This window comes from Synechococcus sp. CS-1332 (assembly GCF_025127995.1).
In the GTDB taxonomy this organism is placed as follows: domain Bacteria; phylum Cyanobacteriota; class Cyanobacteriia; order PCC-6307; family Cyanobiaceae; genus Cyanobium.
In genome coordinates, this window is record NZ_JAHLYP010000056.1 from 52,364 (window position 1) to 108,153 (window position 55,790).

At 65.3% G+C, this 55,790-nt stretch carries 53 protein-coding genes and 1 tRNA gene (2 of these 54 running past the window's edge); 31 read left to right on the plus strand and 23 right to left on the minus strand.

Annotated features, from left to right (window positions below; all coding sequences use genetic code 11):
* Positions 1–578: the 3' portion of a penicillin-binding protein 2 gene (mrdA, locus tag KQ305_RS14980; protein ID WP_259726198.1), read on the plus strand. Its footprint begins 1,204 nt before the window's first position; the window shows 578 of its 1,782 coding nt (coding positions 1,205–1,782); its start codon lies off the left edge, out of view; the stop codon is at positions 576–578.
* On the opposite strand, the gene KQ305_RS14985 is transcribed toward mrdA, so the two are convergent.
* The 4 genes from KQ305_RS14985 to KQ305_RS15000 form a co-directional block, all read right to left on the minus strand.
* Entirely contained in the window at positions 565–1,683 is a 1,119-nt protein-coding gene (locus tag KQ305_RS14985; protein WP_259726199.1) for a glycosyltransferase family 1 protein, read from the minus strand. The two genes, mrdA and KQ305_RS14985, sit on opposite strands and share 14 nt — an antisense overlap.
* 10 nt (positions 1,684–1,693) lie before the next feature.
* Entirely contained in the window at positions 1,694–2,890 is a 1,197-nt protein-coding gene (locus tag KQ305_RS14990; protein WP_259726200.1) for an NAD-dependent epimerase/dehydratase family protein, read from the minus strand.
* A 68-nt stretch (positions 2,891–2,958) separates the two neighbouring features.
* Positions 2,959–3,123 carry a photosystem II assembly protein Psb34 gene (gene psb34, locus KQ305_RS14995; protein WP_094587070.1) on the minus strand — a complete coding sequence of 55 codons (165 nt, stop codon included), beginning with the start codon at positions 3,121–3,123 and terminating at the stop codon, positions 2,959–2,961.
* A 58-nt stretch (positions 3,124–3,181) separates the two neighbouring features.
* Entirely contained in the window at positions 3,182–4,003 is an 822-nt protein-coding gene (locus KQ305_RS15000) for a thiazole synthase (protein ID WP_259726201.1), read from the minus strand.
* 66 nt (positions 4,004–4,069) lie between these two features.
* Between KQ305_RS15000 and KQ305_RS15005 the strand changes: the two genes are divergently transcribed.
* Positions 4,070–4,639 carry a hypothetical protein gene (locus tag KQ305_RS15005; RefSeq protein ID WP_259726202.1) on the plus strand — a complete coding sequence of 190 codons (570 nt, stop codon included), beginning with the start codon at positions 4,070–4,072 and terminating at the stop codon, positions 4,637–4,639.
* A 16-nt stretch (positions 4,640–4,655) separates the two neighbouring features.
* Here KQ305_RS15005 and KQ305_RS15010 read toward each other — a convergent pair whose 3' ends face one another.
* From KQ305_RS15010 to rpmI, 3 genes are all read right to left on the minus strand, one after another.
* Entirely contained in the window at positions 4,656–5,219 is a 564-nt protein-coding gene (locus tag KQ305_RS15010; protein ID WP_259726203.1) for a tetratricopeptide repeat protein, read from the minus strand.
* Between the two features lie 37 nt (positions 5,220–5,256).
* Entirely contained in the window at positions 5,257–5,604 is a 348-nt protein-coding gene (rplT, locus tag KQ305_RS15015; RefSeq protein ID WP_254959258.1) for a 50S ribosomal protein L20, read from the minus strand.
* 62 nt (positions 5,605–5,666) lie between these two features.
* Complete coding sequence (gene rpmI / locus KQ305_RS15020; RefSeq protein ID WP_015109851.1) at positions 5,667–5,867, minus strand: 50S ribosomal protein L35; 201 nt, start codon at positions 5,865–5,867, stop codon at positions 5,667–5,669.
* Positions 5,868–5,937: 70 nt separating this feature from the next.
* Between rpmI and KQ305_RS15025 the strand changes: the two genes are divergently transcribed.
* The 3 genes from KQ305_RS15025 (at position 5,938) to KQ305_RS15035 (ending at position 10,105) form a co-directional block, all read left to right on the plus strand.
* Positions 5,938–7,527 carry a SpoIID/LytB domain-containing protein gene (locus KQ305_RS15025; protein WP_259726204.1) on the plus strand — a complete coding sequence of 530 codons (1,590 nt, stop codon included), beginning with the start codon at positions 5,938–5,940 and terminating at the stop codon, positions 7,525–7,527.
* 25 nt (positions 7,528–7,552) lie between these two features.
* A complete protein-coding gene (locus KQ305_RS15030) occupies positions 7,553–8,959 on the plus strand; it encodes a glycosyltransferase family 2 protein (RefSeq protein ID WP_259726257.1) in 1,407 nt (468 codons plus the stop codon).
* Between the two features lie 201 nt (positions 8,960–9,160).
* Positions 9,161–10,105, plus strand: a complete 945-nt coding sequence (locus KQ305_RS15035) for a glycosyltransferase family 2 protein (protein ID WP_259726205.1) — start codon at positions 9,161–9,163, stop codon at positions 10,103–10,105.
* A gap of 21 nt (positions 10,106–10,126) precedes the next feature.
* On the opposite strand, the gene KQ305_RS15040 is transcribed toward KQ305_RS15035, so the two are convergent.
* The 5 genes from KQ305_RS15040 to tig all read right to left on the minus strand — a co-directional run bounded on the left by KQ305_RS15040 (position 10,127) and on the right by tig (position 16,645).
* A complete protein-coding gene (locus KQ305_RS15040; RefSeq protein WP_259726206.1) occupies positions 10,127–11,935 on the minus strand; it encodes a DNA polymerase III subunit gamma/tau in 1,809 nt (602 codons plus the stop codon).
* Between the two features lie 113 nt (positions 11,936–12,048).
* Positions 12,049–12,780 (minus strand): lecithin retinol acyltransferase family protein, encoded by a 732-nt coding sequence (locus KQ305_RS15045; RefSeq protein ID WP_259726207.1) that lies wholly within the window; start codon positions 12,778–12,780, stop codon positions 12,049–12,051.
* A 109-nt stretch (positions 12,781–12,889) separates the two neighbouring features.
* Positions 12,890–14,263, minus strand: coding sequence for an ATP-dependent protease ATP-binding subunit ClpX (clpX, locus tag KQ305_RS15050; protein ID WP_259726208.1), 1,374 nt, complete (start codon positions 14,261–14,263; stop codon positions 12,890–12,892).
* A gap of 131 nt (positions 14,264–14,394) precedes the next feature.
* Positions 14,395–15,060 (minus strand): ATP-dependent Clp endopeptidase proteolytic subunit ClpP, encoded by a 666-nt coding sequence (gene clpP, locus KQ305_RS15055; protein ID WP_311134366.1) that lies wholly within the window; start codon positions 15,058–15,060, stop codon positions 14,395–14,397.
* A gap of 118 nt (positions 15,061–15,178) precedes the next feature.
* Positions 15,179–16,645, minus strand: a complete 1,467-nt coding sequence (gene tig / locus KQ305_RS15060) for a trigger factor (RefSeq protein WP_259726209.1) — start codon at positions 16,643–16,645, stop codon at positions 15,179–15,181.
* Between the two features lie 259 nt (positions 16,646–16,904).
* On the opposite strand from tig, the gene KQ305_RS15065 reads away from it, so the two are divergent.
* The 3 genes from KQ305_RS15065 to KQ305_RS15075 all read left to right on the plus strand — a co-directional run bounded on the left by KQ305_RS15065 (position 16,905) and on the right by KQ305_RS15075 (position 20,944).
* On the plus strand, positions 16,905–17,933 hold the full coding sequence (locus tag KQ305_RS15065) for an aspartate-semialdehyde dehydrogenase (protein WP_259726210.1): 1,029 nt from the start codon (positions 16,905–16,907) through the stop codon (positions 17,931–17,933).
* Positions 17,930–18,859, plus strand: coding sequence for a 4-hydroxy-tetrahydrodipicolinate synthase (dapA, locus tag KQ305_RS15070; protein WP_399231806.1), 930 nt, complete (start codon positions 17,930–17,932; stop codon positions 18,857–18,859). The genes KQ305_RS15065 and dapA overlap by 4 nt, the downstream gene beginning before the upstream one ends.
* 75 nt (positions 18,860–18,934) lie before the next feature.
* Positions 18,935–20,944: a ribonuclease J gene (locus KQ305_RS15075; RefSeq protein ID WP_259726211.1), complete on the plus strand. Its 2,010-nt coding sequence runs from the start codon at positions 18,935–18,937 to the stop codon at positions 20,942–20,944.
* A 36-nt stretch (positions 20,945–20,980) separates the two neighbouring features.
* Here KQ305_RS15075 and KQ305_RS15080 read toward each other — a convergent pair whose 3' ends face one another.
* Both KQ305_RS15080 and tilS read right to left on the minus strand, forming a co-directional pair.
* Positions 20,981–21,682: a hypothetical protein gene (locus KQ305_RS15080; protein ID WP_259726212.1), complete on the minus strand. Its 702-nt coding sequence runs from the start codon at positions 21,680–21,682 to the stop codon at positions 20,981–20,983.
* A complete protein-coding gene (tilS, locus tag KQ305_RS15085; RefSeq protein ID WP_259726214.1) occupies positions 21,675–22,706 on the minus strand; it encodes a tRNA lysidine(34) synthetase TilS in 1,032 nt (343 codons plus the stop codon). Before tilS ends, KQ305_RS15080 begins: the two co-directional genes overlap by 8 nt.
* Positions 22,707–22,729: 23 nt before the next feature.
* Between tilS and KQ305_RS15090 the strand changes: the two genes are divergently transcribed.
* Genes KQ305_RS15090 through uvrB form a run of 3 tightly spaced genes read left to right on the plus strand, consistent with a single transcriptional unit; the run spans position 22,730 to position 26,011 of the window.
* Positions 22,730–23,500, plus strand: coding sequence for a DUF561 domain-containing protein (locus KQ305_RS15090; RefSeq protein ID WP_259726215.1), 771 nt, complete (start codon positions 22,730–22,732; stop codon positions 23,498–23,500).
* Between the two features lie 27 nt (positions 23,501–23,527).
* Entirely contained in the window at positions 23,528–23,950 is a 423-nt protein-coding gene (locus tag KQ305_RS15095) for a phage holin family protein (RefSeq protein WP_259726216.1), read from the plus strand.
* Positions 23,951–24,001: 51 nt separating this feature from the next.
* Entirely contained in the window at positions 24,002–26,011 is a 2,010-nt protein-coding gene (gene uvrB / locus KQ305_RS15100) for an excinuclease ABC subunit UvrB (RefSeq protein ID WP_259726217.1), read from the plus strand.
* Here the strand turns inward: uvrB and mscL are convergent.
* The 5 genes from mscL to KQ305_RS15125 are packed head-to-tail and all read right to left on the minus strand — an operon-like array spanning position 26,008 to position 31,780.
* Positions 26,008–26,400, minus strand: a complete 393-nt coding sequence (mscL, locus tag KQ305_RS15105; protein WP_259726218.1) for a large conductance mechanosensitive channel protein MscL — start codon at positions 26,398–26,400, stop codon at positions 26,008–26,010. The genes uvrB and mscL overlap by 4 nt on opposite strands.
* A complete protein-coding gene (locus tag KQ305_RS15110; RefSeq protein WP_259726219.1) occupies positions 26,370–28,235 on the minus strand; it encodes an MBL fold metallo-hydrolase in 1,866 nt (621 codons plus the stop codon). Before KQ305_RS15110 ends, mscL begins: the two co-directional genes overlap by 31 nt.
* Before the next feature lie 26 nt (positions 28,236–28,261).
* Positions 28,262–30,097 (minus strand): aspartate kinase, encoded by a 1,836-nt coding sequence (locus tag KQ305_RS15115; protein ID WP_259726220.1) that lies wholly within the window; start codon positions 30,095–30,097, stop codon positions 28,262–28,264.
* Positions 30,098–30,125: 28 nt separating this feature from the next.
* Complete coding sequence (gene holA, locus KQ305_RS15120) at positions 30,126–31,124, minus strand: DNA polymerase III subunit delta (protein ID WP_259726221.1); 999 nt, start codon at positions 31,122–31,124, stop codon at positions 30,126–30,128.
* Entirely contained in the window at positions 31,124–31,780 is a 657-nt protein-coding gene (locus tag KQ305_RS15125; protein WP_259726222.1) for a type II toxin-antitoxin system prevent-host-death family antitoxin, read from the minus strand. Before KQ305_RS15125 ends, holA begins: the two co-directional genes overlap by 1 nt.
* A gap of 124 nt (positions 31,781–31,904) precedes the next feature.
* Between KQ305_RS15125 and KQ305_RS15130 the strand changes: the two genes are divergently transcribed.
* Positions 31,905–32,582 (plus strand): precorrin-8X methylmutase, encoded by a 678-nt coding sequence (locus KQ305_RS15130; RefSeq protein WP_259726223.1) that lies wholly within the window; start codon positions 31,905–31,907, stop codon positions 32,580–32,582.
* On the opposite strand, the gene mutS is transcribed toward KQ305_RS15130, so the two are convergent.
* A complete protein-coding gene (mutS, locus tag KQ305_RS15135) occupies positions 32,558–35,314 on the minus strand; it encodes a DNA mismatch repair protein MutS (protein WP_259726260.1) in 2,757 nt (918 codons plus the stop codon). The genes KQ305_RS15130 and mutS overlap by 25 nt on opposite strands.
* A gap of 131 nt (positions 35,315–35,445) precedes the next feature.
* On the opposite strand from mutS, the gene ribH reads away from it, so the two are divergent.
* The 17 genes from ribH to KQ305_RS15220 all read left to right on the plus strand — a co-directional run bounded on the left by ribH (position 35,446) and on the right by KQ305_RS15220 (position 50,192).
* Positions 35,446–35,934 carry a 6,7-dimethyl-8-ribityllumazine synthase gene (gene ribH / locus KQ305_RS15140; protein ID WP_259726224.1) on the plus strand — a complete coding sequence of 163 codons (489 nt, stop codon included), beginning with the start codon at positions 35,446–35,448 and terminating at the stop codon, positions 35,932–35,934.
* Positions 35,931–36,839, plus strand: a complete 909-nt coding sequence (gene rfbA / locus KQ305_RS15145) for a glucose-1-phosphate thymidylyltransferase RfbA (protein ID WP_259726225.1) — start codon at positions 35,931–35,933, stop codon at positions 36,837–36,839. Before ribH ends, rfbA begins: the two co-directional genes overlap by 4 nt.
* A complete protein-coding gene (gene rfbC, locus KQ305_RS15150; RefSeq protein WP_259726226.1) occupies positions 36,836–37,435 on the plus strand; it encodes a dTDP-4-dehydrorhamnose 3,5-epimerase in 600 nt (199 codons plus the stop codon). Before rfbA ends, rfbC begins: the two co-directional genes overlap by 4 nt.
* An 85-nt stretch (positions 37,436–37,520) precedes the next feature.
* Positions 37,521–37,709, plus strand: coding sequence for a photosystem II reaction center protein PsbZ (psbZ, locus tag KQ305_RS15155; RefSeq protein ID WP_094584244.1), 189 nt, complete (start codon positions 37,521–37,523; stop codon positions 37,707–37,709).
* A 53-nt stretch (positions 37,710–37,762) separates the two neighbouring features.
* Complete coding sequence (locus KQ305_RS15160; protein ID WP_259726227.1) at positions 37,763–38,581, plus strand: ABC transporter permease; 819 nt, start codon at positions 37,763–37,765, stop codon at positions 38,579–38,581.
* Positions 38,578–39,864: an ABC transporter ATP-binding protein gene (locus KQ305_RS15165; RefSeq protein WP_259726228.1), complete on the plus strand. Its 1,287-nt coding sequence runs from the start codon at positions 38,578–38,580 to the stop codon at positions 39,862–39,864. Before KQ305_RS15160 ends, KQ305_RS15165 begins: the two co-directional genes overlap by 4 nt.
* Positions 39,865–40,725, plus strand: coding sequence for a TylF/MycF family methyltransferase (locus KQ305_RS15170; protein ID WP_259726230.1), 861 nt, complete (start codon positions 39,865–39,867; stop codon positions 40,723–40,725).
* Positions 40,722–41,534 carry a bifunctional 2-polyprenyl-6-hydroxyphenol methylase/3-demethylubiquinol 3-O-methyltransferase UbiG gene (locus KQ305_RS15175; protein WP_259726231.1) on the plus strand — a complete coding sequence of 271 codons (813 nt, stop codon included), beginning with the start codon at positions 40,722–40,724 and terminating at the stop codon, positions 41,532–41,534. Before KQ305_RS15170 ends, KQ305_RS15175 begins: the two co-directional genes overlap by 4 nt.
* 3 nt (positions 41,535–41,537) lie before the next feature.
* Positions 41,538–42,452, plus strand: coding sequence for a glycosyltransferase family 2 protein (locus KQ305_RS15180; RefSeq protein ID WP_259726232.1), 915 nt, complete (start codon positions 41,538–41,540; stop codon positions 42,450–42,452).
* Between the two features lie 318 nt (positions 42,453–42,770).
* Entirely contained in the window at positions 42,771–43,532 is a 762-nt protein-coding gene (locus KQ305_RS15185; RefSeq protein ID WP_259726233.1) for an FkbM family methyltransferase, read from the plus strand.
* 83 nt (positions 43,533–43,615) lie between these two features.
* The gene (locus KQ305_RS15190; RefSeq protein WP_259726234.1) at positions 43,616–44,422 is read left to right on the plus strand and encodes an FkbM family methyltransferase; all 807 of its coding nucleotides are present in this window, start codon (positions 43,616–43,618) and stop codon (positions 44,420–44,422) included.
* A gap of 11 nt (positions 44,423–44,433) precedes the next feature.
* Entirely contained in the window at positions 44,434–45,438 is a 1,005-nt protein-coding gene (locus KQ305_RS15195) for a glycosyltransferase (RefSeq protein ID WP_259726261.1), read from the plus strand.
* Entirely contained in the window at positions 45,435–46,379 is a 945-nt protein-coding gene (locus KQ305_RS15200; RefSeq protein ID WP_259726235.1) for an NAD-dependent epimerase/dehydratase family protein, read from the plus strand. The genes KQ305_RS15195 and KQ305_RS15200 overlap by 4 nt, the downstream gene beginning before the upstream one ends.
* Before the next feature lie 30 nt (positions 46,380–46,409).
* Positions 46,410–47,156 carry a CmcI family methyltransferase gene (locus tag KQ305_RS15205; protein WP_259726236.1) on the plus strand — a complete coding sequence of 249 codons (747 nt, stop codon included), beginning with the start codon at positions 46,410–46,412 and terminating at the stop codon, positions 47,154–47,156.
* 23 nt (positions 47,157–47,179) lie between these two features.
* Positions 47,180–48,475, plus strand: a complete 1,296-nt coding sequence (locus KQ305_RS15210) for a glycosyltransferase family 4 protein (RefSeq protein ID WP_259726237.1) — start codon at positions 47,180–47,182, stop codon at positions 48,473–48,475.
* Positions 48,475–49,377: a hypothetical protein gene (locus KQ305_RS15215; RefSeq protein ID WP_259726239.1), complete on the plus strand. Its 903-nt coding sequence runs from the start codon at positions 48,475–48,477 to the stop codon at positions 49,375–49,377. Before KQ305_RS15210 ends, KQ305_RS15215 begins: the two co-directional genes overlap by 1 nt.
* Positions 49,374–50,192, plus strand: a complete 819-nt coding sequence (locus KQ305_RS15220; protein ID WP_259726240.1) for a hypothetical protein — start codon at positions 49,374–49,376, stop codon at positions 50,190–50,192. Before KQ305_RS15215 ends, KQ305_RS15220 begins: the two co-directional genes overlap by 4 nt.
* Here KQ305_RS15220 and galE read toward each other — a convergent pair.
* Both galE and KQ305_RS15230 read right to left on the minus strand, forming a co-directional pair.
* The gene (gene galE / locus KQ305_RS15225) at positions 50,174–51,271 is read right to left on the minus strand and encodes a UDP-glucose 4-epimerase GalE (protein WP_259726241.1); all 1,098 of its coding nucleotides are present in this window, start codon (positions 51,269–51,271) and stop codon (positions 50,174–50,176) included. The genes KQ305_RS15220 and galE overlap by 19 nt on opposite strands.
* Positions 51,272–51,304: 33 nt before the next feature.
* Complete coding sequence (locus KQ305_RS15230) at positions 51,305–52,702, minus strand: exopolysaccharide biosynthesis polyprenyl glycosylphosphotransferase (protein WP_259726242.1); 1,398 nt, start codon at positions 52,700–52,702, stop codon at positions 51,305–51,307.
* A gap of 187 nt (positions 52,703–52,889) precedes the next feature.
* Between KQ305_RS15230 and KQ305_RS15235 the strand changes: the two genes are divergently transcribed.
* Positions 52,890–52,961, plus strand: a tRNA-Gly gene (locus KQ305_RS15235).
* Here KQ305_RS15235 and KQ305_RS15240 read toward each other — a convergent pair.
* Complete coding sequence (locus KQ305_RS15240; RefSeq protein WP_399231823.1) at positions 52,953–53,417, minus strand: GNAT family N-acetyltransferase; 465 nt, start codon at positions 53,415–53,417, stop codon at positions 52,953–52,955. The two genes, KQ305_RS15235 and KQ305_RS15240, sit on opposite strands and share 9 nt — an antisense overlap.
* A 176-nt stretch (positions 53,418–53,593) precedes the next feature.
* Here KQ305_RS15240 and secA point away from each other — a divergent pair, with 176 nt between their 5' ends.
* Positions 53,594–55,790 carry the 5' portion of a preprotein translocase subunit SecA gene (secA, locus tag KQ305_RS15245; protein WP_259726243.1) on the plus strand. 638 nt of this gene lie beyond the right edge of the window, so 2,197 of the gene's 2,835 nt are visible here — the first part of the coding sequence; the start codon lies at positions 53,594–53,596; the stop codon falls past the right edge of the window.

Here is a 55,790-nt window from a genome sequence, read left to right on the forward strand (position 1 = left end):
CCCGCCGCATGGGCTACGGCAGCCGCACCGGCAGCGAATTGGCCGCTGAGGAATCCCCTGGACTGCTGGGGGATCCGGCCTGGAAGAAGGAGGTGCTGGGCGAACCCTGGACCCCGGTCGACACGATCACCTCCTCGATCGGCCAGGGCGCGGTGACCGTGACACCGCTGCAGATGGCCCGTCTCTACGCGGCCGTGGCCAACGGCGGCTGGCTGGTGACCCCCCACCTGGTGGAGCGCGATTACCCCCGGAAATGGCTGGGGCTGAAGCCGGCCACCCTGAGGGTGCTGCATGCCGGCCTGCGCCAGGCGGTCACCTCCGGCACGGCCACCATCCTCAACGACCCCAGCCTGCCGCCCGTGGCCGGCAAGACCGGCACCGCTGAGGACCCCCCCCGTCCCGACCACGCCTGGTTCGGCGGCTACGCCCCGGCCACCGGCAAGCCCACCCTGGTGATCGTCGCCTTTGGCGAGAACTCCGGGGGGTACGGCGGCACGGTGGCGGCGCCGATGGTGAAGGCCCTGATGAGCGTCTGGTTCCGGGGCGTGAAACCGCCAGCGGCGCTCAAGCCGGGATGAGCACCTGGCGGTAATAGCCCTGCAGCTGGGCGGTGGCGCTGGGCCAGCCCCAGCGTTCGGCCTCCTCGCGGGCGGCCAGACGCAGCTGGCGGCGGGCGGCCGGATCCCCCAGCAGCCGTTCGACGGCGGTGGGCAGGCTGGCGGGCTGGTCGGGGTCGTAGAGGCAGCCGTTGACGCCGTCACTGACGATGTCGGGGATGCCACCCCGGTTGGCCCCCACCACCGGGCAGCCGGCGGCCATGGCCTCGAGCAGCACCAGGCCAAGGGTTTCGGTGCTGGACGGGAACAGGAACGCATCGCCGCTGGCATAGGCCGAGGCCAGCTCCTCGCCGGCCAGGTAGCCCACGAAGGTGGTGGCGGTGCCTTCGAAATGGCGCTCCAGCTGCTGGCGGTGGGGACCGTCCCCCACCAGGGCCAGGCGGGTCTGGGGCATGGCTTCGAGCACCGGCCGGATCCGGTCGATCTGCTTCTCCGCTGAGAGCCGGCCGATGTAGAGCAGGAGATGGCCTGTGTCGTCGTGCCCGCCATGCAGCCGCTGACGCATGGCGGCGGAGGCCAGTTCAGGGCGGAACAGGTCGGTATCGACGCCGCGCTGCCACAGGGCCGTGTGCTGGATGCCCCTGGAGGCCAGCTCCTCCACCATGGCTGTGGAGGTGCAGAGATTGAGCTGGGCCTGGTTGTGGGCGGCCTTGAGCAGTTCCCACAGCAGGGGCTCCAGCATTCCCATGCCGTAGTGCTCCAGGTACTTGGGCAGGTGGGTGTGGTAGCTGGCCACCAGCGGCAGACCGCGGCTGCGGGCCAGCCAGATCCCCCCCAGGCCGAGCACGGCGGGGTTCACCACGTGGACCAGATCGGGTCCGAAGCGATCGAGGGCCTCGGAGACCGCCGGCCGCGGCAGGGCCAGCTTCAGTTCCGGGTAGAGGGGCAGCGGCATCGCCGGCACCCCCACAACCCGGGCACCCATGTACGACTCTGGGGCCCCTTCAGGGCAGAAGATCAGCACCTCATCGCCGGCCGCCACCAGTTGCTGCACCGTCTTGGTGAGTCGCGTGACGATGCCATCCACCTTCGGCAGGAAGGTTTCGGTGAAAAAGGCGATCTTCACAGGCTGGTGATCAGGCGAAGGCCTTGATCGCTTCGGCCTGGCGCTGGGTCCAGGCCGAGAGGCAGGGGATCTTGGAGCGGTCGCAGCGGTCGGCCCAGCGGCGGGCCACGTCCACCACCTCGGCCAGGAGACCGTCATCGAGGGTGGTGGGCTTGAGGCCCAGCTCGATGAAGCAGCGGTTGTCGACGATCAGATCGTTTTCGATCGCCTCCTTACGCGGGTTGGGCAGGTAGTTGATCTCGGCGTCGGTCAGGGCGGCCACCTTGCGGGCCAGTTCACCCACCTGGTGGCTCTCGGTCATCTGGTTGAAGATCTTCACCTTCTCGCCGGGCTCGGGGGGGTGTTCCAGGGCCAGTTGGACGCAGCGCACCGAATCGCGGATGTGGATGAAGGCCCGGGTCTGGCCGCCGGTGCCGTGCACGGTGAGGGGATAGCCGATCGCCGCCTGCATCAGGAAGCGGTTCAGCACCGTGCCGTAGTCGCCGTCGTAGTCGAAGCGGTTGGTGAGTCGCGGATCCCGCTGGGTGAGGTCGGTGTTGGTCCCCCAGACGATGCCCTGGTGCAGGTCGGTGACCCGGATGGCGTCGTTCTTGTTGTAGTAGAAGAACAACAGTTGATCCAGCGTCTTGGTCATGTGATAGACGCTGCCTGGATCCGTGGGGTGCAGGATCTTCTCGGTGAAGCAGGTGCCGTCGGGCTGGGGCACTTCCACCGTGAGGTAGCCCTCCGGGATCGTGGCGCCGCGGTGCGACCCGTAGCCGTAGACGCCCATGGTGCCGAGGTGCACGATGTGGACGTCAAGGCCGCTGTCGACGATGGCCGCCAGCAGGTTGTGGGTGCCGTTGACGTTGTTGTCGACGGTGTAGCGCTTGGTGGCGCTGCTCTTCATCGAGTAGGGGGCGGCCCGTTGCTCGGCGAAGTGGACGATGGCCGAGGGGCGCTCGCTGCGCAGCAGCTCGAGCAGCCGGTCGTACTCCCGGGCGATGTCGAGGTGCACGAAGCGCATCGTGCGGCCGCCCACCTGGTCCCAGGCCCGCAGGCGGTCCTGGATGGTGGCGATCGGCGTGAGCGACTCGACGCCCAGGTCGATATCGATCTTGCGCCGACTGAGGTTGTCGACGACGACGACGTCATGTCCGGCTTCGGCCAGGTTCACGGCACAGGGCCAACCACAGAAGCCGTCGCCGCCGAGAACGAGAACCTTCACCCCAGACTCCTGAACGAGCAGTTGCTCAGACGGGCAAGCTACTACAGGCCTCAGATGGCCCCCGGGCCTCAGCTGATGCCGGCCGCCACCGCCACCATCACGGCCACCAGCACGAGGCCGCCGATCAGCAGCATCCGGTTGGCGCCGCTGGTCTCCCCCTCCTCCTGCAGCACCATGCGGGGCTCCTTGGCGAAGGCGTTCAGCTTGCCGCCGTCTTCTTCGGTGACCTGCATGGCTGGGGGATCGGTGTGCGCCAAACCCTATGGAGGGCTGCCTGGATCGGTTTGATCGTCAATGGTTCGTCACACGTCCTTCCATCGGTGAGCTGGGTCTGGCGTCGGCCCGCTGCGGCAGTCGGCCCGCCAGCAGGGCGGTGCGGCCGGCTTCGGTGGCCAGGGCCATGGCCCTCGCCATGGCCGCCGGATCCCCCGCCAGGGCGATGGCGCTGTTGATCAACAGGGCGTCAGCGCCCATCTCCATCGCCTGGGCGGCTTCGCTGGGCACCCCGAGGCCCGCATCCACCACCACCGGGATGCCGGCGCTTTCGATGATCAGGGCGATGTTGGCGGCGTTGCGGAGGCCCTGGCCCGAGCCGATCGGCGACCCCAGCGGCATCACCGTGACGCAGCCGGCCTCCTCCAGCCGCTTGGCCAGCAGGGGATCGGCGTTGATGTAGGGCAGCACGGCGAAGCCTTCCTTCACCAGCTGTTCGGCCGCTTCAAGGGTGCCGAAGGGGTCGGGGAGCAGGTGGCGGGAATCGGGGATCACCTCCAGCTTCACGAAGTTGTTGTCCTCCTGGCCCGCCAGCCGCGCCAGCTCCCGGCCCAGCCGGGCCACCCGCACCGCCTCCTCGGCGGTGGCGCAGCCGGCCGTGTTGGGCAGCATCCAGATCCGGCTCCAGTCGATCGCCTCCATCAGGCCGCCGTGGCCGGGTGCTCCGCTCTGGACCCGCCGGACAGCCACCGTGACGATCTCGCAGCCGCTGGCCTCAAGGCTGGCCTGCATGGCCTCCAGGCTTGGGTACTTGCCGGTGCCGGTCATCAGACGGCTGCGGAAGTGTCGGCCGGCGATCACCAGATCGTCGTGGGAGCTCGGGGTGGTGATGGCGGTCAAGGTCGGAGGCCTGCGGCGGACGGGCGCATCCCGATTAGTCTGCCCTTTGCCAACCAGACCCACGTCATGCCGGTGCCTCTGGCCGCCCTGCCCCTGATGCTCGCCGCCAGCCCGGTGCTTGCCGCCAGCCCCCTGCCGGCTGGCGGCTTTGTGCCCTTCACCGCCCCGGAGATCCAGGCGACCGTCCTGGACGGTGGCGCCAGCGGCGAGGTCGAGACCTTCGATCCGATCGCACGGGCCCGCCTGATCGCCGAGCAGCTGCCCCGTCGCTGGAGCGGCCGGTACCAGTCGTTCAGCGGCGGTCCGACCGTGCCCGTCCAGCTGCGGATCGATGGGGCCACGCCGATGGGTCAGATGGTGGATCTGCGCGGTGCGATGGCGATTGGAGGCGTCGAATCGCCGGTGCAGGGCAACCTCAATGCCAAGTCGGACCAACTTGATCTGCTGCTGCTGGGAGATCCCCTCGGCGGCGCCCTGGAGCCCGGTGGCGCCTTTCAGAGCGTGCAGGGCCTGTCCCTGAGCGGCTGGCGCGCGCCGCGCCTGACCACCCCGGGGGGGCGCCTGCAGTTGATCCCGGAAACGACCGCCACATCCAAACCTGCGCCCGGTCAGCCTGCGGTGCGTGGCCTTTGGTGAACCTGACCCCAGGGCCTCAGAAGGACTTGCCGTTGCCGCTGGTCTCCTGACCACTGCGGCGCTCAAGGATCGAGAGGCGTTTACGGGCTGTCTTGTTGGTGGCCTCCAACTGCAGCACCCGCTCATAGAGGGTCCTGGCTTCGTCAGGCTTCGACTGTTTCTCCAGGGCGAAAGCCAGATTATTGATCGCCACCGGATAGTCGGCCTTGGCCCGTAGGGCGGCCCGGTAGTGGCGCACGGCCGCTGAGTAATTGCTCTGGGCCGCCAGGGTGAAGCCGAGGGCGTTCTCCATCAGGGCCCTCGCCTCAGCGGGAGCGTTCTCGGCGTGAGCCAGCTTCAGGGCCTGCTTGAGATTGGCCTGGGCTTCGACGTAAAGGCGCTTGCGGAGCTGAACAGACGCCAGCTCGTACAGGGTGGAGACATCCCTGGTGGCGCCAGTGGCCTTGTCGTTGCCCCCCAGCCGGGCCATGGCGAGTTCGTCACTCCGGACCCGAAGGATCTGGCGAGCGACCACGAAGGCCGCCACGCCCAGAAGGGCGATCAGGCCAAGCAGGTAGGCCTGGGGCAGCAGGTCGTTCATCGGGGCCGGCCGGACGGTCGGGGCTGGGGGGACGGCGTCAGTGGCCTGCCGCGGTGGCCACGGCGGTGAAGCTGGAGGGATCAGCGACGGCCAGCTGGGCCAGCATCTTGCGATTGAGGCGCACATCGGCGCGCTTGAGACCACCGATCAGCTTGCTGTAGCTGAGGCCGTTCATGCGGGCGGCGGCGTTGATCCTGGCGATCCAGAGGCGGCGGAAATCACGCTTGCGGCGGCGACGGTCGCGGTAGGCGTTGCAGAGGGCCTTCATGACCCGCTGATTGGCGGTACGGAACAGGCTGCCGTTGCTCCCCTGGAAGCCGCGGGCGAGGCGAAGAATTTTGTTGCGGCGTTTGCGGGCGACGTTGCCCCTCTTGACGCGGGCCATGGGAGGTGATCTCTGGGTGGAAAAAAAGGAAAGCGGAAGCTCCGGAGGGAGCTCGGCCGGACTCAGCCGGCGTAGGGCAGCATCCGGGCCACGTTGTCGTGGTCGCGATCGTCAACCACCGCCATGGTCCCCAGATAGCGCTTGCGCTTGGGGCTCTTGTGGTCGAGCAGGTGGTTGAGGAAGGCACGCCGGCGCATGAACTTGCCGGTGCCGGTGGCCTTGAACCGCTTCGCGGCCGCTTTGCGGGTCTTGAGCTTCGGCATCTCGGTAGGCGCAGGCACAAACAAGCACACTACGACGCGGGTGTACCCCCCTCCAACCCCTGCCGTGTCGATGTCGCTGCGTCCCCCTGTTCTGGCCAGGCTGCTGCTGGTGATGGCTCTCCTGTTCCCGACTGGCTGCAGGGCCGATCAGTCGCCACTCCCCCCGCCACCGCCTCCCGCCTCGGACGCTTCTGCCCCTGGGCCAGCCACCTTGATGCACTGGCCGGTGGCCCGGCCGGCCCCGTTGACGGCGGCCAACCCGGTCCTGTGGGTGGCCCTGGCGGCACGGCTGGGTCCGGCTCCGGGGGAGGTCCCGACGGCCCAGCCCCTGCGACTGCGCAGCAGCAGCGGTCTGCTGACCCTGATGGATGCGAACGGGCTGCGCTTCCAGGCCCCCGAGCTGGTGCTGCACTGGCGCCGCGAGGTTCTGGCCCAGCCCACGACGCTGCGGCGCCGCGTGCTGGGGCCGTTTGCCAGCTTCGAGAGCGCTGAGCAGGCGGCTGGGCTCTGGCGCGCCGTGGGGGTGGAGGCCGCGATCGCCAGGCCCCGGGACTGGGAGGTGTGGGCCCCGGCCGGGGCGCCCGATCCTGCCCCCCTTCCCGACGGCGTGCGGCTGACGGGCTTGCAGCGGGTGGTTGCCGAGCGGGTCGGGCTGGAGTTGCGCCGGGCCCAGGGGGTGGTGGCCCTGGCCTCCCCGATCCGGATCGGGGCCCCCGGGGGCCTGCTCTGGAAGCAGGGGGCCTACGCCGGCCCCTTCCAGCTGCTGGCCGATGCCCACGGGGGCTGGAGCCTGGTGGAGCAGGTGCCCCTGGAGCGCTATCTGGAGGGAGTGGTGCCCCACGAGATCGGTGCCGGGGTTCCGGCCGCGGCCCTCGAGGCCCAGGCCGTGCTGGCGCGCACCTGGGCAGTGCGCAACCAGCACCGCTTCGTGGTGGATGGCTACCACCTCTGCGCCGACACCCAGTGCCAGGTGTACAGCGACCCGCGCCACGCCGGCGCCGCCGTGCGCCAGGCCATTGCCGCCACCCGGCTGGCCGTGCTGATGGGCGCCGATGGACCCATCCACGCCGTCTACCACGCCAGCAACGGTGGTGTCAGCGCCGCTTATCCGGAGGCCTGGAACGGCGCGCCGGTCCCCTACCTGACCCCCTTCCCCGACGGGCCCGCCCCCTTCCAGGCCCGGTTCCCCGTGCCCCTGGCCGCCACGGCCCTGCCGACGTTGCTGCGGGACGGGCAAGCGGCCTGGGGGGCTGACCATCCCGTCTTCCGCTGGCAGCGGCAGCTCACGGCCGCCCAGATCGCCGCCGCCCTGGGGCCGGAGCGGGGGGTGGGGCAGCCCACCGCCTTGAAGGTGCTGGCCCGTGGCCCCAGCGGCCGGGTGCTGGCCCTCGAGGTGCAGGGAAGCGAAGGCCGCACCGTGTTGCGGCTGGATGCCATCCGCCGCACCCTGCGCAGCCTGCCCAGCACCCTGTTCACGCTGCAGCCGGCGGGAGCGGGGGTGTGGCGGCTGGTCGGCGGGGGGTTTGGCCACGGGGCCGGTCTCTCCCAGGCTGGAGCCATCGATCTGGCCGGCCGAGGCTGGAGCACGCGCCGGATCCTGGCGCACTACTACCCCGGCACCACGCTGCAACCGCTCGGTGCCGGTGGCGATTCCCCTTAGAGTCACGGCCTGGATGAGGAGCACCATGGCTGCCGGCGGCAGTGACAGCGATCGCCGCCGTGCCAAGGCGGCCCTGTTCCTCGCCTGCTGTGGCTTGGTCGGCATCGCCCCCCACTGGCTGCCCCCCGGCCGCAGTCTTGTGCCGGCGATCACCCTGGCCACCCTGCTGGGCGGGTACAGCCTGCGAACCGTTCTGCTTCAGGCCTTCCGCCGCAGCCGCAGTGAGGAGCCCTCGGAGGATCTTTCGGCTGCTGCCCTTCTGTCGTCGGCGCCTGCGTCAGCGGTTGACGTGGTGGTGGCCGCCCGCGACGAGCAGGCGGTGATTGCCCGCCTGGTGGAGCGCATCGCTGCCCTGAGCTGGCCCGAGGGCCAGCTGACCCTCTGGGTGGTGGATGACGGCAGTGACGATCGCACCCCCGAGCTGCTGGCCGAGCTCCAGGGGCGCCATCCCTTCCTGCGGGTGTTGCGCCGCCCCCGGGATGCGGGGGGCGGCAAGTCAGGCGCCCTGAATCTGGTGCTGCAGCAGCTGGGTGGCCGCTGGATGCTGGTGCTCGATGCGGATGCCGATCTGGAGTCCGATGTGCTCGAGCGCCTCGTGCCGTGGGCCGAGGCGGGTGGCTGGGCGGCGGTGCAGCTGCGCAAGGCGGTGGCCAATGCCCAGACCAACCTGCTCACCACCGCCCAGGCGATGGAGATGGCCTTCGACGCCATGATTCAGGAGGGTCGTCTTGCCAACGGCGGGGTGGCTGAATTGCGTGGCAATGGCCAGCTGCTCTCACGGGAGGCGCTGCTGAAGGTCGGCGGCTTCAACGAGGACACCGTGACCGACGACCTCGACCTCAGCTTCCGCTTCCTGCTCGCGGGCCTGCCGATCGGCGTGCTCTGGGATCCCCCGGTGCAGGAGGAGGCGGTGCTGACATTGCCGGCCCTGTGGCGCCAGCGCCAGCGCTGGGCGGAAGGCGGGCTGCAGCGCTTCTTCGACTACGGCCCCGGCCTGGTCTCCAACCGTCTCGGTTTCAGCCAGAAGCTGGATCTCACCTGCTTTTTCCTGCTGCAGTACGTGCTGCCCGTGGTGGCCAGCGCCGATCTGATCGGCACCGTGCTCACCCGTACGGCGCCCACCATGTGGCCGTTCTCGATCGTGGCCCTGGCCCTCTCGGGCATGGCGATCGCCACGGGCTGCCGGCGGCCATCGGAGGGGCCGCCCCTGCCGGCGATGAACCCCTTCAGTGCGGGGCTGGGCATCCTCTATCTGGTCCACTGGTTCGTGGTGATTCCCTGGGTGACGTTGAAGATGGCCCTGCTGCCCAAGAAGCTGGTCTGGGTCAAGACGCTTCACCTTGGCGGCGACCAATGTGATCTCGCCACGGCTGATGGAAGTTCTACTGAAGACCCAGAAGGCCACTCGGAACTGCTCTCCGAGCCTGGCTGAGCCGACCGACGACAACCGCATGGGCATTGCAAGACTCATGAAATCTGTGGTTCTGTGATTCGCAAGAATGCCAATAGCCTGCTTGCATGAATCCATGAGCTTCAATGATGAACGGGATGACTTCCTGACTCATCATGGTGAGGCGATTTCATCTTTGGATCGAACGGTTTTCTTGCCTGGGCTAGATCTATGAGAGGAGCCATGGTGCCCAGTGTTGATGTTTCTGTCGTCATCCCGTGCTTTAACTCAAGGGATTATGTAGGAGAGGCGATCAGATCCGTGCATTCTTCGCACGGACTGTCGATTGAGGTGATTGTTGTCGATGACGGATCGACTGATGGGTCCTTGGAAGAGTTGAATCGGCTGCGTGAAGCCGAATTTCCATTCCTGAAGATCCTTTCTCATCCAGGACATGTCAACTTTGGGGCCAGCTCATCAAGGTGCCTGGGATTCCATGCTTCCACTGGCCGTTACTTAGCATTTCTAGATGCAGACGATATCTTTATGCTTGACAAGATTGATATTCAGGTTAAAACAATGGATCAACATCCTGATGTTGTGCTGTGTCATGCTGGTGTTCATGTCATCGGGGATGTGGATAAGGCGGCTTTCTTTGAATCCATCTTTTCTCGCAACCCCACCCATCCCTATAGACTGCGCCGTCAGCGAGATTATTTGATCAGGAACAACATCTGTAACTCCTCTGTGGTGGTTCGCTCGTCGGCACTAAAGGGGATTCCATTTTCTTATGTCCAGTTGGCTCAGTATGAGGACTGGTTGTGCTGGTCGCTTCTGGCTGCAAAGGGATACTTTATCTATCTAGATCAGCCTCTTGTTGGCTACCGGGTTCATGGTCATTCGGCGACATCATCGATGGTCAAAGGCAAGCTTCGGCACCTCTATGCATTGCTCGAGTACAAGCTCGTTCTTTTGGCACGCTCTGAATCAGGTATTCATGCACTTCGCGTCTTGTTTTCTCTTTTGGAAACGATACGCCTACTTTTAGTGGAGTACCTATGGGATCCGATGGAACTGGCAGGCAAATCGTCGGGAGTTCGAAAGAACCTTGTTGTTTGGTTCGTCATTGGAGGGGCAAAAGTCATTCGAAAATGTTGGAGCCCTGCTGCGAGAGAATCACGAGCTTAGTGGCAGCTGTCTATTGAGTGATCAAGGACTATCTTCAAAATCTTCAATCACTTCACCTCCGAAGAAGTCTGCAAGAGTTCGAGCTTTCTCGTTAAGGGGCGATTGGGGGTGTGCGCGCATGGGCGATGTGCCCTTGATTTCTTGTTCCACTGGCTCACTTGAAGCGCAATCATATGGTTGCGTTGGGAGAGTTGTTTTGAGGGGTGGAGTGCTGCCAGCCTGAGGAAGTGAGGGAAGAGATCTGCTTATCGGCTGCGGACCACTTCTTTGCTCAGAGGGTGTGAACTCACGCCTGTCCATGGTGATTGGAGGACTGGGCAGTGGCTGTGGGGTTGCTTCTGCCACCCCAGCCTCGAGTGAGAGCTGTCGTGGGCTTCCCAGGGCACTGGCCACCGCTTTCTCCAGCAGGGGAAGGCGGCTCTGAACCATGGCCATCCAGGTGCCAGCCACCCGCACCACCGCCCGACGCTCGTCCAGCCGCAGGAGCTCGGCCTGCTGGGATAGAAGCATCCGGGTGGAGGGCAGTTCCAAGCTGGCCAGGATCTGCTGCCACAGCTCCGCCAGGTTCTCGCTGGCGGGTGCTGCCGCCTCTGGGGACGCCTCTGTGGACCCCGCCTCTGGGGTGACCGCTGGCGCCGCCGCTGCCGTCGGCAAGGGCCGCTCGACGCTGCGGCCTGGCTGATGGACCTCCGCGCCGCCCTGAACGGGGGCTGCCGGGGTAGGGGCGACGGGGGCCGGTTCGGCGAGAAGGCCCAGCAGCAGTACCTCCAGCCACAGCCGCGGTTGGACGCTGTGGCGCAGCTGTTGCTCACTGCCCTTCAGCTGGGACTGCCACCGCAGCAGGCGGGCCTTGCCGATCCCACGGGCGACCTCGGGCAACTGCGGCCGCAGCTCCGGAGACACGCTGGTGAGGTCCAGCCGGTCCGGGGCCACCCCCGCCAGCAGCAGGTCCCGCAGCAGGCTGACCAGGCCCTGAAGCACGGCGGCAGGTTCCCGCCCCCGATCCAGCAGTTCGCGGCAGCCCTCGACCACCTGCAGGGGATCGGTCGCGGCCATGGCGCCAGCCAGCCGCAGCAGCTCCTGATCCGGCACCGCTCCCAGCAGATCCCACACCGCCTCTGCCGCGATCGGCGCCGGCAGCAGGCTGAGCTGGTCCAGCAGGCTTTCGGCATCCCGCAGGCCTCCCTGGGAGCGCTGGGCCACCAGATGCAGGGCCTCCGGGGTGATGCCGATGGACTCCTCGGCGGCGATCCAGTGCAGATGCCCCTCCAGGGCCTCCAGGGGGATGCGACGGAAATCGAAGCGCTGGCAGCGGCTCAAGATGGTGGGCAGCACCCGCTGGGGATCGGTGGTGGCGAGCACGAACACCACCCGCGGCGGGGGTTCCTCCAGCGTCTTGAGCAGGGCGTTGAAGGCGGCAGTGGAGAGCATGTGGCACTCATCCACCACGTAGACCTTCCAGCGGGCCTGGACCGGAGCAAAGCGGGACCGTTCGATCAGTTCGCGGATGTTGTCGACGCCGGTGTTGGAGGCGGCGTCGATCTCGATCACATCGAGGGCGTTGCCGGTGGCAATATCCCTGCACAGCTGGCAGCGGCCGCAGGGTTCCGGGGTCGGGGCCGGGCTGGCCAGGCAGTTGAGCGAACGGGCCAGGATCCGGGCGCTTGAGGTCTTGCCCGTACCCCGCGGGCCGCTGAACAGATAGGCCGGGGCGATGCGGTTCTGGAGCAGGGCCTGGCTGAGGGTGTCGGCGACAGCCTTCTGACCCACCAGCTGGTCGAAACGCTGGGGGCGGTACTTGTGATGAAGGGGCTCGTAGGCCTGGACCATGCACGCTGCCCTGACCGAATGGAGAGCCTAAGGCGGGCTGCCGTCGGCCGATCAGCGGTAGGTCGCCTGGACATGCTCCTGGATGGGCGGATGTCTGTAGCGCCGAAGAAGGGTTACGACTGATCCGCTCCCAGCTCGGCTGTCCCAGGCTCCAGGAGCCGCTGCAACCTGTCTTCCATCTCCTCCACTGCGGCCAGTTGGTCGGCCAGGCTCTGCCCGGCGAGGCGCAGTCGATCGAAGCCGTCGGGACCGGTGCCGATCGCCCCATTCCCTTCCCCCCAGCGCCGTTCGGCCCGGGCCAGCTCCTCCTCGAGGCGCAGCTGCAGCCAGTGCCGCAGGCTGTCGAGCTGCTCAAGGCTGCGCCGGGCGAGGTCCCGGCCTCGGTCCAGTTGCTCGGGGTCGAGTGCGGTGGCCAGGGTCTCGGCGAGGGACTGGCCCTGGCGCAGCAGCACCCGGGCCCCGGTCAGCACGGCGGCAGGCACGAACTGGCCCAGGGCGAGGGCGCCGAGGCTGCCGGTGTGCAGCCAGTCCTCCACCTGGGCGCTGCGGTGCCGACCGGTCTTGCACCAGTGGGCGAAGTGCTCGCAGTTGTTGAACAGCAGGTTGTAGCGCTGCTCGCCGATGCGGCCCATGGCCCGGCGCAGAGTGACACCCACCGCTGAACTGCTCCCTTCGGGGTAGTCGACGGTGCTGATCAGCTCGCCGCGGCTGAAGTCAGCCGGTGGGCTGCGCAGGATCTCCCGGCCCTCCAGGTAGTGGGCCACCGTCCCGTCCCCCAGGTCGATGCCGTGGTGCAGGAACAGGCCGTGCTGGCGGCGGGCCTGCAGGTGATCGGCGGCGGCCAAGGCGAGGTAACAACGGATCCTTCAGCTTCGCGCCGTCGGGCTGCCCCTCCGGGATGGTGCCGGGTACGGATGGCCGCTCCGTGGCACCTCAGCAGGTGGCGCCCTCAGCTCAGGCCGTGGCCTGTTCGCCCCGGTGGCCATCGAGGTCGGCGGCCGCACTGATCGGCAGCACCTTGGCCTTGCTGCGTTGCTCCACCAGTTCCCGGGTGACGGTGAAGGTCTGCACGTCGCGGCGGGAGGGCAGGTCGTACATGACGTCGAGCATCAGTTCCTCAACGATGCCTCGCAGGGCCCTGGCGCCGGTCTTGCGGCGATGGGCCTCAGCGGCAATGGCCTCGACGGCACCCTGCTCGAACTCAAGTCGCACGTTGTCCATGCTGAGCAGGGTCTGGAACTGCTTCACCAGGGCGTCCCGCGGCTCGGTGAGAATGGCCTCGAGGGCGTTGGTGTCGAGGGGTTCGAGCACCGCGCTCACCGGCAGCCGGCCGATGAATTCGGGAATCAGGCCGTAGCGCACCAGATCCTCCGGTTCGAGGTGGCGCATCACTTCGCTGGCCTGCTTGTCCTTGCCGGACCGCACCCGGCTGCGGCCATCGGCGGGCAGGAAGCCGATCGCATTGCGGCCCATCCGCTTCTGGACCAGGTCGTCCAGACCCACGAAGGCGCCACCACAGATGAACAGCACCTGGCTGGTGTCGATCTGGATGCAGTCCTGGTAGGGGTGCTTGCGACCCCCCTGGGGGGGCACGTTGGCCACGGTGCCCTCCAGCATCTTGAGCAGGGCCTGCTGCACCCCCTCACCGGACACGTCGCGGGTGATCGAGGGGTTTTCGCTCTTGCGCGCGATCTTGTCGATCTCGTCGATGTAGATGATGCCGCGCTGGGCCTGTTCGACGTCCAGGTCGGCCTTCTGGAGCAGGCGCAGCAGGATGTTCTCCACGTCCTCGCCCACGTAGCCGGCTTCGGTGAGGGTGGTGGCATCGGCCACCGCGAAGGGCACGTCGAGCATCTCCGCCAGGGACTGGGCCAGGAGCGTCTTGCCGCAGCCGGTGGGCCCGATCAGCAGGATGTTCGACTTGTGCAGTCGGGTGGCGGTCTGGTCCGTCTCGCCCTTGCCGTCTCCCTGCCAGGCCAGCCGCTTGTAATGGTTGTAGACGGCCACCGCTAGCACCTTCTTGGCCTCCTCCTGGCCCACGACCTGCTGGTCGAGGAAGGTCTTGATCTCCTGGGGCCTGGGGATCGTGGCCAGGGTGGGGGCCGGCTTGGCTGATTTCTTCGCCGGGGATTTACGGCCGCCGTCGGCCACGGGACGGCCCTGGGGGCTATGGCCGTGATGCTCGACGAGTTCCTCATCGAGGATCTCGTTGCAGAGATCAATGCACTCGTCGCAGATGTAGACGCCAGGCCCGGCGATCAGTTTGCGCACCTGTTCCTGGGACTTGCCGCAGAAGGAGCACTTCAGATGGGCGTCGAACTTGGCCATCGGCGAGGGGGCGGCGGGAGCGGCGTTGGTCGCCCAGGGGCGGGGTTGGTGGAAGCCCTGTCCCCAGGATCGACCCCGGCTGTCGTTTTGTCAGTCGTTCCTGAGCTTCGGACCGGTGGTGGGGCGACGTCCTAGGGGACGGAAGGGACTGGAGCGTCATCGACCACCCGGTCGATGAGCCCATATTCAACCGCTTCCGCCGGGGAAAGGAAGTAGTCCCTGTCGGTATCTTCAGCGATCTTGTCCAGCGGCTGACCGGTGTGCTCGGCCATCAGTCCGTTGAGTGTGTCCTTGAGGAAAAGGATCTCGCGGGCCTGGATCTCGATGTCGACGGCCTGTCCCTGGGCGCCTCCGAGGGGCTGGTGGATCATGATCCGGGCATTCGGCAGGGCCATCCGTTTGCCGGGGGCCCCGCCCGTGAGCAGGAAGGCCCCCATGCTGGCGGCAAGGCCGTAACAGATGGTCACCACGTCCGGCGCCACCTGCTGCATGGTGTCGTAGATGGCCAGGCCGGAGGTCACCGAACCGCCCGGTGAGTTGATATAAATCTGAATGTCTTTCTCGGGATCCTCGGCCTCGAGGAACAGCAGCTGGGCCACCAGGGAATCGGCCACCTGGTCGTCGATGCCGGTGCCGAGAAAGATGATCCGCTCCCTCAGCAGCCGGGAATAAATGTCGAAGGCCCGGTCGCCGCGACCGGACTGCTCCACCACCGTGGGCAGGATCCCTGGAGCGGACGAGGGCCCATGGGCTCCCACGCCATTCCAGGGGAGCGGCCCCTGCCACAGGTTGTTCACGGGGTGGGGCCGTGTCCCCACCGGGCCGGCCAGGGCGGCAGGCAGCCAGTCGGGGATCAGGGGCTGGGGGGCGTCGATCACGCGGATTCGCTGGCGGACGGGGGGGAGTGGCCTCAATCTATGGCTGGGCAGCTTCCCCCTGAGCCTTGCTGCCCTCGGCACCGGCGGCTCCCTTCTTCGGCTTCGCCGCTTTCGGCGACGTCCCGGTGGCGGGCTGCTCCGCGTCGCCTGCGTCCGACGCCTCCTCGGCCGCTGGGACCTTGTCGGTGATCGTGCTGTTGGCCTCCAGCCATTCCAGCAACTTCTCCTTGAGCAGATCCTCGGCCACGGCCAGCCGCAACCGGTTCTGGTCGATGGCGGCGCTGTCGCTCAGGCCCTGGCGGATCTCGATGAGTTTGGCCTCCAGGTCAGCGGCAGCGACCTCGATCGTCTCGGCGGCGGCCAGCGCCTTGAGCGCCAGGGTGCGCCGCAGCCGCTGCTCGGCTTCTGGACGTGAGGTGTCCATCAGGCTGCGCACCAGATCGGGGGTGAACAGCTTTTTCACATCCATGCCCTGCTGGGAGATCTGGCCGGCGGTCTGCTCGATCAGGTTGCGCACCTCCTGCTGGATGAGGGTTTCGGGCAGTTCCACCTCCAGCTGCTCCACCAGCACCGTGAGCAGGGCTTCATGGCGGTTGGACCGATGGCGGCGCTCGGCGTCCTCCCGCAGGCGCTGCTCCAGGTCGGCGCGGAGCTCGGCCAGGGTCGGTTTGTCGCTGGCCTGCTGGGCGAAGGCATCGTCGAGGGCGGGGAGCTCCCGGGTCTTGAGTTCCAGCAGGGTGATCGCGAACAGGGCGTCGCGGCCCGCCGCCTGCTCCTGGGGATAGCTGTCGGGGAAGCGGCAGGTCACCTCGCGGCTGTCCCCGACGGCCATTCCGACGATGCCGGCCACGAAGCCGGGGATCATGCGGCCCTCTTCCAGCTCCACTTCCATCCCTTCGCTGCTGCCACCCTCGATGGCCTCGCCGCTGTCGACGAAGCTGCCGCTGAAGGCGATCTGGGCCACGTCACCGCCGGCAGCGGCCCGGTCCTCCACCGGCACCAGGGTGGCCAGCTGGCGACGCGACTGCTCGATCAGCTCGTCGACCCTGGCGGGGTCGAAGGGCACCGGTTCCGCCTCGGCCGTGAAGCCCTTCGTGCTGCGCAGGGTGGGGATGGGCTCCACGTCCATCTCCAAGGTGATGGTGAGCTCCTCGCCCGGGGTGAAGCGCTGCAGGACCAGTTCGAAAGCCTCGTTGAGTTCGGGGCGGCCGATGGCCTCGATGGCCTCCTGCTGCATCGCCTCCCGCACGACCGCGTCCACGAGGTCTTCAAGCGCTGTGGCGCGGATCCGCAGCGGTCCGATCTGCTGCAGCAGTACCGGCCGGGGCACCCGGCCCTTGCGGAAGCCGGGCAGCTTGACGCTGCGGCTCAGCTTCTCCAGAGCGGCGTCGTAGCTCTTCTGGCTGCGCCCTGCGGGCACGGCGACCTCCACGGCCAGGCGGCTTCCGGGACGCGGGGAGGTGGTCACCCGGAGGTTGGCTTCGGTGCTGGCGGCAGGGCTCATGAAACGGGTTCGCTCAGGGCAGCCCCCCATCCTAGAAACTGGCCGTTTCGGGCCTCCGCCACGTATTGTGCGATCGACGCAACGGCGCGCCCATATCCCCAACTGAACACTCCTTTCCGGCCAGAGGTCGGCAGTTTTGTTTCAGGGTTCCGTTTCCGCAGTCTCTTTTCCGACCCCCGCCCAGCCACCTGTTCCTTTCCCCCCGTTGACCGTCTCAGCGACCCTGTCTTCCCCTCCGCGCCACCTGCCCTCAAGGCCGTTGCGCATCGCCGTCCTCGGCGCCACCGGAGCCGTGGGCCAGGAGCTCCTGACCCTGTTGCAGGAACGTGGCTTTCCGGTCGCTGAACTGGTGCCGCTGGCCTCCTCCCGCTCCGCCGGACAGGACCTCGACTGGCAGGGCGAACGGATTCGGGTGCAGCCTGTCGGGCCGGGGGCCTTCGAGGGCGTCGATCTGGTGCTGGCCTCCGCCGGCGGCTCCGTCTCCAGGCAGTGGGCTCCAGTCGCCGTGGCTGCTGGTGCTGTGGTGATCGACAACTCCAGTGCCTTCCGGATGGATCCGGCCGTGCCCCTGGTGGTGCCTGAGGTGAATCCCCAGGCCGCCTTCGCCCATGCCGGGATCATCGCCAACCCCAACTGCACCACGATTCTTCTGACGCTGGCCCTGGCTCCCCTTGCGGCCCGGCGCCCGATTCGCCGCGTGGTGCTCAGCACGTACCAGTCGGCCAGCGGCGCCGGCGCCCGCGCCATGGAGGAGCTGCGCCAGCTGAGCCGCACCGTGCTGGATGGCGGCGAGCCGGTGAGCGAGGTGCTGCCCCATTCGCTGGCCTTCAACCTCTTCCTGCACAACTCGCCCCTGGAGCCCAGTGGCTACTGCGAGGAGGAGCTCAAGATGCTGCACGAAACCCGCAAGATCATGGGTCTGCCGCAGCTTCGCCTCACGGCCACCTGCGTGAGGGTGCCCGTCCTGCGGGCCCATTCCGAAGCCGTCAACATCGAATTTGAGGAGCCCTTTCCCGTGGAGGAGGCCCGCGCCCTGCTGGCGGCCGCCCCCGGGGTCGAGCTGATCGAGAACTTCGAAACCAACCGCTTCCCCATGCCCACCGACGTCACCGGCCGGGATGCGGTCGCCGTGGGCCGCATCCGCCAGGACCTCAGCGATCCCCGGGCCCTGGAGCTGTGGCTCTGCGGTGACCAGATCCGCAAAGGCGCGGCCCTGAACGCCATCCAGATCGCTGAACTGCTGCGCGAACCCGCCGCGGTGGCTATGGGCCCAGGAGGTGCCGCTTGAGCACGGCCACCCTGCTGGCGCCAAGCACGGCCCCTTCGCCCGAGGCCCCCTTCGGCCGGTTGCTCACCGCCATGGTGACCCCGTTCCGAGCGGATGGTGCCGTCGATCTCGACCTGGCGGCACGGCTGGCGGACCATCTGGTCAGCAACGGTTCCGATGGCCTGGTGCTGTGCGGCACCACCGGCGAATCGCCCACCCTCACATGGCAGGAGCAGCACGAGTTGTTCGCCGCTGTGAAGGGAGCGGTGGGGACGCGCGCCAGCCTGCTGGCGGGTAGCGGCAGCAACTGCACCGCCGAGGCCGTGGAAGCCACCGGTGAGGCGGCCGCCCTTGGAGCCGATGGCGCCCTGGTGGTGGTGCCGTACTACAACAAGCCGCCCCAGGAGGGCCTGGAAGCCCATTTCCGGGCCGTGGCCCAGGCGGCACCGGAACTGCCGCTGATGCTTTACAACATCCCTGGCCGCACCGGCTGCAGCCTGGCGCCGGATACCACCGCCCGCCTGCTGGATCAGGCCAATGTGGTGGGCTTCAAGGCCGCCAGCGGCACCACTGAGGAGGTCAGCCGGCTGCGGGAGCTCTGCGGCAATCGTCTGGCGATCTACAGCGGCGACGACGCCCTCACCCTGCCGATGCTGGCCGTGGGCGCGGTGGGAGTGGTGAGCGTGGCCAGCCATCTGGTCGGCCCCAGGATCCGGGCGATGCTCCTGGCCCACCTGAGCGGCGATGTCGCCGCAGCTCTCAACGAGCACCAGCAACTGCTGCCCCTGTGCCGGGCCCTGTTCTGCACCACCAATCCCATCCCCGTCAAAGCCGCCCTTGAGATCAGCGGCTGGCCGGTGGGTGCTCCCCGACTTCCCCTTCTTTCCGCCGATACCGACGTGCGACAACGACTTTCCTCGATCCTGGCCGCCCTGCGTCCCACCTGACGCCAAGGCTGATTTCCAGAGTCACATCTGCTTCCGCTTCCCGTTCCTTCCCACTGCCAACCCTTCTTTTCCTACATGTCCAGTCAGAACGTCAATCCCATCGTCCGCTCCGGTAACGGCGCCAAACCCAAGCACCAAGGCCTGCGCGTCATTCCGCTGGGCGGCCTGCACGAGATCGGCAAGAACACCTGCGTCTTCGAATACGGCGATGAGCTGATGCTCGTCGATGCCGGCCTCGCGTTTCCCAGCGACGGCATGCACGGCGTCAACGTGGTGATGCCCGACACCAGCTATCTGCGCGAGAACCAGAAGCGCATCCGCGGCATGGTGGTCACCCACGGCCACGAAGATCACATCGGCGGTATTCCTCACCACCTCAAGAACTTCAACATCCCCATCATCTACGGCCCCAGGCTGGCGATGTCGATGCTGCAGGGGAAGATGGAGGAGGCGGGGGTCACTGACCGCACCACGATCCAGACGGTCGGTCCGCGGGATGTGGTGCACGTCGGTCAGCACTTCAAGGTGGAGTTCATCCGCAACACCCACTCGATGGCGGACAGCTTCACGCTGGCCATCACCACGCCCGTCGGCGTGATCGTCTTCACCGGCGATTTCAAATTCGACCACACCCCTGTCGACGGCGAGACCTTCGACATCCAGCGACTGGCCCATTACGGCGAGCAGGGTGTGCTGTGTCTGTTCAGCGATTCCACCAACGCCGAGATCCCCGGTTTCACTCCGCCGGAGCGGTCCGTGTTCCCGAACCTGGATCGCCACATCAGCCAGGCGGAAGGCCGGGTGATCATCACCACCTTCGCCAGCTCGATTCATCGTGTTTCGATGATTCTCGAACTGGCGATGAAGAATGGCCGCAAGGTGGGTCTGCTGGGCCGCTCGATGCTCAACGTGATCGCCAAGGCACGGGAGCTCGGCTACATGCGTGCCCCCGATGATCTGTTCGTGCCGATCAAGCAGATTCGTGACCTGCCCGACCGGGAGACCCTGCTGCTGATGACCGGCAGCCAGGGCGAACCGCTGGCGGCCCTCAGCCGCATCTCCCGTGGTGAACATCCCCAGGTACAGGTGAAGTCCTCCGACACGATCATCTTCTCGGCCAGCCCGATCCCCGGCAACACCATCTCGGTGGTGAACACCATCGACCGGCTGATGATGATGGGGGCCAAGGTTGTCTATGGCAAGGGCGAGGGCATCCACGTCTCCGGGCACGGCTGCCAGGAGGACCACAAGCTGATGCTGGCGCTGGCCAAGCCGAAATTCTTCGTGCCCGTACACGGCGAGCACCGCATGCTCGTCTGCCATTCCAAGACGGCACAGTCGATGGGTGTGCCGGCCGATCACATTCTGATCATCGACAACGGTGACGTGGTGGAACTCACCCCCGACACCATCAACAAGGGCGAGCCGGTCAAGGCCGGCATCGAACTGCTGGATGCCTCGCGCAATGGCATCGTCGATGCACGGGTGCTCAAGGAACGCCAGCAGCTGGCCGAGGACGGTGTGATCACCCTGCTGGCGGTGATCACCACCGACGGCGTGATGGCGGCACCGCCGCGGGTGAATCTGCGCGGCGTGGTCACCGCCGCCGATGCCCGCAAGCTCTCGGTCTGGGCGGAACGGGAGATCACCTGGGTGCTGGAGAACCGCTGGAACCAGCTCGCCCGCAACACCGGTGGCAAGGCCCCGGACGTCGACTGGGTGGGTGTGCAGCGGGAGGTGGAGCTGGGCCTGCAGCGCCGCCTGCGCCGCGAGCTGCAGGTGGATCCGCTGATCATCTGCCTGGTGCAGCCCGCTCCGGCCGGCACCCCGGCCTACAAGGGCCGGGCCGATGCCGAGCCCGACACCCGTCCGGCGCCCCGTGGCGGACGCAGGGACGGGGGTGCCCGCCAGGCGGCCGCCGCCGTACCCCAGCGCCAGCTGGTGACGGCCGCCGCCGCTGCGGCTCCGGCGGCCACCATCGCGGCGCCGGCTCCGGCACCTGAACCGGCTGTCTCCAAGGCCCCCGCAGAGGAGCCGGAACCCAGCGGTCGTGTTCGCCGCCGTCGCTCCGCAGCCGCGGGCTGATCGATCAAGCCACTCGGCTGGGGTTCTCCTTGAGCCTCAGCCGATCCGGACCAGCATCAGGCCGCTGACCAGGTCCTCGTCCGCCTTGTCCGATGTTGCCGTGGCTGAGGCCGGCTCCTTCCAGGCAAGCTCCACGTCCTCGGCCAGGGAAGGGTTGGCTTGGTGCAGCTCGATCAGCTCCGGCTCTTCGACCACCTCCGGGATCAGCGATGGCTCGCTCCATGGGGCGGCTGCCGTTGAAGCCGCCGCTTCCTCCAGGGGCGCCGTTTCGATATCCATGGTGGGCGCCGTTGCTGTATCGGCGGCTGTTGCGGCCGTGAGCCAGGGGGCCGCCGGCCCTGAAACGTCAGCGGTGGGGGCGACGACCGTCGTCACGGCCTCTTCTGGGGCCTCAGTCGGGGCCTCGGTCGGGGCCGTCTCGGCGGCAGGTTCTTCGATTGCGCACTGGTTGATTCCCTGTGTGGCGATCTTGGTGAGGGCGGCTTCGCCGCTCTTCTCCGCCACAGTCCCGTAGTAGGCGGCGGCGGCGACCTTGTTGCCATAGCCGTAGAGCTGGGTATGGCCCAGCAGCAGCTGCAAACGCATCTGCAGTCCCAACAGCTGGGGGTTGTCCGACTGCCGCAGCTGCAGCAGCAGTCCCTCCCCCTCCTGCAGCACCGTGGCCCAGTTCTCCTTTGAGTAGGCCTGCTCGATCACCGCGTAGCGCTGGGCGGCTTCGTTGGCGGTCGTCTCAGCCATGGAGCGCGTCAGATGTTCGGACCCACAGTGTGCTGCGATCCCAGTGCAGTTGCCATCCTCTGGCCAGATCCAGTCGGCCCGGATCCCCCCCCCGGGCCAGCCGGCTCACCAGAGCGTCGAGGCTTCTGGCGTCCGGGGCGCTTCCCAGCTGTCGGTGCAGCCAGTGCTGCAGCAGCCGGCGCTGGCTTGCTGGGGCGAGGCTGACCAGCCGTCGGCGTTGCAGTTGCTCAGGCGCGTCTTCCGCCTCCAGGGCCCCCAGGGCCAGGCCCAGCAGTTCCGCTTCCACCTCGAGCTGTTGCTCCAGCCGCTCCGCCTGGGCACTGATCCGCCGGCTGGCTCCAGGATGGAGGGCTTCGAGCACCGGCATCACGTCGGCGCGCAGCCGGTTGCGGGCGAAGCGCAGATCCGCGTTGCTGCTGTCCTCCCAGACGGGCAGATGTCGTTCCTGGCAGAGACGGCCGGTGTCGGCGCGGTCGAAGACCAGCAGGGGGCGTGCCAGCCGCAGGGGGCCGGCCTCCGGGCCGAGGGGGCGGCTGGCCCCCAGGCTGGCGAGGCCCCGCAGGTGGCTGCCGCGGGCCAGGTTGAGCAGCACCGTTTCGGCCCGGTCGCTGGCGGTGTGACCCGTGACCAGATGGGTGCAGCCCAGGCGGTGCGCCACCTCGGCCAGGCAGCCGTAGCGCCAGTCCCGGGCCTTGGCTTCGCTGGCTGGGACTGGATCGGCCCGATCGAACTGCAGGTCCAGTCCCTGACTCCGGGCCCACTGGAGCAGTTCGCCGGACTGGTGGGCGGCGTCGGGGCGCCAGCCGTGGTCCCCGTGCCAAAGCTGCAGTTGCCAGCCATGCAGGGGTTGCAGGTCGAGCAGGAGGGTGGTCAGGGCCATGGAATCCTGCCCGCCGGAGACGGCCAGCAGCAGCGAGCCCTCCGCCGGCAACAGGGAGGGGCGCCGCAGCAGATGGCGGTGCAGCCGCGCCTGGTCCCTCCCCCAGGGCCGCCGCAGGTGGCTTGGGTCAGGTGGGAGAATCACGTCACGCTTCCGTCCGCTCGCCGATGTCCCGCCTCTCCAGCTTGCCCACCGCCCTGCAGCAGGCGATCCGCCAGGGGCGCACGCTGAAGGTCATCGCCGGACTGGACAACTTTGATGCGGCGCGCGTGCAGCAGGTGGTCAGGGCCGCCGCTGCCGGTGGGGCCGACGTGGTGGATCTGGCCTGTGACCCGGCCCTGGTTCGCCTTGCCCACAAGCTGGCGCCCCAGCTGCCGATCTGCGTCTCGGCGGTGGATCCTGCCCTGTTCCCCCCCGCTGTGGACGCCGGCGCGGCGATGGTGGAGATCGGCAACTACGACAGCTTCTATCCCCAGGGGCGTGTCTTCGGTGCTGAGGAGGTGCTGGCGCTCACCCGCCGCACCCGTGAGCTGCTCCCCGAAACGGTGCTCTCGGTCACTGTGCCCCACACCCTTCCCCTTGATGCGCAGGAGCGGCTGGCGGTGGAGCTGGTGGCTGCTGGCGCTGATCTGATCCAGACCGAGGGCGGAACCAGCGCCCGTCCCCTCAGTGCCGGTGCCCTGGGCCTGATCGAAAAGGCCGCCCCGACCCTGGCGGCCGCCCATGCCATCAGCCGGGCGGTGGCCGTGCCGGTGCTGTGCGCCTCTGGCCTTTCGGCTGTCACGGTGCCGATGGCCCTGGCCGCCGGTGCCGCCGGTGTCGGGGTCGGCTCCGCCGTCAATCGCCTCGATGACGAACTCGCCATGGTGGCCGTGGTGCGTGCCCTGCGGGAAGCGATGCCGATGGCGGCGGTGGTTCATGGCGAACGGCCTCAGTAAGCTGATCGGGTCGCTGCTTCGCCTCCCATGGGCTCGCTTGCCTGGCTTCTGCAATGGCCGATCCGGGCCCTCATTCTGCTCCTGGTGGCGCGCTTGCCCCTGGGGGTGGAGATGGCCAGCTTCCCTGTCGCCCTGCTGTCGTCCGTCGTCATCGGTCTGCTGGGCACGCTGCTGATCTGGCCGCTGAAGCTGATCCTCGGGCCGATCTGGGCTGTCACCTCCCTGGGGGGCATCATCAGCCCGGTGTCGTTCCTGTTCAACTGGCTGATCACGATCATCCTGTTCGGCCTGGCCGCCTGGCTGATCCAGGGTTTCCGGCTCAAGAACGGTCTGGTCAGCGCCATCCTCGGGGCCTTGGCCTACAGCGTTCTGAGCACCGTCGTGCTGCGCTGGCTCGGCCTGGAGATTCCCTTCACCCGGGCGATGGCGGCCACCACCGGCCTGGGCTGATCGGTTTTCCCCGCCGAGCCGTTCCCTGGCGGTGAACGCCAGAATGGCCCGATGCCATTTCAGCTGCACGCCCCCTACGTCCCCAAGGGTGACCAACCCACCGCCATCGAAGCGATGGTCAAGGGCGTGGATGGCGGGGAACGCTTTCAGACGCTGCTGGGAGCCACCGGCACCGGTAAGACCTTCTCGATCGCCAATGTGATCGCCCGCACGGGACGTCCGACCCTGGTGCTGGCCCACAACAAGACGCTGGCGGCCCAGCTCTGCAACGAGCTGAGGGAATTCTTCCCGAACAATGCCGTCGAATACTTCATCTCCTATTACGACTACTACCAGCCCGAGGCCTACGTTGCGGTCTCGGACACCTACATCGCCAAGACCGCCTCGATCAACGAGGAGATCGACATGCTGCGGCACTCGGCCACCCGTTCGCTGTTCGAGCGGCGGGATGTGATCGTGGTGGCCTCGATCAGCTGCATCTACGGCCTGGGCATCCCTTCGGAATACCTCAAGGCCGCCGTCAAGTTCGAGGTGGGCGACAAGCTCGATCTGCGCGGTTCACTCCGGGATCTGGTCAACAACCAGTACTCCCGCAACGACATCGAGATCAGCCGCGGTCGCTTCCGGGTGCGGGGCGATGTGCTCGAGATCGGACCCGCCTACGAAGACCGGCTGGTGAGGATCGAGCTGTTCGGTGATGAGGTGGAAGCGATCCGCTATGTGGATCCCACCACCGGCGAAATCCTCCAGAGTCTGGAGACGATCAACATCTACCCGGCCAAGCACTTCGTGACCCCCAAGGAGCGGCTGCAGGGGGCGATTCAGGCGATCCGTGCTGAGCTGCGCGAACGCCTGGACGTGCTCAATGGCCAGGGTCGGCTGCTGGAGGCCCAGCGCCTGGAGCAGCGCACCACCTACGACCTGGAGATGCTCGAGCAGGTGGGCTACTGCAACGGGGTCGAGAACTACGCCCGGCACCTGGCGGGCCGGGAGGCCGGAACGCCGCCCGAATGCCTGATCGATTACTTCCCCGACGACTGGCTGCTGGTGGTGGATGAAAGCCACGTGACCTGCTCCCAGCTGCAGGCCATGTACAACGGCGACCAGAGTCGCAAGCAGGTGCTGATCGAGCACGGCTTCCGCCTGCCCAGCGCCGCCGATAACCGACCCCTCAAGGGGGACGAGTTCTGGGCCAAGGCGCGGCAGACCATCTTCGTCTCGGCAACCCCCGGAGCCTGGGAGCTGGCCCAGAGCCATGGCCAAGTGGTGCAGCAGGTGATCCGCCCCACCGGCGTTCTCGATCCGATCGTGGAGGTGCGCCCCTCCGAGGGCCAGATCGATGATCTGCTCGGTGAGATCCGCGTGCGGGCCGATCGCCAGGAGCGGGTGCTGGTCACCACCCTCACCAAGCGCATGGCGGAGGACCTCACCGACTACCTGGCCGAGAACGGGGTGCGGGTGCGCTATCTGCACTCGGAGATCCATTCGATTGAACGGATCGAGATCATTCAGGATCTGCGCAACGGCGCCTATGACGTGCTCGTGGGGGTCAACCTGCTGCGGGAGGGCCTCGACCTGCCCGAGGTGTCCCTGGTGGCGATTCTTGACGCTGACAAGGAAGGCTTCCTGCGGGCAGAACGCTCCCTGATCCAGACCATCGGCCGGGCGGCACGCCACATCGATGGGATGGCGCTTCTTTACGCCGACAACCTCACCGATTCGATGGCCAAGGCGATTTCCGAGACGGAGCGGCGGCGAGTCATCCAGCACGCCTACAACGAGCGCCATGGCATCACCCCCACCCCGGCCGGCAAGCGGGCAGGCAACTCGATTCTCACCTTCCTCGAGCTCTCACGCCGGCTCACCGACGATCAGCTCGAGGTGGCAGCCGACCAGGCCGAGCACAACGAGGTTTCCCTCGATGCCCTGCCCGAGCTGATCAGGCAGCTGGAGGAGAAGATGAAGGCGGCGGCGAAGGGTCTGGAATTCGAAGAGGCCGCCAACCTGCGCGATCGCATCAAGCACCTGCGCCAGAAGCTGGTGGGCCGGCCCGCCGCCTAGAGCGCGCGGCGATCGAGAGCTTCGGCCAGGCGGTTGGCGGCGGCGGCCAGTTCGGCCTGGGGGTCGGGCCCGGCATCGATGGTTTTGGCCTCTTCCTGGCGCCGCATCCCTTCGATCGCCCGCACAATCAGGAACACCACGAAGGCGATCACCAGGAAGTTGATCAGGGCCACGATCACCGTGCCGGCGGGCCAGGCGCTGATCGAATCCACCCGCGCCGCCTTCAGGGCCGGCTCCAGCGCGTTGGTCATCACCAGGCTGACGATGGCATCGACCACCTTGGCGAAGGCCGAGCCGATCACCACGGCCACCGCCAGATCGACCACGTTGCCCTTGTTGATGAAATCCTTGAAGTCGCTCAGGAAGGAGGCGGTGCCGCGCCGGGCCATGAAGATCGTTCGTGAAGGCTGCACTTTCTTACTTCATGGCGAGGGGGCCATGGCGTCGGGGAGATCTCCAGCAGCACCAGGTCGCGCAGGTCGTGGAGCAGGTCCAGCTCGGTGCTGCTGAGCTGGCGCGGCCGGGTGTCGATCAGACACAGGGTGCCCAGGCAGGTTCCATCGTCGAGGATCAGGGGCGAGCCCGCGTAGAAGCGGATCCGTGGCTCACCCAGCACCAGTGGGTTGTCCGCGAAGCGGTCGTCGAGCCAGGTGTCCGCCACCAGCAGATCCGACTTCTGCTCAACCGCATGGGCGCAGAAGGCCAGATCACGGGAGGTCTGGCATGTGGCCAGGCCGTGGCACGACTTGAACCACTGCCGCTCCGCATCGATCAGGCTGATCAGGGCGATGGGCACGTCGAAGGCGGCGGCGGCGATCCGGGTCAGGCGGTCGAAGCGTTCCTCCCGCTCCGTGTCCAGCAGGCCGAGCTCGTCGAGGCGTCGCAGGCGCCGCTGCTCGTCACCCGGCGGCTGGGCCCGCTGCCAGCGGCAGGGGCTGCCGAGGCTCCAGGCCCGGAGCCTGGCGCGCAGGAAGCTCTCTGACATGGGCTGCACCAGCCACTCGCTGACCAGGGGGTCGTCCCGCCGGGTCAGGCTCTCCTCGGCGGCCAGCATCAGGACGGGGGTGTCGGCCACCCCCCTGCCCAGGAACTCCCGCAGGCGGTGGGACAGGCCAGGGCCTTCTGCTCCGGGCGCCGGCTCGAGCAGCAGCACCGAGGCCTCCTGCTGCTCGAGAGCCTGTATCAGATCTGATTCACCGCTGGCCGCCCGGCAGGGCAAGCCTTCCAGGCGCAGGGCCGTGGTGAGGGCCGCCTCCAGATCCCTGTCCGCCACCCAGACCAGGGCCGGCGGGCCGCTGGGAGTCTCCGCCGGGACCATGCCGGCGGCGCCAGCCTTCGGTTTCCCCTGCGCCGGGGCGGGGGAGGTGCGCAGCACCAGCCCCTCCGAGGCCGCCATCACTTCCAGGGGGGAGCCCCGGTCGGCCAGATCGGCGTGCACCCGGGCCAGGATCAGGTCGATGGCCGCATCGTTGCGCAGGGGATCGTGGTGGGTGAGCACCAGCCGGGCCACTCCCGCCTCCTCGCAGAGGCGCACGGCATATTCCACCGAGCTGTGGCCCCAGCCGAGCTTGGCCGGGAACTCCAGGGCCGTGTACTGGGCGTCGTGGATCACCAGGTCGGCCCCCTCGATGAACTCCGCGTAGTGCAGGTCCTGGCCGGACAGCGGGCCGAGGCCGCTGGCGAGCTCGGCCGTATGGGGTTCGTGGTCGCAGCAGTAGACGACGGTGGCCCCATCGGCCTGGAGCCGATAGGCCAGGGTGAGGGCAGGATGGTTGAGGAGGTGGGTCGTCACCGCCACGTCCCCGAGGCGGAAGGTGCCGACGCCCAGATCGTGGTAGCGGATCGTGGCCGCGAACTGGTCGAGGGTGACCGGGAAGTAGGCGTGCTGCATCTGGCCGGAGAGCACGCTGCGCAGGCTGCCCGAGAGGCCGCTGGGTCCGTAGACGTCCCAGGCGTGACCAGGGGCGAAGAAGGGGGCGAAGAAGGGAAAACCCTGGATGTGGTCCCAGTGGGTGTGGCTGATCAGCAGGGACCCCTCCATGCCGTCGGGGCGCTCCTGCATGAGGGCCTGCCCGAGGCCATGGGCGCCGGTGCCGCAGTCGATCACCAGCAGGGTGCCGGCGCCCGAGCGGATCTCTACACAGGAGGTGTTGCCTCCGAAGCGGAAGGTTTCGGGACCGGGTTTGGCGATCGAACCGCGGGTTCCCCAGAACCGAACCAACATGCCGACACCCTGAAGCCGGCCCAACCCTAGGAAGGGCAGGCTGTTCCGGCTGTTGGTGCTTCCGTTCCCTCGGCGGCGTGGTGGGTCGTGCCGCCGAGGCTGAAGGCCTGGTGCACCGCCTGCAGGGCCCGCACCCCATCGGCCTCCGCCACCACGCAACTGGTGCGGATCTCGCTGGTGGCGATCAGGGAGATGTTGATGCCGGCATCGGCCAGGGATCGGAACATCCGCGCCGCCGTGCCTGCGGTGCAGGCCATTCCGGCGCCAACGGCGCTGACCCTGGCGATGGCTGGGCCCTCCTCGAAGCAGGCGCCGTCCCACTGCCGCAGGACCGGGACCAGGGCCCGTTCGGCCCCCGGCCGGTCGTCGCGCCGCAGGATGAAACTCATGTCCCGGCGCCGGTCCTCGGGGCCGCCGTGGGTACGCTCCGACTGCACGATCGCGTCGAGGCTGATGCCGGCGTCGGCCAGGGCCCGGCAGATGGCTGCAGCGGCTCCCGGGCGATCGGGCACCTGGCGCACCGACACCTGCACCTGGTCGCGGTCGAGGGCCACCCCCCGCACCGCCGGAGCGCCCAGGTGGCAGGGGGGCGGATCGTGGCGCAGCTGCTGGTCGGCGAGTTCGAAAGCCTCCCCGGCTGCCCGCAGGGCCCGGGACCCCAGCTGGCCATCCACCACACAGCTCACCTTCACCTCGCTGGTGGCGATCAGGCGCAGGTTGATGCCGAGGCGGGCCATGGTGTCGAACAGGCGGGCCGCCACGCCGGGGCGGCCCAGGATGCCGGCGCCGGCGATGCTCAGCTTGGCCATGCCCGCTTCGGCCGTGAGCTGGGCCCCATCGGCCCCCATGGCGGCCAGCACCTCCTGGCAGACCCGCCGGGCCGATTCCATTTCCGACGCCGCCAGGGTGAAGGCGATGTCGTTGCTGGCCCCCTCGTGGATCGCCTGCACGATCAGGTCCACGTTCAGCCCGGCGGTGCCGAGGGCCTCGAACAGGGTGGCGGCCACGCCCGGTCTGTCGGGGACGTGGGACAGGGCCAGCACCGCCTGGTCGGCCTCCAGTTCGGCGCCGTCCACGGGCCGGCCCAGCTCCAGCCCCTCACTGCCGATCGGCCGGGCCGGGCCACTGGTGAGACGGGTGCCGGGGGCCTGGCTCCAGCTGGAGCGCACCGTCAGGGGCACCCCGTAGTTGCGGGCGATCTCCACGGCCCGGGGGTGGAGCACCGCGGCCCCGAGGCTGGCCAGCTCCAGCATCTCGTCGCAGCTGACGCTCGCCATCAGCTGGGCATCGCTCACCTTGCGGGGATCGGTGGTCAGCACCCCGGGCACGTCGGTGTAGATCTCGCAGCCGTCGGCGCCGAGGGCGGCCGCCAGCGCCACCGCCGAGGTGTCGGAGCCGCCCCGCCCCAGGGTGGTGATCTCCGGGGTGCCGGCATGGCCACTGCTGGTGCCCTGGAATCCGGCCACCACCACCACGTGGCCATCCGCCAGCAGACGGCGCAGCCGTTCGGTCCGCACCTCCAGGATCCGGGCCCGGCCATGGGCCGATTCGGTGATGATCCCCGCCTGGGTACCGGTCATCGAGACGGCGGGGACACCTTCGGCATGCAGGGCCATCGCCAGCAGGGCGATCGACACCTGCTCGCCCGTGGCCAGCAGCATGTCCATCTCCCGCCGCGGCGGGTCGCTGCAGAGGCTGGCGGCCATGCCCGTGAGCTGGTCGGTGGTGTGCCCCATGGCCGACACCACGATCACCAGTTCGTGGCCCTCCTCGCGGCTGGCGGCGATGCGGCGGGCCACCGCCCGGATCCGCTCGGTGTCGGCCACCGACGTCCCCCCGAACTTCTGTATCAGCAGGCCCATGGGCTCGTCGCCGGCGCGTCGGGCTCGATTATCGACGTGGGGCGTTGCCGGGCTGTGCCAGGGCGGCCAGCAGGAAGCCGTCCCGGAAGGCGTCGCCGGGGTCGGCCCCGCGCTTGAGGGCGGCCTCGACGTCGAGCAGGCGGCGCAACAGGGCCAGCAACTGCTCGGGGCTGCGGCCGCGGATCTGTTTGCGCATGACGTAGATCCGCTTGGGATTGCCGATCCCCGCCGCCTTGGCGATCACGGCCACGTCCTGCTCGCCGCTGCGCTCCAGCAGGCACACCCACAGCCAGCCCCGGATCTGACTGGCCAGGGCCGCCACGATACGCAGGGCGGGTTCGTTGGCCTCCAGCAGCGCTTCTGCCAGGGCGATCGCCTCGGCGGGGTGCTGGGCCAGCAGGGCATCCCCCACGGCCAGGCTGCTGGTGACCTGACCGTCGATCAAGGCAGCCACCGCCTCGGCCGTGATTGGGCCCGCGGCGCTGCCGGCGTGGAGGGCCAGCTTCTCCAGCTCGCTGGCGAGCCGCAGGCCGTCGCTGCCAATCGCTTCGGCCAGGGCTTCGGCCGCCCCCGGGGCCAGGGCCAGGCCCCGGTCCCGGGCGGCGCTCTCCACCCGCTCGATCTGGCCGGCCCCGTCCCAGATGGGGGGCAGGGGGAAGGACCGCTCCTCCGCCACGGCCCGCAGTCGCTTGGTGGTGCGCAGCCGGGCGTCGGGCTTGCCCTCGCTCACCAGGAACAGGTGGCCATCGGCGGGGATCAGCTCGAGGGCGGCCTCCAGCTGGGCGGCCAGCTCCGCCGGACAGGCCTGGCAGAAGGGACTGCGCTGCACCACCACCACCCGGGCCCCGGCGCCGAAGGGGGCCGTGCGGGCCTCCTCCAGGGCTTGGGCCGCCTGGCCGGGATCGCCGCCATCGAGGCGGCTCAGATTGATCGTGGCCCAGGCCGGATCCACCAGGGCTTCGATCTGGGCCGCCAGGGCCCGCTGGCGGGCGGCTTCATCGTCGCCCCAGTAGAGGTGAATCGGCATCAGGGCAGGGGTGGCGCAGGCAGGGGCAGGGCGGCGAGCAGGCGGAGGTCCCGGCTGATCATCGCCGTGGCGCCCCCCTGCAGGGCCGAGGCCAGCTCCAGAGCCACCTCGGGCGCCATCGCGCGCTGTAGGCGCGCCGCCGCCAGGGCGACCTGGGGCGTGAGACTCACCAGGGTCCAGGCCGCCGGGTCGCTGAACACCGCTTCGTAGCGGGCCGCAAGCGCTTCGTCCCCCAGGCGCAGGGGGCCTTCCATGAGCGTCATCAAGGTGGCCATGCTGAGCACGCCCCGCCAGCGGCCGGCCGCGATCGAGGCGATCAGGGGCTCCGAGTGGCGGCTGGAGGCGTCGCCGCGCAGATAAGGGATCAGCACCGTGGCGTCGACGGCCACAGCCGAGCCGAGGGTCAGGTTGGCGGCGCTGTCCAGGGGCTGGATCGGCGAAGGTTGGCTCGGCGGGAGCGGGTCCGTCCAGCAGGCGCGGCCGCTGCCCTTGAGGGCGATCAGGGCCTGTCGCTGGGGACGGTGGCGCCGCCAGAGCGGCACCAGGGCCGCCACCGGGTGGCCGTGGCGCGAGATCAGGGTCTCCTCGCCCCCATGGGCCCGATCGAGCAGCTCGGGGAAGCGCTTCCTGGCCTCGAGGACGCCGAGGGTGTCCATGGTGTTTGCGGCCGAAATCAAGTTCTGTACACAATGTACAGGCCTCAAATGGGCCTGTAAGGACACCACCTCTTGCCAGGGTGCGGCGTCCCGTAGCCTCCCCGCATCCCCTCCGGGTACCCACATGGCGAGCCAGGCGAGCAACAGCGTCGAGGCCTCGCTGGATCACCCGATCTTCCAGGAGAGCGTGCGGCGCATCCGGGCCTGGCTGGGCTCGACAGGGCTGGAGGGGGTGGAGCAGGAGGTTCTGGAGCGCCTGGTGCACAGCAGCGGCGACCTGGGCCTGGCGCCGGATCTGCGCCTCGGCCCCGGGGCTTGCGCCGCCGGCCTCAAAGCCCTGGCGGCCGGCGCGCCGATCCTCACCGACACGGCGATGGCCGCGGCGGCCGTGGCCCCCATGGCCCGGCGCACCTTCGACAATCCGGTGCATTCGGTGCTGACCTGGGCGCCGGCCGTGGCTCCCGCCGGTGGCACCCGGGCGGCGGCGGGCATGGAGCGGGCGCTGCTGGAGCACCCGGGGGCGGTGGTGCTGGTGGGCAGTGCCCCCACGGCCCTGGAGCGTCTGCTGGAGCTGGTCGAGGCCGGAACCATCGTCGCCCCGGCCCTGGTGATCGGCATGCCGGTGGGGTTCGTGGGGGTGGCCGAGAGCAAGCGCCATCTGGCCGCCAGCGCCCTCCCCCAGATCCGGCTGGAGGGCAGCAAGGGCGGTGCCGGCCTGGTGGGCGCCGCCGCCAATGCCTTGTTGCGCCGGGCCTGGCTGGATCAGGCGGCCCAGGATCAGGCGGCTCTCGATCCCCCCTGAAGACCCACCGCCACATGGCTGTTGGCCTCGATGCGGCCCAGCACCTGGCGGGCCCGCAGCACCACCGAGGCGGGCACCCCGGCGAGCCGGGCCGCTTCGATGCCGTAGCTGCGGCTGGCACCGCCCCGGCAGACCCGGTGCAGGAAGACCAGGTCGTTGCCGGTTTCCTCCACCAGGACCTGGGCATTGCCCACGTTGGGCAGCAGCTCGGCGAGCTCGTTGAGCTCGTGGTAATGGGTGGCGAAGATGGTGCGTGCGCCGATGCCGTCGGCCAGGTGCTCGGCGACGGCCCAGGCGATCGAGAGGCCGTCGAAGGTGGCCGTGCCCCGGCCGATCTCATCGAGCAGCACCAGGGACCGGGGGCTGGCGTGGTGAAGGATGTTGGCCGTTTCGGCCATCTCCACCATGAAGGTGGACTGGCCGCTGGCCAGGTCGTCCACGGCTCCCACTCGGGTGAAGATGCGGTCGGCGATGCCGAGCCGGGCGGAGCGTGCCGGGATCCAGCTGCCGATCTGGGCCATCAGCTGCAGCAGTCCGCTCTGGCGCAGATAGCAGCTCTTGCCGCTGGCATTCGGCCCGGTGAGCACGATCAGATCCGGTGCCGGGTCGCCCAGTTGCAGGTCGTTGGGGGTGAAGGACGCGTCGACCAGCAGCTGCTCCACCACCGGATGCCGCCCCGCCTCGATCACGAGCTCGCGCCCCTGGCTGAGCTCGGGCCGGCAGTAGCCGCCGGTGGCCGCCACCTCCGCCAGGGAGGCCAGGGCATCGAGTTCCGCCACCCGCCGGGCGGCCGCCCGCACGGGCTCTGCCGCTTCCCCAACGCTGCGGCGCAGCTCGCAGAACAGGTCGTACTCCCGCTGGCAGGTGCGGGCGCGCAGCTGCAGGATCCGGCCTTCGCGGCCCTTGAGCTCGGGGGTGACGAAGCGTTCTTCGTTGGCCAGGGTCTGGCGGCGGATCCAGTGCTCTGGCACCGCGGCGGCCCGGGCCCGGCTCACGGCCAGGAAGTAGCCGAAGCTGCGGTGGTACTGGAGGCGCAGGTTGGGGTTGCCGCTGGCCCGCCGTTCGATCGCCTCCTGCCGGGAGAGCCAGGCCTCCTGGTCGTCGAGCTGGTTGCGCAGGCCGTCGAGCACCGGGTCGACGCCGTCATGGAGCAGGCCGCCCTCGCTCAGCGACAGGGGCGGCATCTCCACCAGGTGGTGGCGCACCTGCTCGGCCAGGACGGCCAGCTCGGGCCAGGGACCCTTGAGGGCCGCCAGGGGGCCGCTGCGGCAGGAGGCCACTAGGGCCGCCAGGCGGGGCAGGCGCTCGAGGCCATCGGCGAGGGCCACCAGGTCGCGGGCGGAGGCACTGCCGGCGCCGGCCCGGCCCGCCAGGCGCTCCAGATCTCCCATGGGCCGCAGCAGCCGGCGCAGACCCAGCCGCAGGGGCCGCTGCTCCACCAGCTCGCTTACCGCCTCCTGGCGCTCCAGGATCGCCGGCAGGTCCACCAGGGGGGCTTCGATCCAGCGCCGCAGGCAGCGGCCGCCCATGGCGGTGGCGGTGCGGTCGAGGGCCCAGAGCAGGGAGCCCTGCAGGGAGCCGCCCAGCTGGGTGCGGGTGAGTTCCAGGTTGCGGCGGGTCTGGGCGTCGAGCACCAGCTGGTCGCCGGCGTGCCAGAGCCGGGGCCTCTCCAGGGGGATCGCGGTGCCGGCCACCTCCGCCGATGGAGACGGATCAGCTACCGGTTGGGTCGTGTCCAGGTAGGCCAGCAGGCCCCCGGCGGCCCGCAGCGCCAGGGGCGCTTCCCCCAGCCCCAGGCCATCGAGGCTGGCCAGTCGGAAACGGCGGCGCAGCAGGGCGGCGGCTTCGGTGGTTTCAAAGGGGGTGCGGGCCAGGGGGGTGAGCCGCAAACCCTCAGGGCACCAGGGGCGCGCCTCCCCCTGGCCGGGCCAGACCACCTCGGCCGGCTCCAGCTGCAGCAGCTCCTGGTGCAGGCTGCCGCTGCCGTCCCGTTCGGTCAGCCGGAACTCACCGGTGCTGACATCGGCGACGGCCAGGCCCCAGCGGCCGGCGTGGCTGCCGTCCCCGTCGAGCACCACGGCGCAGAGCCAGTTGTTGCGGCGGGCCGCCAGCATCCCCTCCTCCAGCACCGTGCCGGGGGTCAGCACCCGGGTGATGCCCCGGCGCAGCAGGGCCCCCTTGGCGGGGGTGGCCTCCAGCTGGTCGCACAGCGCCACGCTGAGGCCGCGGCGCACCAGGTCGGCGCAGTAGCGCTCGGCAGCGTGGTGGGGGATGCCCGCCATCGGCACCCGGCCCAGGGCCTTGCCGGCGTCCTTGCCCGTGAGGGTGAGCTCCAGCAGGCGCGAGAGCAGGATCGCGTCCTCGAAGAAGAATTCGAAGAAGTCGCCGAGGCGGTAGAGCAACACCCGATCCGGATGGGCCGCCTTCAGCTCCACGTAGTGGCGCAGCACCGGGGTGAGCGCCGCCGGGTCCACCAGGGAATGGTGGTGCCAGCGGGGCAGGTCGTCCTCAGGCTCCGGGCTGCCGCCCTTGGCGGGCTCCGGTTCCGGCTTCGGGGTCGCCGGCCGCCGCCGAGCCCGGGGCCGGGCGCTGGCATCGGCGAGCAGGGTCTGGTCATCCAAGCCACCTTCGCCCTCGCCTTCGGGCGCCGGAGCCACGTCACCCCCGAACAGGTCGCCCTGCAGTCCGGAGTCGTCCGCGAGCGGGAGCTGCTGCTGCACTTCCCTGGCCATGGGCCCGCCGCCTGGAGCGCCCCGATCGTAGGGGGCCTGCCAGGGAGATCCCCCTGGAGACGCCCCGACGCTGGCGGAGGAGGCCCTGATGCTGCTCAACTGGGTCGTGAGCTTCTGCGTGGTCTGATCCCTTGACGGTTTTCGAAGGCCGCTTCACCGATGTCGCCGATCTGCGGATCGGCCTGGTGATCGCCCGCTTCAACGATCTGGTGACCGGCAAGCTGCTGAGCGGCTGCCTCGATTCCCTTTCCCGCCATGGCATTGATGTGAGCCCCGGGAGCAGCCAGCTCGACGTGGCCTGGGTGCCGGGCAGTTTCGAGATCCCCCTTGTGGCCCAGCGGCTGGCCGCCAGCGGCCGCTACCAGGTGGTGATCACCCTGGGGGCGGTGATCCGCGGCGACACGCCCCACTTCGACGTGGTTGTGGCCGAGGTGAGTAAGGGCGTGGCCGCCGTGGCCCGCGACACCGGTGTTCCGGTGATCTTCGGGGTGCTCACCACCGACACCCTGCAACAGGCCCTGGAGCGGGCCGGCATCAAGAGCAACCTGGGCTGGAGCTACGGCCTCCAGGCCCTGGAGATGGGCAGCCTGATGGCGGCCCTGCCCAAGCAACAGCCATGAACCGCAAGGGACTCATCCTGGCGGGGGGCAGCGGCACGCGCCTGGCCCCCCTCACCACCGCCGTCAGCAAGCAGCTGGTGCCGGTGTATGACAAGCCGATGGTCTACTACCCGCTCAGCACGTTGATGCTGGCGGGCATCCGCGAGGTGCTGGTGATCACCACCCCCACCGACCAGCCCGCCTTCGAGCGCTTGCTGGGGGACGGCTCGGCCTGGGGCATGGTGATCCGCTACGCGGTTCAGCCCAGCCCCGACGGCCTGGCCCAGGCGTTCCTGATCGGTGCCGATTTCCTCGCTGGCGCCCCGGCGGCCCTGGTTCTGGGCGACAACCTGTTCCATGGCCACGACCTGATCCCCCAGCTGCAGGGGGCTAACGGCGAGTGGCCGGGGGCGACGGTGTTTGCCTACCCGGTGAGCGACCCGGAGCGCTACGGGGTGGTGGAGTTCAGCGGCGAGGGCCGGGTGCTGAGCATCGAGGAGAAGCCAGCCCAGCCGCGCAGCCGCTACGCCGTGACGGGCCTGTACTTCTACGACCACACGGTGGTGGAGCGGGCCCGCCAGGTGCGCCCGTCGCCGCGGGGCGAACTGGAGATCACCGACCTCAACCAGCTCTACCTCGATGAGGGCCTGCTGCGGGTGGAGCTGATGGGTCGCGGCATGGCCTGGCTGGACACCGGCACCCCCGATTCCCTGCACGAGGCCGCCAGCTACATCCGCACCCTGGAAAAACGCCAGGGCCTCAAGGTGGGCTGCCCCGAGGAGGTGGCCTGGCGCCTGGGCTGGATCGACCACGGCCAGCTGGAGCGCCTGGCCCTGCCCTTGAAGAAATCCGGCTACGGCGACTACCTGCTGCGCCTGCTGCAGGAGGCCGCCAGCGACCACCTGGCCCTGGAGCCCCAGCGATGAACGTGCAGTTCCTGCCCATCGAAGGCCCCCTGCTGCTCACCCCGGCGGTGTACGCCGATGAGCGCGGCTGGTTCAGCGAGAGCTGGAACCGGCGCCGCTTCGCCGATGCCCTCGGAAAGGCGGACGCCGACGCCCCGGAGTTCGTGCAGGACAACCACTCCCGCTCCCTGCAGGGGGTGTTGCGGGGCCTGCATTTCCAGCGGCAGCCTCACGCCCAGGGCAAGCTCGTGCGCTGCACGCTCGGGGAGGTGTTCGATGTGGCCGTCGACCTGCGCCAGGACTCCGCCACCCTGGGCCACTGGGTGGGCGAGCGGCTCAGCGCCGAGAACCAGCACCAGTTGTGGGTGCCGGTGGGCTTCGCCCATGGCTTCCTCACCCTCAGCGCGGTGGCCGAGGTGCAGTACAAGACCGCCGGCTACTGGAGCCGGGAGTGCGAGCGCTCCCTGGCCTGGAACGACCCGGCGATCGGCATCGACTGGCCCCTGGGGGAGCTGCCGGACCCGCACCAACCCCTGCTGGCCCCCAAGGACGCCGCCGCCCCCAGCCTCGGGGCCCTGGCGGCGGCCGGGGATCTGTTCGCGCCCGACAACGTGTGACGGATGGCTCCGGCGACGGGCCGGGTCCCGCTCTGCATGGCAGGATCACCCACGCTGCCGATCCGGCCTCGAGCCTTCCTGCCCCATGCAGATCCTCAATACCCTCACCGTTCTGGCCCTGGTGGTGATGTCCTTCGCCCTGATCGTGGCGGTGCCGGTGCTGTACGCGAGCACCGAGGACAGCGGCCGCTCCAACCGCCTGATCCTGATCGGCGGTGCCGCCTGGGTGGCCCTGGTGCTGGTGAACTGGGGCATGAGCCTGCTGGTGGTCTGAGGTCGACAGGGTGGCGGCATGACAGCCTGCCCAGACCGCCCTAGCCTCGCTGTATGAGCGTCACTCGCATTCAGCCCAAGCGTCGCTTTTCATTCTTTGAGTGGAAGGAGATCTTTGAGTATCGCGATCTCCTGTATTTCTTGTCTCTGCGCGACATCAAGCTGCGTTACAAGCAGACGAGTCTGGGTGTGGTCTGGGTGATCCTGCAGCCGCTGGTGCCGGCCATTATCTTCGCCGTGCTGTTCGGCAACTTCGCCCGTCTTCCCAGTGATGGGCAGCCATATCTGCTAGTGGTTTTCACCGGTTTGGTCCCTTGGAGTCTTTTCAATAACATTGTCGGTCGTGCAGGTGTCAGCCTAGTTGGCAACGCCAACCTCATGTCCAAAATCTACTTTCCAAGAATCATCATTCCTTTAGCGGCTATTTCCTCGGTGGTGGTTGATTGCATGGTTGGGATGGTTGTACTAGCAGTTCTTATGGCCATTTTTGGTACCGTAATTGGCTGGCACCTGCTTTTTGCCCCATTATTCATTCTTTCAGCATTTATGATGGGCCTAGGAGTCACGCTGGTTGTATCTTCCCTGAACGTCTATAGCCGTGATTTTGGATATGCCGTTCCTTTCGTTTTGCAAGCATGGAACTACTTGACTCCTGTGGTGTATTCTTCGGAGTTGATTCCAAAGAGATGGATCTTTTTGTATTCGCTTAACCCTACGGTTGGGCTTGTGGAAGGTTTTCGTTGGTCAATTTTGGGAACTCAATCCTTGAACTCTACTATGTTGGTCAGTATGATCGTAGGTGTTGGAGTCTCTCTAGCTAGTGGCATGATGGTGTTTCAAAGAATTGAAAGAGGATTCGCGGATATTGTATGAGCTCTTTCAATGACAAACCGTCAGATTTAGCCATCCAGGTTCATTCCATAAGTAAGTCATATCAAATTAATCATCTGCGCAGTCAGCCGGATGACGATGATAGTCATAGACGCTCAAAGCGTTGGCCTTGGATCAGGTCACCACAAAAGCTCAGACATGAGACCTTTTGGGCATTGCGAGATGTAAGTTTCGATGTACCTCGTGGTCAAGTTCTTGGGGTGATTGGTCGTAATGGAGCTGGTAAGAGTACATTTCTGAAAATACTTTCGCGAATCACTGAACCAACAACAGGTCTTGCTGAAATTAGTGGGCGCGTGGGTTCTTTGCTAGAAGTCGGTACAGGCTTTCACCCTGAGTTGACTGGCCGTGAAAATATATATTTAAATGGAACTCTATTGGGTATGCGACGACGTCAAATCGATGATATTTTTGATGAAATTGTTGCCTTTGCTGAAGTTGATCGCTTCATCGACACCCCTGTTAAGCGCTACTCCAGTGGAATGTACGTAAGGCTTGCCTTTGCTGTCGCCGCCAATCTGGAGCCGGAGGTATTGATTATTGATGAGGTCCTTTCCGTTGGTGATGCCGAGTTCCAGAAAAAATGCTTAGGGCGTATGCAGTCGTTGGGAGAGAAGGGAAGAACGGTTATCTTTGTTAGCCATAATATGGATGCGGTTACTACACTATGTGATCGAGCTATTATCTTTGAATCTGGACGGATCTTCTTTGATGGCTCAGCAAGTGAGGCCGCCGACACTTATTTTCAACTTCTTTCTCAACAGAAAAAAGGAGATCTCGAGTACATTGAAAGAGGTGGGACATTCCCGTCTACTTTACGACGGGTCGAAAGCCGTTATGTCCCAAATAGCATGCCTAAGCCGCAATCTAATGGGTCGGTTGAAATCTTCATCGAGGGCATCCTGCCTCTTAGTGCAGTTGCAAGTAGCAAGTATTTGACACTTGCTATTGGAGTTAATCAAGAATCTGGAGCTAGAATTGGAACATATCTGGCTTCCCAGTCAGATGAGCCTATCCAAATCGTTGATGGCTGTTTTAGTTATTCTTTCTTGATAAGCACCCTTTCACTTGTTCCAGGAAAGTACTATCTGGACGTTTCTTTAATCAATCGTGGGGAAACGCTGGACTCCGTTCAGAAATGTGCCTCATTTCGTGTGCCCCCTTCAGAGCAGCAGCATTTTCAGATTTCCGACCCTAGCTGGGGTCCAGTACGCTTTTCCTGCGTGGGCTACAATTGCAATCCATTGCCTCCGCGGACTTCCTAGATGGCAGATGAATCGTCTCTGCATGACCATGCCGTCATTGCGTATATAGAACTCTTAAAAAAGACACTGCTCAACACCATATACGAAGATCCAATTATTCAACAGGTCGCCATGCCACGGTGGAAGAGCCGATTGGTGAAGCGTCTTTTGGGGGATGAAACGCAAGTGTTCAGAATTGAGCATTTTGACGTTGAGAAGAGGCAGGGCGGTCTTGATTGGCCGGCAGTAGCCCACTCGATGATTGGAGTCAAACGGATGAATAATCTTTATGAATGTCTCTCACAGGTGATTAGAGATGATGTCCCTGGCGATTTTATTGAAACAGGGGTATGGCGAGGAGGAGCCAGTATCTTTGCCAAGGGTGTCTTTAATGTCTTGGGCCAGCATTCGCGTCGCGTTTGGGTTGCGGATTCGTTTGAAGGACTGCCTAAGCCAAACCCTGACGACTATCCGGAAGATGCCAATGATGAGCACTATAAACTTGATTTCTTAAAGGTAGGTCTCGAGGATGTAAAAGCTAACTTTTCTAAGTATGATCTCTTGGATGATCAAGTCTGCTTTGTTAAGGGATGGTTTAAAGATACCCTGCCTAGTCTCCCTATTCAGTCTATTTCTGTATTGAGACTTGACGGAGACATGTATGAATCCACCATTGTCGCATTGGAGTCCCTGTATCATAAGCTTAGTCACCTTGGCTACATCATCATTGATGACTACTGTATTCGCTCGTGTGCTCAAGCCGTAGCAGACTTCCGTAAAGAGCATTCTATTCTTGAGCCAATTCAAGAAATTGATGGAATTGGCATTTTTTGGAGGAAGGGCACTGGAGAGGAGGACGCATTGAAGCTGGCAGGGTCATGACAGGCGGCAGTATGTTTCGTCGTCCAGTAGCTACTTATGGCATGGACTCCGAATCAGTCGGACGAATATTGCTTGATCCTGCCAACCCTCTTTGCTTGATAAGCGAAGGCATCAAGAGTGGAACTACTGTATTAGACGTAGGTGCCGGTAACGGTGTCTTGGCTCAGCTCTTCTTGGCAAGAGGTATTTCACTCTGTATTGATGGTGTTGAACCCTCGGCTGATGCTGTGAGTCTCGCGTCATGTCACTATCGGCATCTTCATCATGGCGCTCTGGCTGAAGTGATGGAGCATTTATCGCCCACTACTTATGATCATGTTGTTCTCGCAGATGTGATTGAGCATACTGTGGACCCAAGTGAAACGCTTTCTTTGGCTAGTGCTTTACTTGGAGCTGATGGACGCATTTGGATTAGTCTCCCTAATGTTGCTTTCGCGCCCATTCGTGCTGAGCTACTTCATGGGAGCTGGACTTATTCAGACTGGGGCATTTTGGAGAGGAGTCATCTGAGATTCTTCACAAAGGCTAGCCTGAAGCGACTCATTTCCGATGCAGGCCTTGAAATTGAAACGATATATCATTTAGGACGCAGTCCTTTTTGCATGGAAAAGAAGCTGCAGGACTACCCTTTAAATATGCTTACACTCTTGCAGATGAAAGCTGATCCCTTGGCATTTACATACCAATTCCTGGCTATATGCAGAGTTCAGTCAAAGACCGGCTTAAGCGAGATGACGGAGAAGTGGATAGATGTCGATCGGAGGCTTTTGCGAAAATACTATTCTCTTAGAAGTCGTATCAACTTCTAAGTGATGCCACTGATTTCAATCTGTGTCCCGACATATCGAAACCAAGTCAGTCTGGAGAGGTTGTTGGTATCAATTGCCGATCAAGACTTCCTTGACTATGAGCTCATTATTGCCGACGATACACCCAGCGCTGTACTCAAGTCAGTTGTTGCTCCTTTTTCACATCTTCCTGGATTCCAGTATCTACATAACGCCAATCGACTCGGATCGCCAGCGAACTGGAATTACTGCCTGTCTCTATCCCAGGGCGATTGGATAAAAATGATGCATCATGATGACTGGTTTGCGACTTCGTCTAGCCTTTCGTATTTTGCCGAGGCTGCGCTAGAAGCCAGCGGTAGTCCATTGATATTTAGTAGCTGCCATGCCTATCGAGGTGGCACTGATTATGAGTTCACCCATGCTCCCTTTGGAGAACACAGAGGATCTGTTCTGCTCGATCGGCAGCATGTGTACCAGATGCTATTTGCAAATCGGATTGGTTGCCCGAGTGTGACGCTTTTTCGGCGCGTTGCCATGAAGGGATTTGACCAGCACCTAGTATGGCTCGTTGACGTGGAAGCGTACATCGGGCTGATTCAAGCTGGAGGACTCGTGTACTTGCCGAAGCCGCTAGTCAATGTGACTTTTGGAGCTTCCACCCAGATCACAACTGCTGTTGAGAACGACCAGTCTTTGAAGCTGCGTGAAACAATGTATATCTACGATAAGTATGCGATGTACGATGGGTTTGAGATTACTGTTCGTTTGGGTCAGGACCTTCGTCTGCATAGTCTCGGTAGAATCTTCCAAGTACTCTTTGATGACGCTCTACCCTGCCGCCTTCGTTCTAGGGTAATCGCTTTCGTGGCTTACTTAATGGCACCCTTTTGTGCATATTGCCTTGGTTTGCGGAATAGGATACGTTGCGATTACTGATGAACCTTTGCCCCTTCCTTCCTAAGCGACTTGTGGCAATATGTAAAATCGCGCAAGTCGCGAAAGGATTCCTCGATCATCAACCCATCAGTCAGCGAGAATGGCGATTGTTTCCTGGCGGAGCGACGATGATCCCTGGGCTGTCGGTGGTCGGCTCTTGATGAAGTATTATTCCAATGGGTGGAAGTCAAGGGCTCAAGTGAATGTGATGCTGAGATGTGGCTTGGTGGTCAGACTCGTTGATAGTTCTTTCATATTCATAGGCTTCGTGATTCATCTCTTTGTTTCACACGCTATCCAATCAGATTCAGTTTAGTGATGGATCTCAACCAGTACTTGAGGGACGTACCCCCACATCTAGCGATCCTCCGCTTCCTTTTTAAGGATGTCCCCCTTAGGTCCATTCTTGATATTGGCTGTTGTGAAGGAGAAGATTCTCTGCGCTATCTTCGAGAGTTTCCACTGGCTGTAGTTCATGCATTTGAACCATATCCCAAAAATATTAGTAGGATCAAGAAGTTAATCGGAAGTGACTATCATCCAAGATTTAAACTAATTGAAGCAGCTGTTTCCGATGCCAATGGAATGGCAACCCTGAGTATATCCTCTGGGCAACCTCCAGAAGCGTCTGAATCTACAGGCTGGGACTATGGCAATAAGTCTAGTTCGCTTCTACCTCCAGCAGCATTGATGTTCCGGCACCATCCCTGGCTAAAATTCTCCAGGAATCTTCAAGTGCAGACCATTACACTTGACTATTTTGCCTTGGCTTATCGCATTGACAATATTGACTTTATGCATATTGATATTCAAGGAGCTGAGCTTAGGGCATTTTCGTCTGCCAAAAGCCTGCTGCGAAGAACAGGTGTGATCTGGGTAGAGGTATCGGATCATCAAATCTATAAAGACCAACCTAACTCTGAAGCCATTTCAGAATTCTTGAGTTCGCTCGGTTTTGTCCTAATACTCAAGTCAGTATCGGAAGGATTTGGTGACCATCTATATGTCAATCCAGGCTATTTCCACGTCTCTAGGCACGATCTTGTTGGGGATCCCCTTTTGAAGGAGCTTGGTGAATGAATGCTTTGCTTCGATCACGAAAGCCCCAAGTGACAGCCATAGTCTTGAGCCTTTTACGGAGGCTATTTAGGCTGCTTGAAACGATGGATATTCCTATCCACGATAAAACAACTGTGACGATGCTTTGTGCAAAATGGCTAGCATCTGATGGTGCGACGGATGCTGGTGTTCACTTGTTAGGGCCGGCGCTACCGTGGGCATTCAAGCTTCTTGCTACTTCAGGCTCTGCTGGGGGTATTCTGAAAGCTACTGCATCTCAATCAGGCGAAGATAGCATTGTCAAATATATCTTTTCGAATCGGGGAGTCTCTCGCCCTACATATTTAGATATTGGAGCTCATCATCCATTGGCCTTGAGCAATACTGCTATGCTTTATGCCACTGGATGTCGAGGCATCAACGTAGAGCCCAATCCCGATCTGATTGGCGAATTCTACATGCATAGGCCTGAAGACGTGAATCTTCAGATTGCCATTACTAGCTATTGTGGAAGCATTGATCTTTTGATTCCGGCTTCTTCCTCGACCCTTTCAACTGTTGAGCCTAGGCATCTCAACCCTGGTGACGATGTGCGAGTTGTGGCTGTGCGCTGCCTTACCCTCGACGCACTTCTTCATGAGTATTCTTACTCAAAAGGTCCCGACTTCTTGAGTTTAGATGTTGAGGGTCATGACTTGATGATTTTGGAGCAGTTTAAGCGGCTTGAACTCCTGCCAAAAGTAGTCTGCGTAGAAACAATCTCCTACTCAACTGTCGGAAGGGGATTGAAGCAGACAGACATCTTTGATTTGATGACAGGGCTTGGCTACTTTGTGTATGCTGACACCAATATAAATACCATTTTTGTCCAGCGTGACTTTTGGGCCCCCTCCAGCTCTGGGTCTATTTGACGTTATCCAAGATGACACGAGCTCCAAGGGTCTCAATCTTGCTTCCCGTTTATAACGGCATTTCATTCCTTAAGGCTGCTGTTGAAAGCGTGCTCTCGCAGACTTACTTCGACTACGAGCTTATCATTCTTGACGATGGCTCCACAGACGGATCTTCTTCGGTCTTGAGCACCCTGTCCGACTCGCGAATCCGCTTGATTCGCCAAGATAATATTGGCTTAGCGGCGACTCTAAACAGGGGCATTTCAGTGGCCCGCGGTACATACGTTGCCCGCCAAGACCAAGATGACCTATCTCATCCCGATCGCCTCGCCTTGCAGGTGGCCTACATGGATGCACATCAAGACTGTGTTCTGGTGGGTTCATGGGCCCAAATCATGGAGGTGGATCGTCTCGTGGAACGGTTTCACCGCCATCCTGTTGATGAGCCAACGTTGCGCTATCAATTGTTGTTCAACAACCCGTTTGTCCATAGCTCTGTTCTCCTGCGACGTTCCGCTTTGCAGCAGGTCGGTGGCTATACGACAGACCCTGCACGCCAGCCACCGGAAGACTATGAGCTGTGGTCCCGACTTTCTCGGATAGGTGCAGTCGCGAACCTTGATGAGATTCTGCTCGTCTATCGGGAGATTCCGGGAAGCATGTCCCGAATCGGCCCGTCCCCTTTCCGTAGTCGCCTGATCACGATCTGCGCGGAAAACATCGCTGCTGCAGCCGGCTTGTCCAGTGAAGACCCCTCTGTGCGTGCCATCGCCGCCCTCACCCATGGTGACACTTCGGAGCTGCAGCAATCCCCTGATTTCGGCCGCATGCAGGATGTCCTCCTGCTGGCCATCCAGAGTCTGGCCTCGGGCGAGGCGCTGACACCCCTCCGCCAGGATGCCATTGCCCGCATTCAGGCGATGAAGGCCAACTGGGTGTCGCGCAATACCCCTATCTACAACGTTCTTAATTCCGCTGGCCCTTTACGGAATATGGCCAAGCGGATCTGGCGTCTGGCAAAGCGGTTCATATGAGCGTGATCAAGACGATTGTCATCGGCGGTGCCGGCTTCATCGGTGCCCATGTCAGTCAAGCCCTGATCGACTCAGGACGGGACGTGACCATCGTGGGCCGGCGCCCCCCCGGAACCCACACGGCCTCCCTGGCTTGCACCTACTGCTGCGCCGATCTCGGCAACCGCGCCCAGATGCGGGAGATCCTCGAGCCGAGCTGCGAGGTGATCGACCTGGCCTACGCCACCGTCCCGAAGACCAGTTACGGCGATCCCGTCTTCGACTTGCTTGCGAATCTGCCTGGGAGCGTCGGATTGCTTGAGGAGGCGATGGCCGTGGGGGTCCGCCGTCTGCTGCTTGTTTCCTCCGGAGGCACGGTCTACGGCCCGCCCTGCGCCCTGCCCATGGCGGAATCCCACCCGACGGCTCCCATCAGTCCCTATGGCATCACCAAACTGACTATCGACCACTACGCCCTGATGTTTCATCACACCCGCGACCTGCCGGTGGTGGTGGTGCGGCCGGCCAACGCCTACGGCGTCCAGCAGCGTTCCCGGACCGGCCAGGGTTTCCTCGCCGCTGCCATCGACGCCATCCTTTCGGGCCGTGAGATCGAGATCTATGGCGAAGTGGGAACCATCCGCGATTACATCCACGTCAGCGATGTGGCCAGCGGCATCCTTGCGGCCCTGGACTTCGGGGGCGATGGTGAAATCTATAATCTTGGCACCGGCATCGGGGCCAGCAATCTCGATGTGATCGCCATGCTGCAGCCGTTGGCCGAAGCGGCCGGCCATACCATTCAGGTGCGCCATCTGCCCTCACGACGATTCGATGTGGAGGCCAATGTGCTGGATGCGAAGAAGCTTTCCTCTGCCTGCGGATGGCATCCGGATGTTTCTCTCCAGAGCGGTCTCGCGGAGATGTGGGATCATGCCCTGATGATGTCCTCCTCTACCTGAGGACACCCCCTGCCCGCCCGATTCACAACCATGGGACTCCTTACTCGGCTGCTGGATCGTCGTGGGTCCTCCGCCGAACGTTCGACCTCCCTGGATTCCTTCCTCAGCGCGACCAACCCCTCCCGCAATCCCGCCTGCGGGGAATTCGAGGTGGATGGCTGGGTCACCTCAGCGTTCGTGGCCCAGACGCTGGTTCCCGTGGTCGGCGTTCATCCCTTCCCCCTCCAGGAACTGATGCTGATGACGGCGACGGTCTGCCGTTTTCAGCCGTCCCTGATCTTTGAATGGGGCACCAATATCGGCAAGTCGGCGCGCATCTTTCATGAGATTGCCCAGTATTTCCATATCCGTACCACCATCCATTCCTGCGATCTTCCTGACGACGTCGATCATGTGGAACACCCCCACGCCCAGCGGGGCGCCATGGTGCGGGGCCTGGAGGGCGTCCAGCTCCACCAGGGCGACGGCCTGACCACATCCCTCGGCCTGTGGGAGCGGGCGGGGCGTCCCCCTTCCCCCCTGTTCTTCCTGGATGGCGACCACAGCCACGCCAGCGTCAGGCGGGAGATCGACGGGATCCTGGCGGCCGTCCCCGATCCGGTGCTGCTGCTCCACGACACCTTCCTCCAGTCCCCCGAATCCGGCTACAACGTCGGCCCCCGCCAGGCCGTTGAGGACTCCCTGTCCGCCCACCCCGGCCGCTTCCGGGCGGTGCATTCCGGCCTCAGCCTCCCTGGTATGACCCTGCTCTATTCCGCCGCCACGGCTGCGGCGTAGGTTCGCCCCAGCCCCGCCGGCCCATGAAGATCCTCCATACGGTCGAGTCCTATCTGCCGGCCCGCCATGGCATGTCGGAGGTGGTGCGGCAGATCTCCGAGCGGCTGGTGGCCCGGGGCCATGACGTCACCGTGGCCACCCGCAGCGACCCGGCGCGCACGGGCGACAGCATCGAGGGGGTGAAGGTCAGGGGATTCGACGTCCAGGGGAAGAGTGCGGTGGGGGTCTGGGGGGATGTCTCGGGCTACCAGCGTTACCTGCTCGCCTCCGATGCCGATGTGATCGTCAACTTCGCGGCGCAGCAGTGGGCCACCGACCTGATGCTGCCGCTGCTGCCCCAGCTGAAGGCCCGCAAGGTGTTCGTTCCGACGGGCTTTTCCGCCCTGGGGGATCCCACCTTCGCCGCCTATTTCGCCGCCATGGGCGAATGGATGCGCAGCTATGACACCTGCGTCTTCCTCTCCGACTCCTACCGCGACATCGACTTCGCCCGCCGGGAGGGCGTCGAGCGCATCGCCATCATTCCCAACGGGGCGGCGGCCGAGGAGTTCGTGCGCCCCCGCGACCCTGGCCTGCGGGCCCGGCTCGGGATTTCCGAGCAGGATCTGCTGATCCTGCATGTCTCCGGCTACCTCTCGGTGGCCAAGGGGCAGGCCGAAGCGCTCGACATCTTCTCCCATTCCCAGTTGCGGCAGGCCACCCTGCTGCTGGTCAGCCCGGATTTCTCCCAGTCCCTGGCCCGCTCCCTGACGCCGCGCCAGCTGGCCCGGGGCCTCTATCACCTGCTGCGGGGCAAGGGGCTGCGGGCCCTGGCCTTCCCCACCCAGCTGCAGGTGATGAAGCGGCTCAACCGGCGGCGCAACGCGGCGGCTGGCAGGCAGGTGCTTGGCCATGCTCTCTCGCGTCACGACACGGTGAGCGCCTTCCTGGAGGCCGACCTGCTGCTGTTCCCCTCCTGGATCGAGTGTTCCCCCCTGGTGCTGTTCGAAGCCGCCGCTTCCCACACGCCGTTCCTGGTCACGCCGGTGGGCAATGCGGCCGAGATCATCGCCTGGACAGGGGGAGGGCAGCTGTTGCCCGCCCAGTGCAGTGACGACCGGGAGGGCAGCATGCGGGCCGATGTGGCCGCCGGGACCCAGCGGCTGGAGGCCCTGGTGGCCGACGCCCCCGCCCGCTCCAGGATGGCCGCCTCTGCCCACCGGGCCTGGCAGGCCCACTTCACCTGGGAGCGCATCGCCGACCAGTACGAACGGCTGTACCGCTGCCTTCTGGAGGGGGAGGCGATCACTGACCAGTTCCCTGCCCCGCCCCAGCTCTGATGCGCACCCTCACCCTGATCTTTTCCAAGGATCGTCCCTTGCAGTTGCAGGCGACCCTGGCGTCGTTCGCCCTGCACTGCCGGGAGGCGGCGCAGACGCCGGTCACGGTGCTCTATCGGACCAGCTCAGAGGCGTTTGCCCAGGGTTACGCCCAGCTGCAGCAGGAGTTCCAGGGCCGGCTCCTGATCGATTGGGTGGAGGAGCGCTCCTTTCGCCACGATCTACTGGCCTGTCTGCGGCAACCCCCCGCTGCCTCCCGCTGGCGCCGGCTGCTGGATCGCCTGCGGCTGCGCTCCTGGCGCGCCAGCTGTGAGCAACTGCTGTTTCTCGTGGACGACAACATCTTCGTGCGGCCCTTTTCGTTCCACGCGATCGTGGAGGCCCTGGAGCAGCAGCCCTCCGCCATCGGCTTCTCCCTGCGCGTGGGCCGGAACACCACGACGTGTTACTCGATGAGCTGTACTCAGCCGTTGCCGGAATTCATGCCCGTGGAGGGTGGGCTGCGTTTTCGCTGGGTGGGACAGACCGGCGACTTCGGCTATCCGATCGAGGTGTCCAGTTCCGTCTATCGCCTCGCCGACCTGATCGGCCTGCTGCGGACGCTCCCCTACACCAACCCCAACCGTCTTGAGCAGGTGCTGTCCTCCTCCAGTTCCCTTTTCGCCTTCAGCAAGCCTGATCTGCTCTGTTTCGATCGGTCCGTCGCCTTCTGCGCGCCGATCAACAAGGTGCAGACAATCCTCGACAACCGGGCCGGCGAAAACGACGGTTACTCGAGTGAGTCCCTGCTGGAGCGCTTCTTCGACGGGCAGCGGGTGGATGTCGAGTCCCTGCGGGATTTCGTTCCCCAGGCGGCCCATGTGGAAATCGATCTGCCCTTGCAAGCCACCCAGGCGCCGTGACGGCGCGCGTCGCGACCCTGTTCTGCATGAAGGGGGACACACCGGCGGCCCTGGCCCTGCGGGCCATCCGCAGCACGGCCTCCAGTCTGGCCCCCGGAGACCTGCTGTACCTGCGCGTCGATGGGGGCCGGCTCACGGACCCCGAGGTGTTCCGAGCCGCCGCCGCTCCCGCCACGCTGGTGCTGCGGGAAGTGGCGGAAGCCCGAGGACTCGCCCACGGCCTCAACCAGCTTCTTGAGGAGGCGCTGCGGGATCCAGGTGTTGCCTTCCTGGCGCGAATGGATGCCGATGATGAATCCCTTGCCGAACGCATGGCGTGCCAACGCCAGTACATGATCGAGCATGAAGACGTTGACATTCTTGGCACGGCCTGCCACGAAGTTGATGAGCACGGCGCCTATCTTCAGCTCAAGCGGATGCCCATCAGCCACGCTGCCATTGTGGCCACCTTGCCGCGCAGCAATCCCCTGAATCACCCCACGGTGATGCTGCGTCGCCGTGTTTTTGAGTCCGGTCTTCGTTACCGCGAAGATGTGAAACGCACGGAGGACTATCATCTCTGGATCGCGGCAGCGAGGTCGGGCTTTGTGTTCGCCAACCTGCCGGAACCGCTGCTGAACTTCCAACGTGATTCCGCCTTCTTCCGGCGCCGTGGCGGCTGGCAGCAGGCGTGGGCGGACCTCCACGTCCGGCTCCGGGCGATGCGGGAGCTTCGGTTGTATTCACCGATGAATCTTCTGTGGGCTTTCGCGGCCTTTGGCCTGCGAATCCTGCCGGCCAGCCTGCAGAGCTGGCTCTATCGCCGATTGCGGTAGCCGTTCCGATTCCGCTGTCTCCAGGCCCACCCATCCCGACAGATGTCCTCCAGACTTCGCCTGGTGGACCAGCCCAGAAGTTGCTTGGCGGCAGAGGAATCGGCCACACTCTCTGCCACATCGCCTGGCCGGCGCGGCGCAAACTCATAGGCCACAGGACAGCCGTTGATCCTCTCGAAGGCCTGGATCATTTCGAGCACAGAATGGCCATGGCCACTGCCCAGATTGAGGGTCAGGATCTGTTCGTCGGATGCCAGGAGCACGTCCAGAGCCTGCCGATGGCCTTCGGCGAGATCCATCACATGGATGAAGTCGCGGATGCCGGTGCCATCGGGTGTGGGCCAGTCGGAGCCGAAGATCTGCACGTGGGGGCGGATCCCCATGGCCACCTGTGTGATCAGGGGAAAGAGATTCGAGGGCACCCCATTGGGGTCTTCGCCGATGCAGCCGCTGGGGTGGGCGCCGACGGGGTTGAAATAGCGCAATCGCGCGATGCGCCAGCGCGGTTCACTCTGGGCGACATCGGCCAGCAGCTGTTCGACAGCCGCTTTGGTCTGACCGTAGGGATTGGCCGGCTGAATGCAGGAACTTTCCGGGATCGGCAACGCCTTGGGGAAGCCGTAGAGCGCGGCGGTGCTGCTGAACACGATGGTGCGGCAGGCGTGCCGGCGCATGGCCTCCAGCAGGCAGCGCGTGCCTTCGACGTTGACATGCCAGTAGCTGAGCGGTTGGTGGATCGAGTCCCCCACAGCTTTGAGGCCGGCGAAGTGCAGAACGGCCGTGACTTCTGAGCTCTCCCCGGGGCCTCCGCATCGGAACGCCTGATCCAGATCCTCAGAGCTTCTGATATCACCGTTGATGAAGATCAGTTGGCTTTCTCCCGTGGCCGAGGTCCACACCTGGTGGCCGCTGGCCTGGCCTGGGCTGAGGTTGCAGAGCTCTGCGACGCGGTGAAGTGCTTCTACGCTGCTGTTCTGCAGGTTGTCGACAACAACCACGCGATGGCCCGCACCGATCAGGACGAGACAGGTGTGGCTGCCGATGAAGCCGGCTCCTCCAGTGATCAGGACAGTCGCCAAAGACCGTTGTCATTCATTTCTGATCCTACGAGGTCATGGGGCTCTATGCATCGTCTTGAAGTCGGCTCTGGATGGCAGTTGACAACTGACAGGCTGGGCCCCTCGGGCTCTTGCCAGCAACCGGATTGTCTTGATCAGGATAAGAATATCCAGCATGAGACCGGCATTGCGCAGGTAATAAAGATCGTAGCTTAGTTTCATCCTGCTGTCTTCAATGCTGGCGCCGTAGGGGTAGCAGACCTGCGCCCATCCGCTGAGGCCGGGCCGCACCCAGTGGCGCACGCGATAATGCTGGATCTGTTGTTCGAGAGTGTCTTCAATCTCGGGTCGTTCAGGCCTTGGGCCGATCAGGCTCATTTCACCTTTGAGAACGGCAATCAGCTGGGGCAGTTCATCGATGCGCAGGCGTCTCAATGTGTTTCCCACCAGGGTGACGCGAGGGTCATTGCGGCTGGCCCAGCGGGCCCCACGCGCCTCCGCTTCCTGGCACATGGTTCTCAACTTCCAGACCTCAATGGCTTCCCCGTAGAGCCCTGTTCGCTTCTGGCGGTAGAGGATGCCCCCCCCGTCTTCGAAGCGGATGGCGATGGCGGCGATCACCAGGATTGGCGCTGTGACCACCAGCAACAGGCTGGCGACAATTAAGTCCCCCAGGCGTTTGAGCCGCCATCCCCAGCGGTTGGGTTGCAGTTCGAACCCATCCGCCTGCAAGAGCCATCGGCTCGAAAAGAGTTCCGGTGGAACCCGCTGGAGGTGATGCTCGGCCCAGATCACGAGGCTGCAGACGCTGGCGCCGCGTTCGCGCCGTGCCAGCAACTTCTGCAGCAGGGCATCGTCCAGTTCGGCGGCCTCGCTCACCGCGATGCCATCCACCGTCAGCAGGATTGTCTCGAAGTCCGATGCGAGCGCCCGGCAGTCGCCGTAGTGCAGCTCCAGCAGTGGCTGTCCGCCGTCACGTTCGAGTTCACGCTGGACCACGTCCAGCTCGGCGGCCTCCCCAACAAGCATCCAGGCCTGGCGCCGGCTCAGCAGCCGTGTGACGACCAGCTGGGCCGTTCCGGAGGCCAGCGTGACGGCCGCCAGCAGGGGAAGGATGAAGTTCCGGAACGTCCGCGGATCTTCAACCTTCAGTCCCCAGTTGAGGACAACGACGACGACGGCGAGCACCAGCAGGGCGACAACGGCGGTCGCGCCCAGGTGTCGGCGCTGGGAATCCCGCTGCCCCTGGTCGGGCTTGGAGTAGCGCCCCAGCAGGTACGAGACCCCCACCCAGAGTCCGACCAGGCCCACGATGGAGCCGGTGACACCGGCCCAGCGGTCGAACCGCTGCAGGAACAGGCTGTTGTAGGTCCCCAGCAGCAGCAGGGTGTCGAACAGGGCCAGCCCCAGCAGCAGCCGCCGCTGTCTCAGCCAGGGAGTTCGCCACCACATGCCTTGCCGCCGCCGCCACCTGTGGACTTTATGGGTGGTTCCGCCTGGCGCCCGAGACCTTCGGATTTGGCGTCATCGCCCCCATTTGACCGAGGGGCCCCCCATGGGGCATGCTCATTTCGCCGAGGTTGATCGGCATGGTCCAGCCCATTGCCTCAACAGGCAATCCTGCGCAGGCCCATCGAGTGCGGATGTAGCTCAGTGGTAGAGCATCTCCTTGCCAAGGAGAGGGTCGAGAGTTCGAATCTCTTCATCCGCTTGTCTGTTTCAGCATCAGCCGTTGGCTGTCCACCCGGCTGAAGCCAAGCTTTTCGTAGAAGCCCTCCCCCGTGGTGGTCATCAGGTAGACGCGTTCGGCTGCGGCCACGGGAGGGCTGGCCAGCAGGTCCTCGACGATCCGGCGGCCGAGCCCCTGGCCCTGGTGGTCTTCGGCCACCACCACGTCCCAGAGCACGGCGCGAAACACACCGTCGCTGGTGGCCCGCCCGAATCCCACCAGCTCCTTACCCTGCCAGGCGCTCACCACCACCTGGCTGCCGCTGAGCATGCGCCCCAGCTGGGATCGCTGGCGTCCGGTGGCCCAGAAGCTGTGGCCGTCGAGCAGGGCGCCGAGGGCCGCCAACTGCCAGCGCAGGCGCAGGCACAGGACGCCGTGGCGGACCAGCCGGACCGGGGCGGCGGCGGGGTCGGCGGGCCTGGGGGTGGCTGTGCTCAACGGGCCGGTGTGGAGGGCAACAGTTGCAAATCCTGCTCGGTGGCCGGTGCCGGAGGGTCCTGCGGGTGTGGATCCCCGACGAAAGAGACGCCGAGAACCCTTGCAGCAGCTCGTTTCTTCGCTCTCGGCCACGGTTTTGCGATGGTAGGGTAAGTAACTACGGACAGGCTTTCTCCATGCTCAAGCTGCTGCTGGGTGATCCCAATGCCCGCAAGCTGAAGCGCTACCAGCCGCTGGTGTCCGACATCAACCTGCTGGAAGAGGAGATCGAGCCCCTCAGCGACGAGGAGTTGCGGGGCCTGACGGCCGAGTTCCGCCAGAAGCTGGAGAAGCCTGAGACGGCCGCTCGGCGCAAGGCCCTGCTCGACGAGCTGCTGCCCCAGGCCTTCGCGGTGGTGCGCGAAGCGGGCAAGCGGGTGCTGGGCATGCGCCACTTCGATGTGCAGCTGGTCGGTGGCATGGTGCTGCACAACGCCCAGATCGCCGAGATGAAGACCGGCGAGGGCAAGACCCTGGTGGCCACCCTGCCGGCCTACCTGAACGCCCTCACCGGCCGAGGCGTCCATGTGGTCACTGTGAACGACTATCTGGCCCGCCGTGACGCCGAGTGGATGGGCCAGATCCACCGCTTCCTGGGTCTGAGCGTCGGCCTGATCCAGCAGGACATGAGCCCGCCGGAGCGGCGTCGCAATTACGCCTGCGACATCACCTACGCCACCAACTCCGAACTGGGATTCGACTACCTGCGCGACAACATGGCGAGCGACATCGCTGAGGTGGTGCAGCGCGAGTTCCAGTACTGCATCATCGACGAGGTGGATTCGATCCTCGTCGACGAAGCCCGCACCCCGCTGATCATCTCTGGTCAGATCGAGCGGCCCCAGGAGAAGTACATGCAGGCGGCCCGGATCGCCGGTGAGCTGGTGCGTGCGGCCGAGATGGGCAAGGACGGCATCGATCCCGAGGGTGACTACGAAGTCGACGAGAAGCAGCGCAACGTCACCCTCACCGACGAGGGCTACCAGAAGGCGGAGCAGCTGCTCGGCGTCCAGGACCTCTTCAACCCCCAGGACCCCTGGGCCCACTTCATCAACAATGCCCTCAAGGCCAAGGAGCTGTTCGTCAAGGACGTCAACTACATCGTGCGCGACTCCGACGCGGTGATCGTCGACGAATTCACCGGTCGGGTGATGCCGGGTCGCCGCTGGAGCGACGGCCTGCACCAGGCGATCGAGGCCAAGGAGGAGCTGCCGATCCAGCCCGAGACCCAGACACTGGCCAGCATCACCTACCAGAACTTCTTCCTGCTCTACCCCCGGCTGGCGGGCATGACCGGCACCGCCAAGACTGAAGAAGTGGAGTTCGAGAAGACCTACAAACTCGAGGTTGCCGTGGTGCCCACCAACCGGACCCGTTCCCGCGCCGACTGGCCCGATCAGGTCTACAAGACCGAAACGGCGAAATGGCAGGCCGTGGCTTCCGAGACCGCCCAGGTGCACCAGTCCGGCCGTCCGGTGCTGGTGGGCACCACCAGCGTGGAGAAGTCGGAGCTGCTCTCCACCCTGCTGCAGGAGCAGCAGGTCCCCCACAACCTGCTCAACGCCAAGCCCGAGAACGTGGAGCGGGAGGCCGAGATCGTGGCCCAGGCGGGCCGGGCCGGGGCCGTCACCATCGCCACGAACATGGCTGGCCGGGGCACCGACATCATCCTGGGCGGCAACAGCGATTACATGGCCCGCCTCAAGCTGCGGGAGGTGCTGCTGCCCCGGCTGGTGCGCCCTGAGGAGGGCCACCGACCCCCGGTGCCCCTGCAGCGTTCCACCGAAGCGCCCTCCGGCTTCGGCGGCGCCGTGGCGCCGAGCTCCAGGCCCGCCTCCGAGGCCAAGGCCATCGGTAACCTCTACCCCTGCAGCCTCTCCGCCGACACCGATTCGGCCCTCGCCAGCTTCTCCCGTGAACTGGTGGCGGCCTGGGGCGACCGCGCCCTGACCGTGCTGGAACTCGAGGACCGGATCGCCCAGGCGGCTGAGAAGGCCCCCACTGACGATCCCCAGATCCAGCGCCTGCGGGAGCTGATCGCCCAGGTTCGCGCCGAGTACGACGGGGTGGTCAAGCAGGAGGAGGGCCAGGTGCGCACCGCCGGAGGCCTGCATGTGATCGGCACCGAGCGCCACGAATCGCGCCGCGTCGACAACCAGCTGCGGGGCCGGGCCGGCCGCCAGGGCGACCCGGGCAGCACCCGCTTCTTCCTCTCCCTCGAGGACAATCTGCTGCGCATCTTCGGCGGCGACCGGGTGGCGGGCCTGATGAACGCCTTCCGGGTGGAGGAGGACATGCCGATCGAATCGGGCATGCTCACCCGCTCTCTGGAGG

What these genes read in the sequence shown, in the direction of transcription:
- KQ305_RS15110 (WP_259726219.1), bottom strand. Translation starts at nt 28,235, where the DNA reads ATGTTGGTTCGGTTCTGGGGAACCCGCGGTTCGATCGCCAAACCCGGT.
- KQ305_RS15190 (WP_259726234.1), top strand. Translation starts at nt 43,616, where the DNA reads ATGGATATTCCTATCCACGATAAAACAACTGTGACGATGCTTTGTGCA.
- KQ305_RS15030 (WP_259726257.1), top strand. Translation starts at nt 7,553, where the DNA reads ATGGCTGCCGGCGGCAGTGACAGCGATCGCCGCCGTGCCAAGGCGGCC.
- mutS (WP_259726260.1), bottom strand. Translation starts at nt 35,314, where the DNA reads ATGGCCAGGGAAGTGCAGCAGCAGCTCCCGCTCGCGGACGACTCCGGA.
- KQ305_RS15175 (WP_259726231.1), top strand. Translation starts at nt 40,722, where the DNA reads ATGACAGGCGGCAGTATGTTTCGTCGTCCAGTAGCTACTTATGGCATG.
- KQ305_RS15170 (WP_259726230.1), top strand. Translation starts at nt 39,865, where the DNA reads ATGGCAGATGAATCGTCTCTGCATGACCATGCCGTCATTGCGTATATA.
- KQ305_RS15195 (WP_259726261.1), top strand. Translation starts at nt 44,434, where the DNA reads ATGACACGAGCTCCAAGGGTCTCAATCTTGCTTCCCGTTTATAACGGC.
- psbZ (WP_094584244.1), top strand. Translation starts at nt 37,521, where the DNA reads ATGCAGATCCTCAATACCCTCACCGTTCTGGCCCTGGTGGTGATGTCC.
- KQ305_RS15090 (WP_259726215.1), top strand. Translation starts at nt 22,730, where the DNA reads ATGTCCCGCCTCTCCAGCTTGCCCACCGCCCTGCAGCAGGCGATCCGC.
- KQ305_RS15165 (WP_259726228.1), top strand. Translation starts at nt 38,578, where the DNA reads ATGAGCTCTTTCAATGACAAACCGTCAGATTTAGCCATCCAGGTTCAT.
- KQ305_RS15095 (WP_259726216.1), top strand. Translation starts at nt 23,528, where the DNA reads ATGGGCTCGCTTGCCTGGCTTCTGCAATGGCCGATCCGGGCCCTCATT.
- rpmI (WP_015109851.1), bottom strand. Translation starts at nt 5,867, where the DNA reads ATGCCGAAGCTCAAGACCCGCAAAGCGGCCGCGAAGCGGTTCAAGGCC.
- KQ305_RS15080 (WP_259726212.1), bottom strand. Translation starts at nt 21,682, where the DNA reads ATGGCTGAGACGACCGCCAACGAAGCCGCCCAGCGCTACGCGGTGATC.
- KQ305_RS15205 (WP_259726236.1), top strand. Translation starts at nt 46,410, where the DNA reads ATGGGACTCCTTACTCGGCTGCTGGATCGTCGTGGGTCCTCCGCCGAA.
- rfbC (WP_259726226.1), top strand. Translation starts at nt 36,836, where the DNA reads ATGAACGTGCAGTTCCTGCCCATCGAAGGCCCCCTGCTGCTCACCCCG.
- KQ305_RS15125 (WP_259726222.1), bottom strand. Translation starts at nt 31,780, where the DNA reads ATGGACACCCTCGGCGTCCTCGAGGCCAGGAAGCGCTTCCCCGAGCTG.
- KQ305_RS15230 (WP_259726242.1), bottom strand. Translation starts at nt 52,702, where the DNA reads ATGTGGTGGCGAACTCCCTGGCTGAGACAGCGGCGGCTGCTGCTGGGG.
- KQ305_RS15200 (WP_259726235.1), top strand. Translation starts at nt 45,435, where the DNA reads ATGAGCGTGATCAAGACGATTGTCATCGGCGGTGCCGGCTTCATCGGT.
- KQ305_RS15215 (WP_259726239.1), top strand. Translation starts at nt 48,475, where the DNA reads ATGCGCACCCTCACCCTGATCTTTTCCAAGGATCGTCCCTTGCAGTTG.
- KQ305_RS15160 (WP_259726227.1), top strand. Translation starts at nt 37,763, where the DNA reads ATGAGCGTCACTCGCATTCAGCCCAAGCGTCGCTTTTCATTCTTTGAG.
- KQ305_RS15010 (WP_259726203.1), bottom strand. Translation starts at nt 5,219, where the DNA reads ATGAACGACCTGCTGCCCCAGGCCTACCTGCTTGGCCTGATCGCCCTT.
- KQ305_RS15040 (WP_259726206.1), bottom strand. Translation starts at nt 11,935, where the DNA reads ATGGTCCAGGCCTACGAGCCCCTTCATCACAAGTACCGCCCCCAGCGT.
- KQ305_RS15075 (WP_259726211.1), top strand. Translation starts at nt 18,935, where the DNA reads ATGTCCAGTCAGAACGTCAATCCCATCGTCCGCTCCGGTAACGGCGCC.
- holA (WP_259726221.1), bottom strand. Translation starts at nt 31,124, where the DNA reads ATGCCGATTCACCTCTACTGGGGCGACGATGAAGCCGCCCGCCAGCGG.
- uvrB (WP_259726217.1), top strand. Translation starts at nt 24,002, where the DNA reads ATGCCATTTCAGCTGCACGCCCCCTACGTCCCCAAGGGTGACCAACCC.
- KQ305_RS15005 (WP_259726202.1), top strand. Translation starts at nt 4,070, where the DNA reads ATGCCGGTGCCTCTGGCCGCCCTGCCCCTGATGCTCGCCGCCAGCCCG.
- rplT (WP_254959258.1), bottom strand. Translation starts at nt 5,604, where the DNA reads ATGGCCCGCGTCAAGAGGGGCAACGTCGCCCGCAAACGCCGCAACAAA.
- KQ305_RS15035 (WP_259726205.1), top strand. Translation starts at nt 9,161, where the DNA reads ATGGTGCCCAGTGTTGATGTTTCTGTCGTCATCCCGTGCTTTAACTCA.
- rfbA (WP_259726225.1), top strand. Translation starts at nt 35,931, where the DNA reads ATGAACCGCAAGGGACTCATCCTGGCGGGGGGCAGCGGCACGCGCCTG.
- KQ305_RS15210 (WP_259726237.1), top strand. Translation starts at nt 47,180, where the DNA reads ATGAAGATCCTCCATACGGTCGAGTCCTATCTGCCGGCCCGCCATGGC.
- KQ305_RS15180 (WP_259726232.1), top strand. Translation starts at nt 41,538, where the DNA reads ATGCCACTGATTTCAATCTGTGTCCCGACATATCGAAACCAAGTCAGT.
- tig (WP_259726209.1), bottom strand. Translation starts at nt 16,645, where the DNA reads ATGAGCCCTGCCGCCAGCACCGAAGCCAACCTCCGGGTGACCACCTCC.
- KQ305_RS15115 (WP_259726220.1), bottom strand. Translation starts at nt 30,097, where the DNA reads ATGGGCCTGCTGATACAGAAGTTCGGGGGGACGTCGGTGGCCGACACC.
- clpX (WP_259726208.1), bottom strand. Translation starts at nt 14,263, where the DNA reads ATGGCCAAGTTCGACGCCCATCTGAAGTGCTCCTTCTGCGGCAAGTCC.
- KQ305_RS15185 (WP_259726233.1), top strand. Translation starts at nt 42,771, where the DNA reads ATGGATCTCAACCAGTACTTGAGGGACGTACCCCCACATCTAGCGATC.
- KQ305_RS15025 (WP_259726204.1), top strand. Translation starts at nt 5,938, where the DNA reads ATGTCGCTGCGTCCCCCTGTTCTGGCCAGGCTGCTGCTGGTGATGGCT.
- psb34 (WP_094587070.1), bottom strand. Translation starts at nt 3,123, where the DNA reads ATGCAGGTCACCGAAGAAGACGGCGGCAAGCTGAACGCCTTCGCCAAG.
- KQ305_RS15130 (WP_259726223.1), top strand. Translation starts at nt 31,905, where the DNA reads ATGGCGAGCCAGGCGAGCAACAGCGTCGAGGCCTCGCTGGATCACCCG.
- mscL (WP_259726218.1), bottom strand. Translation starts at nt 26,400, where the DNA reads ATGGCCCGGCGCGGCACCGCCTCCTTCCTGAGCGACTTCAAGGATTTC.